Consider the following 57,671-nt stretch of genomic DNA (forward strand, 5'->3'; position numbering starts at 1 on the left):
GCCGGGAGTCCGTCCCGGCGGCCGGGTACCAGCAGCCCGTCCGACGCGCGGCTGCACGCCGGGCTCATCAAAACAGCCCAATGCAGCGTCGCTCGGGCGACGGGGCTGGTCGGTATTTGCTGTTGGGCCCGGCGTGGAGCCGGCGTTACCTGGCTTGAAGGTCCGATCGCGGGCGCTCTTCACAAGTCGTGTGCGAGTGCGCAGCGGTTCGCTTGGGGGTGGGGCCCGGTTCGAGCTTGCGAGCGCCTCATCCCGCTCGAGTGCGGATTGCATTGAGCGCTCCTCTTTTGGTGACTTTTCTCTGGCGCGTCAGAGAAAAGTCACCCGCCCTCGCGGGGCGGATTCCCGCGGCACTGCACGCGAGTCATGAGGACCTTGGCAGAAGCAACCAAACCATATCAGCAGCACTTGCCGACACGCGCGCCGTAGCGCGCCGCCTGCCTCTCCCTGAAGAACTCCTCATAGCTCATCGCGGCCCGATCCGGATGCGTGGCCTGGTGGTGGGCCAGATAGCTGCCGTAATCCGGCACGCCCACCATCAGGCGCAGGCTCTGCGTCAGATACCGGCCCGCCTGGGCCAGTTCGCGCAGCTCAAGCACGCTGGCCCGCCGGCAGCAGCACGAAGGCCGTTTCCTGCGCCGTCACCTTGCCACTGCGACGCGCTGCCAGGATGGCCTTGATGCTGTAGATCAGCACGCTGATGACGACGCCCATGAAGAGAGCGCACAGCGCCGCGTCCAGGCGATCGTTGAACACCACGCGCGACATCGCGTCCAGCGTCTTGGCCGGCGCCAGCACCTTGCCTTCGGCGATTGCCGTGGCGTACTTGTCGGCATGGGCCAGGAAACCGAGCTTGGGGTCGGCCGCGAAGATCTTCAGCCAGCCGGCCGTCATCGTGCACACCAGCAGCCAGGCAGCAGGCACGGCCGTGACCCAGGCGTAGCGGTCCTTCTTCATCTTGAAGATGACGACGGTGCCCAGCAGCAGCGCGACGGCGGCCAGCATCTGGTTGGCGATGCCGAACAGCGGCCACAGCGTGTTGATGCCGCCCAGCGGATCGACAACGCCCTGGTAGAGGAAATAGCCCCAGGCCGCCACGCACAGTCCCGTCGCGATCAGGTTGGCCACCCAAGACTCGGTGCGCTTGAGCGACGGCACAAAGCTGCCCAGCAGGTCCTGCAGCATGAAGCGGCCGGCGCGGGTGCCAGCGTCCACGGCGGTCAGGATGAAGAGGGCCTCGAACAAGATGGCGAAGTGGTACCAGAAGGCCATCAGCGCCTTGCCACCCACCACCTGGTGCAGGATCTCGGCCATGCCCACGGCCAGCGTCGGCGCGCCGCCAGCGCGGGCCAGGATGGTCTTCTCGCCGACGTCGGCCGCGGCCTGGGTCAGCATCTCGGGGGTGACGACGAAGCCCCAGGTCGACAGCGTCTGCGCCACCGTCGCGGCATCCTTGCCGACGACGGCCGCCGGGCTGTTCATCGCGAAGTAGACGCCCGGCTCGATGCACGAAGCCGCGACCAGCGCCATCACGGCGACGAAGCTCTCGGCCAGCATGCCGCCATAGCCGATGTAGCGGGCGTGCGTCTCGTTCTCCAGCAGCTTGGGGCTGGTACCCGACGAGATCAGCGCGTGGAAGCCCGACACGGCGCCGCAGGCGATGGTGATGAACAGGAAGGGGAACAAGCTGCCCGCCCAGACCGGGCCATTGCCGGCCGCGAACTGCGTCAGCGCCGGCATCTTCAGCGGCGGCGCGACGATGACGATGCCGATGGCCAGCGCGATGATGGTGCCGATCTTCAGGAAGGTGCTGAGGTAGTCGCGCGGCGCGAGCAGCAGCCACACCGGGATGCAGGCGGCGACAAAGCCATAGCCGATCAGCAGGCCGACGAGGGTGGTCGGGGCCAGCGTGAAGATGGGCGCCAGCGTGGCGCTCTCGCTGACCGCCTGGCCGCCGAAGATGGCCGCCATCAACAGCACGAAGCCGATGACCGACACCTCGCCGATGCGGCCCGGGCGGATGAAGCGCAGGTAGACGCCCATGAACAGCGCCACCGGAATCGTCGCCGCCACCGTGAACAGGCCCCAGGGCGAGTCGGCCAGGGCTTTCACGACGATCAGCGCCAGCACCGCCAGGATGATGATCATGATCATGAAGGCGCCGAACAGCGCGATCAGGCCCGGCACCGTGCCCATCTCCTGCTTGACGAGGTCGCCGAGGGACCGGCCGTCGCGGCGCGTGGAAATGAAAAGAACGATGAAGTCCTGCACCGCGCCGGCAAAGACGACGCCCGCCAGGATCCACAGCAGCCCGGGCAGATAGCCCATCTGCGCCGCCAGCACGGGGCCGACCAGCGGGCCGGCGCCGGCGATCGCCGCGAAGTGGTGGCCGTAGAGCACGTGCTTGTTGGTCGGCACATAGTCCAGGCCGTCGTTGTACTTCCAGGCCGGCGTCTGCCGCTTGGCATCCAGCCCCAGCACCTTGTCGGCGATGAACAGGCTGTAGTAGCGGTAGGCGATGAGGTAGGTGCACAGGGCGGCGGCCACGACCCACAGCGCGCTGATCGTCTCGCCGCGGCTCAGGGCCACGGTGGCGAGGGAAGCGGCGCCAAGGATGGCAACGCCCGCCCACGCGAGGTGGCGGCGCAAGTTCTGCATGGCTTGTCTCCGATGCGGTGCGCACGTCGAAAGGGCGGCGCTACCGTGATGCAAGTCTCGGAAAACAGCCCCCTCGCGGCATCGGTCAAGCCACGCGGGCCCGCCGCGCGGCTTTACCTAAGGGTCAACCCCTGGGCGACCTGCGAAACACCCTCTTACGCACCGGGGCCGGAGGGCGTCAACGACCGCTGCGGAGGGGCGTTGTTCGAGCACGGCCAGCACCTTGCTTGGCTCTGCAGGAGTTACACCATGCTTCGTCCCCTCATTGCCGCCCTCGCCGCCACCGCCGCCCTGCTGGGTGCCGCATCCGCCCAGGCAGGCACGCACTGGTCCATCGGCATCAGCCTGCCAGCCACGGGGGTCGTCGTGTCCAACGGCGGCTATTACGCTCCCGCGCCGGCACCGGCCTACTACGAACCCGCACCCGTCTATTACGAGCCTGCCCCGGTCGTGCGCTATGCGCCCGCGCCGCGCTATGTGCAACGCGACGTCTACTACGCGCCGACTCCCCGAGTGGTCTATGAGCGCCGCTGGGAAGGCCGCGACGACCGCTGGAATCACGGTCGGGACCATGACCGCCGCGACCACGGCGACCGCGGCAATCACGACCGCGACGACTACGGCCCGCGCCGCGGCCGCTGAAAACGAAACCCCTCGGCCAAGGATTGCCTTGGCCAAGACCGCACTGCGACCAGTGGCCGCGGTGCGGGTCGCTAGCGCTGGCGCATCTCCGCCAGCAGCTGTTGAAGGTCGGGCAGGTCGAAGGGCTTGAGCAAAGCCCTGACATTGGGGCCGAAGTCCGACAGGTCGGAGCCCATCGAATAGCCTGAAGAGAACACGACCCAGGCGTCCGGCACGTGGCGCAGGATGGTGCGGGCGAGATCGATGCCCGACATGCCGGGCAGGCTGACGTCGGTCAGCACCAGGTCGAAGCGTCCCGGCGCGTAGATCGCCAGCGCCTCCTCGGCCKTGGCGCAGCTCTCGGGCTGCAGCCCCACTTCCTCCAGCAAGTAACCGATCTGCTCCCGCAGGTCCGCGTTGTCTTCGACGAACAGCACCTTCAAGGCCGGCGCTTCAGGCGCCGCCGGGGCACGCGCGAGCGAGAGCTCGGCCACGGCCCGCGCCAGCAGGTTCGGCGACACCGCCTTGGGCAGGCAGCGCTGGAAGCCCGCCTCGAGCGCAGCCTCACGATCGGCGGCCCGCACATAGGCGGTCACTGCGGCTGCGGGCAGCACGTCGGCTCTCAGGCCGAGCTGGCTGCGCACATGGCGGATCAGGTCGTAGCCGCCCATGCCGGGCATGCCGAGATCACTCAGCAGCACATCGAAACTCTGCTTGCGCAGCAGGGCGATGGCCGCCTCGCCCGACTCGGCCGTGACGACCTGGGCGCCTCGCTCGGACAGCAGGCGCGCATGGGCCTCGAGCACGTCGGGGTGATCGTCCACCATCAGCACCCGCACGCCGCAGATCTGCGGCTCGGCGCCGCCAGCCTCGGCTTGCGCCCCGGCCACCTGCGAATGGCTGGCGCGTGGCAGACGCACGCAGAAGGTCGAACCCTGGCCGCGGCCGGCGCTGTGGGCCGTCACTCCGCCACCATGCAGCTCGACGAGGTTCTTGACGATGGACAGGCCGAGGCCGAGGCCGCCGTGCACGCTGGAGGCGGTGCCGTCGGCCTGCGTGAAACGGTCGAAGAGCTGAGGCAGGAACTCGGGGTCTATGCCCTGGCCGGTGTCGCCGACGGCGAGCTCGACGACGGTGCCTTCCAGCTTCGTCGACAGCGTGATGCTGCCGCCGGCGGCCGTGAACTTCATCGCGTTGGTGACGAGGTTCATGACGATCTGCGTGAGCCGGCGCGCGTCGCCAAAGACCTCGGCCGGCTCGGGCGCCAGTTGCAGCACGATCTCGAGTTGGCGCGACTGGGCCGTGGGGCGGGCGGTTTCGGCGGCGGCCGCAACCAGGCCGTTCAGGTCCACCCGCTCGACATTCATCAGCTGCTTGCCGGCAACGATGCGGCTCATCTCCAGCAGGTCGTCGACGAGGACGGCCTGCGCCTGGGCATTGCGCGCGATGGCCTGGACGCCGCGCTCCAGCATCGCTGGCTGCACGCCCGGGTGGGTGAGCACATTGACCCAGCCGAGGATGGCGGCCAGCGGCGTGCGCAGCTCGTGGCTGATGGCGGCGACGAACTCCTCCTTGGCACGCGCGGCCTGGTCGGCGGCGCCGCGCGCGGCCTGCTCGGCGGACAGCAGCTGGTCGCGGCGCAGCTGCAGTTCGCGGCGGTCGGTGATGTCGTGGAAATAGACCGAGAGGCCGTCGTGGGACGGGTAGCAATGGCATTCCAGCCAGCGCTCCGGCGCGCCGGGCGCCATGGCCTCGAAGGACACCGCCTGGCCACCCTTGGCCCGCGCGCTGTCGAAGCCGACCTCGAACTCGCCGGCGCCAAAGACCTCGCCGCTGCGCCGGCCGATCAGTTCGACGGCCCGGCGGCCCAGCAGGCGGGCGCCCTGTTCGTTGACGTAGCCGATGCGCCCGTCATGCTCGATGAGGAGCAGGCCGTCGGTGATGCTGCTCATCATGGCCCGCAGGCGGCGGTCGGCGGCCTGGAAGGCCTCCGTGCGCTCGGTGACGCGGCCCTCCAGCGTCTCGTTGAGTTCGCGCAGCATCTCCTCGGCGCGGCGCCTCTCCTCCACCTCGGCCTGCAGGGCGCTGTTGGCGCGCTGCAGCTGGCGGGTCTTGCGGTCCAGTTCGGCGAACACGGCAACCTTGGAGCGCAGCACCGCCGGGTTCACGGGCTTGTGCAGATAGTCCACCGCGCCCGAGCCATAGCCCTGCAGCCGGTACTGGTCCTGATCGAAATAGGCGGTCAGGAAGATGATGGGCAGGTGGGCGTTGCGCTTGCGCTCCTTGATCATCTGCGCCAGCTCGATGCCGTTCATGTCGGGCAGCTGGATGTCCAGCACCATGACGGCGAACTCCTGGCTCATCAGCGCCAGCAGGGCCTGATCGGCCGACAGCGCGCGCACGATGCGGTAGCCGGGGTCCGCCAGCACGCTCTCCAGCACCAGCAGATTGGCCGGTTCGTCGTCGACGATGAGGATGTTGGTCAGCTCCTCAGCGTCCACTGCCTGCTCCACGACGTCGGTCGTCTGCATCACGATCAGCGGTACAGCCACACGCGCATCAGCGACAGCAGCTGGGCGGTGTTGACGGGTTTGGAGATGTAGTCACTGGCGCCGGCTTCCAGGCATTTCTCGCGGTCGCCCTTCATGGCCTTGGCGGTCAGGGCCAGGATGGGCAGGTTGCGGAACTCGGCGTGGGAGCGGATCTCGCGCATGGTCTCGTAGCCGTCCATGTCCGGCATCATGATGTCCATCAGCACGAGGTCGAGGTCGGGCGCGTGCTGGATGATCTCGATGGCGGTGCGGCCGCTGGTGGCCGTCAGCACCTGCATCTCCTGGTTCTCCAGCAGCGTCGTCAGCGCGAAGATGTTGCGCGCGTCGTCGTCCACCACCAGCACGCGGCGGCCACGCAGCATCTCGGCGGCGCCGTGCAGCTTCTGCAGGATGTCCTGCTTGTCCTTGGGCAGCTCGGTCACGACGCGGTGCAGGAAGAGCGCGGTTTCGTCCAGCAGCCGCTCGGGGCTCTGCACATCCTTCAGCACGACGCTCTTGGCCAGGGCACGCAGCTGCTTCTGCTCGGCACCGGTCAAGTCCTTGCCGGTGAAGACGACGACGGGCACGGCGGCCAGCGAGGGGTCGGCATGCAGTTGCTCCAGCAGGCCGAAGCCGCTGACGTCGGGCAGGCGCAGGTCGAGCACGATGCAGTCGAAGGACTGCTCGCGCAGCATCTGCAGCGCCGCCGCGCCGGTGCCGACGGCCTGCATCTCGATGTCGTCGTGGCCCAGCAGCTCGACGATGGCCTGGCGCTCGATGTCGTTGTCCTCGATGACGAGCAGCCGCTTGGTGCGCGGCACCGTGAAGTCGCGGATGCGGTCCAGGGCCGCCTCCATCTCCTCGCTGGTGGACGACTTCACCACATAGCTGAAGGCGCCGTGGGCCAGGCCGTGGTTGCGGTCCTCCTCGGCGACGCTGAAGATCTGCACCGGGATGTGGCGGGTCAGCGGGTCGAGCTTGAGCTGGTTGAGCACCGTCCAGCCCAGCATGTCGGGCAGGAAGATGTCCAGCGACACGGCGGTCGGCTTGAAGCGCCGCGCCAGTTCCAGCCCCAGGCCGCCCTTGAGCGCCACCAGGCCCTTGAAGCCGCGGTCGCGCGCCAGGCCCAGCACGATGCGGGCGAAATGGGGGTCGTCCTCGATGATGAGCAGCACCGAGTCGCCATCGACGATGTTCTCGCGGTCGTCGGCCACCTGGGTCTCGCGCACCAGCGGCAGGTTGTTGCGCGCCGGCGCGGTCGGGCGGCTGTGCATGGGCAGAGGCGTCATGCTGGCGCTGTCCGCACCGGCGAACTGCAGGGGCAGGAAGAGCGTGAAGGTGCTGCCGTGGCCGTGCACGCTGGCCAGGCGGATCTCGCCGCCCAGCAGGGCCGCCAGCTCGCGGCTGATGGCAAGCCCGAGGCCCGTGCCGCCGTATTTGCGCGAGGTGCCGGCGTCGGCCTGCTGGAAGGCCTCGAAGATCAGGCGCTGCTTCTCGGGCGCGACGCCGATACCGGTGTCCTCCACCGCGAAGGCCAGCACCTGCGACGCCTTGGACAACACGGGGTGGTCAGCGCTCCAGCCTTCGTTGGCGAGGCTCACGCGCAGCTCGACATGGCCGTGGGCCGTGAACTTCACTGCGTTGGACAGCAGGTTCTTGAGGATCTGCTGGAGTCGCTTGGCATCGCTCTCCATGCTGCGCGGCAGGTCGTCGGCGAACAGCAGGCGCAGCGGCAGGTTCTTGGCCTCCGCCACCTGACGGAAGTTGCGTTCGATGTTGTCGCGCAGCGAGGCGAAGGCGATGTCCTCGATTTCCACCGTGACCGTGCCCGATTCGATCTTGGACAGGTCCAGGATGTCGTTGATCAGGTGCAGCAGGTCGGAGCCGGAGGAGTTGATGTTGCGCGAGAACTCGACCTGCTTGGGCGACAGATTGCCGTCGTTGTTGCCGGCCAGCTGCTGGCTCAGGATCAGGATGGAGTTCAGCGGTGTGCGCAGCTCGTGCGACATATTGGCCAGGAACTCGGACTTGTACTTGGACGTCAGCGCCAGTTCGGCCGCCTTGTCCTCCAGCGCGTGGCGGGCCTGCTCGACCTCGCTGTTCTTGCGCTCCACTTCCTCGTTCTGCTCGGCCAGCAGGCGGGCCTTGGTGCCGAGCTGCTCGTTGGTCTCCTGCAGCTCGCTCTGGCGCGACTGCAGCTCCACGGTCAGCTGCTGCGACTGCGACAGCAGCGACTCGGTCCGCATCGTCGCCTCGATGGTGTTGAACACGGCGCCGATGCTCTGCGTCAGCAGCTCCAGGAAGGCCAGCGAAGCGCTGCTGAAGGGCTGCAGCGTGGCCAGTTCGATGACGGCCTTGGTCTGGCCTTCGAACAGCACCGGCAGCACGACGACGCTGACGCGCGGCGCGTAGCCGAGGCTGGACGAGATGGCGACGAAGTCGGAGGCGATGTCGGCCAGCAGCGTGCTGCGCTTTTCCAGCGCGCACTGGCCGACCAGGCCCTCGCCCATCTCGATGGTCTGCGCCAGCCGCACGGCGCCGGACTGCGCATAGCTGGCCAGCAGGCGCAGCTGCTGGCGGTTGTCGCTCTCGGCGCCGGCCACGTGGTAGATGGTGCCCTGGTGGGCCTGCACCAGCGGCGCCAGCTCGGTCAGCAGCATCTGGCTGACGGTCTGCAGCTCGCGCTGGCCCTGCAGCATGCCGGTGAACTTGGCCAGGTTGGTCTTGAGCCAGTCCTGCTCGCGGTTGCGCTCGGTCGTCTCGCGCAGGTTGGAGATCATCGTGTTGATGTTGTCCTTGAGCTCGGACACCTCGCCCTTGGCATCGACCTGGATGGCACGCGTCAGGTCGCCCTTGGTCACGGCTGTGGCCACCTCGGCAATGGCGCGCACCTGGGTCGTCAGGTTGGCGGCCAGCAGGTTGACGTTGCCGGTCAGGTCCTTCCAGGTGCCGGAAGCGCCAGGCACGTGCGCCTGGCCGCCCAGGCGCCCGTCCACGCCCACCTCGCGGGCGACGTTGGTCACCTGCTCGGCGAAGGTGGCCAGCGTGTCGGTCATGTTGTTGATGGTGTCGGCCAGCGCCGCCACCTCGCCCTTGGCCTGCACGGTCAGGCGCTGGGTCAGGTTGCCGTTGGCCACGGCCGTCACGACCTTGACGATGCCGCGCACCTGCTCGGTCAGGTTGGAGGCCATGAAGTTGACGTTGTCGGTCAGGTCCTTCCAGGTGCCGCCCACGCCGGCCACCTTGGCCTGGCCGCCGAGCTTGCCCTCGGTGCCCACCTCGCGGGCCACGCGCGTGACCTCGCCAGCGAAGGCGTTGAGCTGGTCGACCATGGTGTTGATGGTGTTTTTCAGCTCCAGGATTTCACCGCTGACGTCCACCGTGATCTTGCGGTTCAGGTCGCCGCGGGCCACGGCCGTCGTCACCTCGGCGATGTTGCGCACCTGGGCCGTCAGGTTGGCGCCCATGGTGTTGACCGAGTCGGTCAGGTCCTTCCAGGTGCCGGCCACACCCGGCACGACGGCCTGCACGCCCAGCCGCCCTTCCGTGCCCACCTCGCGGGCCACGCGCGTCACTTCCGACGCGAAGGAGCGCAGCTGCTCCACCATGGTGTTGATGGTTTCCTTGAGCTGCAGGATTTCGCCGCGCACGTCGACGGTGATCTTCTTGGACAGGTCGCCATTGGCCACCGCGATGGTCACCTCGGCGATGTTGCGCACCTGGTTGGTCAGGTTGGACGCCATCGAGTTGACGTTGTCGGTCAGGTCCTTCCAGGTGCCGGCCACGCCAGGCACCTGAGCCTGGCCGCCGAGCTTGCCTTCGGTACCCACCTCGCGGGCCACGCGGCTCACTTCCGACGCGAAGGCGCCGAGCTGCTCGACCATGGTGTTCATGGTCTCCTTGAGCTGCAGGATCTCGCCCTTCACGTCCACGGTGATCTTGCGGTTCAGGTCGCCACGCGCGATGGCCGTCGCCACGTCGGCGATGTTGCGCACCTGGCCGGTCAGGTTCGACGCCATGGAGTTGACGTTGTCGGTCAGGTCCTTCCACACGCCGGCGACGCCCGGCACCGCGGCCTGGCCGCCCAGCTTGCCCTCGGTACCCACCTCACGCGCGACCCGCGTCACTTCGGAAGCGAAGGCGCGCAGCTGGTCCACCATGGTGTTGATGGTTTCCTTGAGCTGCAGGATCTCGCCGCGCACGTCGACGGTGATCTTCTTGGACAGGTCGCCGCTGGCCACGGCGATGGTCACGTCGGCGATGTTGCGCACCTGGCCGGTCAGATTCGACGCCATGGAGTTGACGTTGTCGGTCAGGTCCTTCCAGGTGCCGGCAACACCCGGCACCTGGGCCTGGCCGCCCAGCTTGCCTTCGGTGCCCACCTCGCGGGCCACCCGCGTCACTTCACCGGCGAAGGCGTTGAGCTGGTCGACCATCGTGTTGATGGTGTCCTTCAGTTCAAGAATTTCGCCGCGCACGTCCACGGTGATCTTCTTGGACAGGTCCCCGTTGGCCACGGCCGTCGTCACCTCGGCGATGTTGCGCACCTGGCCCGTCAGGTTGGAGGCCATGAAGTTGACGTTGTCGGTCAGGTCCTTCCAGGTGCCGGCCACGCCGGGCACCTGGGCCTGGCCGCCCAGCTTGCCGTCCGTGCCCACCTCGCGCGCCACGCGGCTCACTTCGGAGGCGAAGCCATTGAGCTGGTCCACCATGGTGTTGAGCGTGTTCTTCAGCGCCAGGATCTCGCCCTTGACCTCCACGGTGATCTTCTTGGAGAGGTCGCCGCTGGCCACGGCCGTCGCCACGTCGGCGATGTTGCGCACCTGGCCCGTCAGGTTGGAGGCCATGAAGTTGACGTTGTCGGTCAGGTCCTTCCACGTACCGGCCACGCCGGGCACAGCCGCCTGGCCGCCCAGCTTGCCGTCGGTGCCCACCTCGCGCGCCACGCGACTGACCTCGGAGGCGAAGCCGTTGAGCTGGTCCACCATGGTGTTCAAGGTGTTCTTCAGCTCCAGGATCTCGCCCTTCACGTCCACCGTGATCTTCTTGGACAGGTCGCCGCCGGCCACCGCCGTCGCCACGTCGGCGATGTTGCGCACCTGGCCCGTCAGGTTGGAGGCCATGGAGTTGACGTTGTCGGTCAAATCCTTCCAGGTGCCGGCCACGCCCGGCACCGCCGCCTGGCCGCCCAGCTTGCCTTCCGTGCCCACCTCGCGCGCCACGCGGCTGACCTCGCCGGCAAAGCCGTTGAGCTGGTCGACCATGGTGTTGATGGTGTTCTTCAGCTCCAGGATTTCGCCGCGCACGTCCACCGTGATCTTCTTGGAAAGGTCGCCGTTGGCGACGGCCGTCGTCACGTCGGCGATGTTGCGCACCTGGGCCGTCAGGTTGGTCGCCATCGCGTTGACGGAGTCGGTCAGGTCCTTCCAGATGCCGGCCACGCCGCGGCCCTGGGCCTGGCCGCCAAGCTTGCCGTCCGTGCCCACCTCGCGCGCCACGCGGGTCACTTCCGAGGCAAAGCCGTTGAGCTGGTCCACCATGGTGTTGATGGTGTTCTTCAGCTCCAGGATCTCGCCACGCACGTCGACGGTGATCTTCTTGGACAGGTCACCGTTGGCCACGGCCGTCGTCACCTCGGCGATATTGCGCACCTGGCCCGTCAGGTTGGAGGCCATGAAGTTGACGTTGTCGGTCAGGTCCTTCCAGGTGCCGGCAACACCCGGCACCTGGGCCTGGCCGCCCAGCTTGCCGTCGGTGCCCACCTCGCGGGCCACGCGGCTCACTTCGCCGGCAAAGCCGTTGAGCTGGTCCACCATGGTGTTCATGGTGTTCTTCAGGGCAAGAATCTCTCCCTTCACTTCCACCGTGATCTTCTTGGACAGGTCGCCATTGGCCACGGCCGTCGCCACGTCCGCGATGTTGCGCACCTGACCGGTCAGGTTGGACGCCATCGAGTTGACGTTGTCGGTCAGGTCCTTCCAGGTACCGGCCACGCCGGGCACCTGGGCCTGGCCGCCGAGCTTGCCGTCGGTGCCCACCTCACGCGCGACACGCGTCACTTCGGACGAGAAGCCGTTGAGCTGGTCCACCATGGTGTTGATGGTTTCCTTCAGCTCCAGGATCTCGCCCTTCACGTCCACGGTGATCTTGCGGCTCAGGTCGCCGCGCGCCACGGCGGTGGTCACCGTCGCGATATTGCGCACCTGGGCTGTCAGGTTGGTGGCCATCGCGTTGACCGAGTCGGTCAGGTCCTTCCAGGTGCCGGCCACGCCCGGCACGACGGCCTGGCCGCCCAGGCGCCCGTCCGTGCCCACCTCGCGGGCCACGCGCGTCACTTCGGAAGCGAAGGAGCGCAGCTGGTCCACCATGGTGTTGGTGGCTTCCTTCAGCTGCAGGATTTCGCCACGCACGTCGACGGTGATCTTCTTGGACAGGTCGCCGTTGGCCACCGCGATGGTCACGTCGGCGATGTTGCGCACCTGGGCCGTCAGGTTGCCGGCCATCTGGTTGACCGAGTCCGTCAGCTCCTTCCACACGCCGGACACGCCCTTGACCTGGGCCTGGCCGCCAAGCTTGCCCTCGGTGCCCACCTCGCGCGCCACGCGCGTCACTTCACTCGTGAACACCGACAGCTGGTCGATCATGGTATTGACCAGCCGCGCCGAGCGCAGGAACTCGCCCTTCAGCTCGCGGCCGTCCACCTCCAGCTCCATGGACTGGCTCAGGTCGCCCTTGGCCACGGCACCGATGGTGCGCGCAATCTCGGCCGTCGGCCGCACGAGGTCGTCCAGCAGCGTGTTGATGGATTCGACCTTGGTGGCCCAGCCGCCGATCGAGCCGGGCAGCGACATGCGGTGCTTGAGCCGGCCTTCCTTGCCCACCGTGGCGCTCAACCGCGCGACCTCGGCCGCGATGCGCGCCTCCTGAGCCGTGATCTGGTTGAAGGCCGCGGCGATCTGGCCGTCGATGCCGTCCCAGTCATTGGGCAGCCTGACCGAGAAATCACCATCGCGAAACGCTGACATCGCGGCCAGCAAATGACGGGTGCGCGGCGCACTCAGTTCCAGCCCGGCGCTGCCACCATTCGCTGCCTCGGCCTGTCCCCCCGCCTTGACGCTGACGCGCTTCCTGCGTGGTTGCTGCGCAATATCGACGCTCATGATCCCGCCCGATTCAGAAATTAATAGTGAGTTTCGCCCCCAACGCGCGAGTCATTTCAAACCATGAGTCCGGCGGGCGAAAAATGCCCGCTTCTAGCATGCCAACCTAGGGGGATCAAGTCCCTTCTCCCGAGCGATCGCGCCGGCTCGCGCGAGTCATTTCAAGCGGGTCATTTCATTCCCGCTTGCCGCCCGTGCTCGACCGCGTAGCGGATCAGTTCCGCCTGCCCGTCCAGCTCCAGCTTGCGCTTGATGCTCTGGCGGTGGGCCTCGACGGTACGCACCGACAAGTCCAGTTCGCGGGCGATCTGTTTGCTGGAAGCGCCCTGCCCCAGCAGGGTCAGGATCTCGCTCTCGCGCGGCGTCAGCACGGGCTTGGGCGCCTGGCCACGGAAGAGCCGCCCCGACACCGCAGCGCTGAGGAAGGTGCCGCCCGCRGCCACCGCGTCGATGGCCGACACGATCTCCGTCGCCGGTGCGTCCTTGAGCACATAGCCGCGCGCGCCGGCGGTCAGGGCGCGCTGCACATACTCGGGGTTGTCATACATGCTGAACATCAGCAGTTTGACGGCCGGGCGTGCGGCCAGCATCTCGGCGCCCAGCGCGATTCCGTTGCCTTCCTTCAAGCCCACATCCATCAGAACGACGTCAGGCGCCGTGCGCGTGAGCTGCTCCAGAGCCTCGGCGCGATCGCCCGCCTCGCCCACCACCTCGAAGCGCGGCACGGCGGCCAGCCGCGCGACCAGGCCCTCACGCACCATCGGGTGGTCATCGACGATCAGGATGCGAATGGGTGGCGTGGTCATGCAGCAGCGCGGGCCAGGTCGGAAGCCGCTAGTTTGACCGTGAGCTGGCTGCCAAGGCCCGGTGCGGTGATGAGGCGAAGCCGCGCGCCCAGGGCCGCCGCGCGCTCCCGCATGCTGCGCAGGCCCAGGCCCTGGTCCGCCACGGCCTGGGCCGCGTCGGCATCGAAACCCTGGCCGTCGTCCCTGATTTCGAGGGCCAGCCCGCCATCGCGCTCGAAGCGCAGCGTCACGGCCACCGTCGTGGCATGCGCGTGCCGCGCGGCGTTGTTCAAGGCCTCCTGGGCGATGCGAAACAGCGCCGTCTTCACGGCCTCGGGCGGGTCGAGTTCCTCGCCCTCGACATCGGCCTGGAAATGCGTGCCGCCAGCGGCATCGAACTCGTCCGCCAGATGCTGCAGGGCCGCGGCCAGGCCCAGCGTGTCGAGCAGCGCCGGCCGCAGCGCATGCGAGATGTGCCTGACCTCGGCCAGCGTGCCATTGAGCTGCTTCAGCGCCAGCTCCTGCAGCCGCGCCGCGCCCTCGGGCTCGTGCTGGGCCGACTCGATGAGCAGCTTGGTGGCCACCAGGGCCTGGCTGACGCCGTCATGCAGCTCGCGGGCCAGCCGGGCGCGCTCATCCTCCTGGCTCTGCACGACCTGGCGGGCCAGGGCGCGCAGCTTGGCCTCGGCACTGCGGTGCTCGCTGAGGTTGAGCACCAGCGCACCGGCGCTGATCAGCGCGATGCCGAAGACGGCCACGGCGCCCACCCACAGCATGGTCGCCGTGATGTTCTGGCGCGCGCCCCGCTCGAGCTCGGCCATGGTCGCCTCGATGCCGTCCAGATAGAGGCCGGTGCCCAGCATCCAGTCCCACTGCGGCACGGCGACGACATAGCCGAGCTTGGGCGCCAGCAGGCTGCTCGACGGCTTGCGCCACAGGTATTCGACATAGCCGCCGCCCGCCTTGGCCTGATTGACCAGTTGCTGGATGGTGGGCCGGCCTTTGGGGTCACGCAGCTCCCACAGGTTCTGGCCGATCAGCTCGGGCTGGCGCGAATGCATCAGCACGCGGCCGTCCAGCGAGTAGACGAAGAAATAGCCGTCGCGGCCGTAGTCCAGCGAAGACAGGATGGCCAGCGCCCTCTGCTGCCCGCCCGGCTGGCCGAGCAGGGGCTGGATGGTGCTGACAGCCAGGTCGACGTAGTGCTTGAGCTCCGTGCGCCGCGCGTCCATATAGCTGGCGCGCACCAGCGCATGCTCGCGCGCGGCCAGCTCGCTTTCCTGCTGGCGCACGGCCAGGGCAATCAGGGCCAGCGAGGTCAGCAGCGGCAGCAGCGCGAGCAGGAAAAGGCGGCCCCGCAGGGACAGGGCCGCCCAGGCTTTCACGATCAGCGACCCAACGTCGCTGCGGCGGGCGCGGCCTTGCGCTGAATGGGCTTCCAGGCCTCCAGCCGCTTCAGCACATCGGCAATCGCCGCGTCGAGCTGCGTGTCCTCGCCGCGGTTGACGGCGGCCGGGTCGAGTTCGACGTCGATGTCCGGCGACACGCCCTCGTTCTCGATGCGCCATTCGCCGTCCGGCGTATAGAAGCGGAAGAAGGGCACGGTCAGGAAGCCGCCATCGGTCAGCGGCGGGTTGGCCGAGATGCCGATCAGGCCACCCCAGGTGCGCTTGCCGATCAGCGGCCCCAGGCCCACGCGCTTGAAGGCATAGGGCATGAAGTCGCCACCCGAACCGGCGTCCTGGTCGATCAGCATGGCCTTGGGGCCATAGATGGCACCGCCCGGCGTGTCGAAGACCAGGCCGTCGCGGTCCTTCCAGCTGCCCAGATAGGGACGCGACAGCAGCTCCGTCACATAGTTGGCCGCCTGGCCGCCACCGTTCTTGCGGTCATCGACGATCAGCCCCTGCTTGTCGACCTGGGCGAAGAACATGCGGTTGAAGTGCTCGAAGCCCTGGCCCGCGGTGTCCGGCATGTAGACATAGGCGAGCTTGCCGCCGCTCTTCTTGTCGACCTTCTGGCGGTTGCCCTCGATCCAGGCCCAGCGGCGCAGCAGCGATTCGTTGGCGATGGGCTCGACGGTGATGTCGCGGCGCGCCTTGCCGGCGGCGTCATGGGCGACGGTGACGACGACCTGCTTGCCGACCGTGTTCTCCAGCAGCGCATAGATGTTGGTGATGGGGTTGGTCTTGCCGTCCAGCTCATGGCCGTTGATCGCCAGGACATAGTCGCCCTCCTTCACGCCCAGGCCGGGCACGCTCAGCGGCGACTTCAGGTTGGGGTTGAGGCGGTCGCCGGCGTAGAGCTTGGTGATGCGATAACGGCCCTGCTCGACGGCGAAGTCCGCGCCCAGCAAGCCGACCGCAACGGGCGTCTCCTGGTGCACATCGCCCGCGCCGGTGCGGTTGTGGCCGACCTGCAGCTCACCGATCATCTGCACGAGCAGGTCGTTCAGGTCCTCGCGACGCTGCACATGGGCCAGCTGCGGCAGATAGCGGTCATAGACGGCCTGCCAGTTCAGGCCATGCATGGCGGGGTCGTAGAAAAACTCCTTCTCCATCCACCAGGCCTCATCGAAGATCTGCTTCCACTCGGCCTTGGGGTCGACGCGGGCGCGCAGGCCCGACAGGTCGACGGGCTTGCCTTCGTACTTGTCGGTCGCATCGCCGATCTCCAGCTTGCCGCCGGCCACCGTCAGCAGCAGCTTCTTGTGGTCTTCGCTGGCCGAGAACTCGGCCACGCCGGACTTCAGCAGCTTGGGCTTGCGTTCCTCGAAGTCGAAGCGGTACAGCTCGGCCGTCGCGCGACGCTCGGCCTGCGGCGGCTCGTTGCTCGCACCCGGCTGCGGGCGCTGCAGATAGAACAACGCGCCATCGGCGCCCACGACGAGGTTGTCGTAGTTGCGCTCGGCCAGCGGCAGCGCCACGACACGGTCCATCAGGCCGTCGAGGTCGACCTTGATCGGCTTGACGGGCTCGGGCTTCTTCTCGTCCTTCGTGGCCTCATCCTTCTTGGCGTCGGCCTTCTTTTCGTCCTTCTTGTCGTCTTTCTTCTCGTCCTTCTTGGCTTCGTCCTTCTTGTCGTCCTTCTTGCCGTCCTCGTCACCCGCCTTGGGCGCGAGCGGCGACTTGCCGTCGGCCGCCAGCACGACGGCATAGAGGCCGGCACGGCGCGGGCGCTCCTGCGTGGACAGATCCAGGCCGACCTGGCTGGGGCCGGAATTGATGGACGCCGTGAAATAGAGGACCTCGCCCTTGGGCGAGAACGTCGGGTTGCCGGCGTGGGCCAGGCCGTCGGTCACGGCGTGGTTGCGGCCGGTCGCCAGCTCGTGCAGCACGATGCGGCCGAAGTAGTTGTCACCCGAGCTGGTGTAGGCCAGCCAGCGGCTGTCCGGCGAGAACGACACGGCATAGCCGTCGGCGCCGAAGCGGCGCACATCGGTCGCGATCTTGACGAGCTGGCCACGCTGCGGGCCTGCAGCCAGGCCCAGGCGATAGAGGTTGAGGTGGTTGTCCTGCAGCACGAGCTGGTTGCCGTCGGGCGACCAGTCCATCAGCGTGAAATAGCCCTCCTTGGGCAGCAGGAAGAGTTCCTTGGCGCCGAGGCCGGTCTGGGCCTGCAGCACGAGTTCGTGGCGCATGCCAGGCGCATCGGACAGATAGGCCAGCTGCTTCCCGTCGGGGCTCCACAGCGCATCCTTCTCGCGCACGCCGGCGGTCTCGGTCAGGTTGCGCACGCTGCCGTCTTTGACGGGCACCGTGAACACCTCGCCGCGCGCGCTGACGACGACACGCTTGCCGGTGGTGGACAGCTGCGCATGCGTCAGCGTCTTGCCCGCATCCTTCCACTGCGGTCGGGCCTGGGGCGAGATGCTGGCCAGCTGGATGTCTAGCACCTGCGGCGTGCCACCCGACAACTCGATCTGCTTGATGCGGCCGCCCGACTCGTAGACCAGCGTCGTGCCGATGGCGTCGACACTGCGCACGTCCCACTGCGTTTCACGGGTCAGCTGGCGCAGCGCCTTGGTGCCGGGGTTGAAGGCGAACAGATTGGCCGCGCCATCCGCGCGGTCCGAGATGAAGACGACCTCGCCACCGGCCCAGACCGGAGCGGAGTCGGTCGCATTGACGTGGGGGATCTCCTGCCACTTCTGGCTGGCCATGTCCATGACCCAGACCGGCGGCGTCGAGCCGCCACGGCTCTGGCGCCAGCCGCTCACGCCGGCATAGGCGGCGTTGTAGGGGCGGTAGGCCAGCTGCTTGCCGTCGGCCGACCAGGCGCCTTCCCAAGCCACGGCCTTCATGACCTGCTTTTCGTAGCCGCCGTCGACGCTGACTTCGTAGAGCTGGTTGCTGCGGTTGTTCAGCACCTCGCGCGGCGAGGCGAACAGCACGCGCTTGCCATCGGGGCTCCAGCCGCTGACGACATCCGTGCCGGGGTGCCAGGTCAGGCGCTTGGGCGCGCCGCCGTCCAGGCCGATGACGTAGACATCGGTATTGCCGTCGTAGGTGGCCGAGAAGGCGATGCTCTTGCCGTCCGGCGAGAAGCGCGGCGCGAATTCGCTGGCCGCGTGACTGGTCAGGCGGCGGGCATTGCCGCCGCTGCGGTCGGCCAGCCACAGGTCGCCGGCATAGACGAAGGCCAGGTGGTCCTTGGAGGCGGCGGGCTGGCGCAGCATCAGCGTCGGCTCGGCTGCATTCGCCACAACCGGGGCCAGGCCGGAGGTCATCCAGGCGCAGGCCAGGGCAAGGGCAAGACGGGACAAAGTCATCGGGATCTCCGATTGGGACAAACCGGCGACTCTAGTGCCCTTGCGAGGCCCGGGAGGAAAGTCAGCCCGGTTGGCGCTTGAACTTCGCCCTCAGGCCGCCGCCGATGATGACCAGGCCGGGAATGAGGATCATGGCCCAGATGATCTTGTCCAGATTCGTCTTCACCCAGGGCACGTTGCCAAAGACATAGCCGATCAGCGTGATGCCGCAGACCCACAGAACGCCGCCGCCCACGTCATACAGCGTGAACTTGCGCCGCGTCATCTGCGCCACGCCGGCCACGAAGGGCGCGAAGGTGCGCAAAAACGGCATGAAGCGGGCTGCGACGAGGGTGATGCCGCCGTACTTCTCGTAGAAGGCGTGGGCCTTGTCGAAGGCCGCCTTGTTGAAGAAGCGCGAGTCCTCCCACTGGAAGACCCGTGGCCCGAAATGGCGGCCTATGGCGTAGTTGCTCTGGTTGCCCAGGATGGCCGCCGCGGTCAGCAGGGCCATGGACAGGCCCAGGTCCATCAGCCCGACGCCGCACATGGCGCCGACAACGAAGAGCAGGGAGTCGCCCGGCAGGAAGGGCATCACGACGACACCCGTCTCCACGAAGATGATCAGGAACAGCAGCGCATAGACCCAGGCGCCATAGCTGGCGACGAAATCAGCCAGGTGGCCGTCCACGTGCAGGACGAAGTCAAGGAGGATGGGAAAGACAGAAGCGAGGGAGTCCATGGCGTGGGATTATGAAATCCCCTCGACGCACAAGAAAAAGCCCCGCGGGTGAGCACACCGGCGGGGCCAGTCGAGAGGGCTCGAAGGCGCGCGGCCTTCAAGCACCTTCAGACGGAAGATCAGGCGCTCTTGCGCTTGCGGCCGGCGGCCAGGCCCAGCAGAGCCACGCCGACGAGGCCGAGGCTGGCCGGCTCAGGCAGTTGGGCGGCGGCGTTGGCAACCAGGATGACCTTTTCCCAATCCTGCGAATCGTTCAGGCCGGTGAAGGCACCCGCGCGCCAGCCGCCGGAATAGTTCTGATGGGTATGCCAGCACAGGCGCTGCGCGGCGTCGACGTTGTTGGTGTCGCAGGAGTTGCGGCTGACGGAGTCACCGCCGGCGGCGAAGCCCCAGGAGTAGTTGTCGTTGAAGTACCACTCGATGCCGTTGGCCGAGTGGGTGGTGTTGCCGGTGCCGGTGTCGAAGGTGACGTCGGCGTAGGCGGCGGCGCCCAGCACTTCGAAGACCTGCGAGCCGGTGCGGCGGGCGGCCAGCATCAGCGTGTCGCCCTGGCAGCCCGACAGCATGCCAGCGGTGGTCAGGCCGAAGGTGCCGTAGGTCGCCGAGAAGCACTCGGTGAAGCCCCAGCCGGCGACGGTCGCGGTGCTCACGCCGTTCTGGACACCCACCGGGACCGTGGCCGCTTGCGCGGACAGCGATGCGACGGCGAGAGCAACAGCAGCAAAAATGGTTTTCATGTTGATCCTAGGGATTGCAAAAATCGAGACAACCGAATTGAGCAAATTCCAGGCCAGCATTCAAATTCCAATCAAATCAACTGCTTGCATGGGCTTGCTGCGGTTTTCGGTGAAGCACTGCAAAGCTGGGCGACACCCTTGAACGCAGGGGTGGGCACGCGCGGCGCGGCGCCCGGCGCCCGGCGCGATCCGCCAGAAGGCCCCTCCTACAATTCCCCGATGCCGGCCTCTACACGCTTTGACTCTGGGCCCATGGCGCCCGCCCCGCGCCCCATCCGCGAACTGCCCGACGAACTGATCAGCCAGATCGCCGCCGGCGAGGTGGTGGAGCGCCCGGCCTCGGTCGTGCGTGAGCTGGTGGACAACGCGCTGGATGCCGGCGCGAAGAACATCCAGATCAAGCTGATGGCGGGCGGCGTGCGCGCCATCGTCGTCGAGGACGATGGCTGCGGCATCCCGGTGGGTCAGTTGCCGCTGGCGCTGAAGCGCCATGCGACGAGCAAGATCGCCAGCCTGAACGACCTCGAATCGGTCGCCACCATGGGCTTTCGCGGCGAGGCGCTGGCCGCCATCTCGTCGGTGTCCGACATGGCCATCGCATCCCGCACCGCGGCCGACGCCCATGCCCACCGCCTGGACGCCCGCAGCGGCGAGTTGCAGCCCGCCGCCCGCGGCTGCGGCACCAGCGTCGAGGTGCGCGAGCTCTTCTTCGCGACGCCCGCACGCCGCAAATTCCTGAAGACCGACGCCACCGAACTGGCCCATTGCGTGGAGGCCGTGCGCCGCCATGCACTGGCACGGCCAGACGTGGGCTTTGCGATCTGGCATGAGGGCAAGCTCGTCGACCAATGGCGCGCCGCCACGAACGAGCAGCGCATCAGCGACGTGCTGGGCGAAGACTTCATCACCGAGAGCCGCCCCTTCGAGCACAGCGCCGGCCCGCTGGCCCTGACCGGCCGTGCCGGCCTGCCCGAAGCGGCGCGTTCACGGGCCGACCAGCAATACGTCTGGGTCAACGGCCGCCATGTACGCGACAAGCTCATCAGCCACGCCGTCCGCTCGGCCTACGAAGACGTGCTGCATGGCCAGCGCCAGCCGAGCTATGTGCTCTTCATCGAGATCGCACCCGAGCTCGTCGACGTGAACGTGCACCCGACCAAGATCGAGGTGCGCTTCCGCGATGGCCGCGCCATTCACCAGTCGGTGCGCCGCGCCTTCATCGACGCGCTGGCCCAGTCCCGGGCGGACGCCGCCGGCGTCGAATCCGCCATGGCCCCGCTGGGCTTCGAGCCGACGATGCCGGCCACGCTCTTCGTCGCCGAGCCGCGCCCGGCCTACCCGTCTTCTTTCGTCGCACCGGTGCCGGCGACGGCAGAGCAGGTCAGGCTGTCCCTGGTGCAGCACGAGGCGCTGTGGGATCCGGGCGAGGCGCCTGCGCCCTCGGCTGCTGCGCCGGTGATGCCCATCCTGAAGCTGCCTGAATTGGCAGCCAAGCAGGACTGGCCGCTGGGCCGCGCCATCGCGCAGATCCAGGGCGTCTACATCCTGGCGGAGAACCAGCAGGGCCTGGTCATCGTCGACATGCATGCGGCCCACGAGCGCGTCGTCTACGAACGGCTCAAGGCCAGGCTGGGTGCGACGCAGATCGAGAGCCAGCCGCTGCTGATCCCGGTCAGCTTCGCCGCCACGGCCGAGGAGGTCGCGGCCGCCGAACAGCATGCCGACACGCTGGCCAAACTGGGCCTCGATGTGTCCCCGCTGTCGACCCGCACGCTGGCCGTGCGTTCCCGCCCGGCCCTGCTCGCCGCCACCGATCTGGTCGCCCTCACCCGCGAGCTGCTGGCCGAGATGGCGCAGTTCGACGCCAGCTCGGTGCTGGAGCGGGCCCAGCACGAGATCCTCGCCACCATGGCCTGCCACGGCGCAGTGCGCGCCAATCGCCAGCTCAACATCGACGAGATGAATGCCCTGCTGCGCGACATGGAAGCCACCGAACGCGCCGACCAATGCAACCACGGCCGCCCCACCTGGCGCCAGCTCGACATGCGCGAGCTGGACGCTCTTTTCCTGCGCGGACGCTGAAGGAAACCGATGGCCACCATCACCCTGAAGGGCAAACCCAAGCCCGCCGCCAAGACACGCAACGCCGAGGGCGAGAAGCGTGCGCCGGTGCGCGGCAAGGGCGTCTCCAAGCCCCGCACGACGCTCGCCAAGGCCCAGGCCGACCGGGCCGAACGCGAGGCAGAGTTCCAGAAGTCGCAGCAACAGCGCAATGAGCGACCAGCGCCGCAGCGCGACGATCGCCCCGCCCGCCCCAAGCCCGCTGGCTTCAAGCCCGATCGCCCGCAACAAGCACGCGGCGATGCACCGCAGCGCCCTGAGCGCAGCCCATGGGCGAAACAAGACGAACGCCCCCCGCAACACCGCGGCGACGCACCGCCACGGCCCGAGCGCGGCCCGCGTGCGCGGCCGGACGAGCGCCCGCCGCAGTACCGCGGCGATGCGCCACAGCGCCCTGAGCGCGCCCCCCGTGCCCGGCCGGACGAGCGCCCGCCTTCGGACCGCCCGCCGCGCGTCGACCAGCGCCGCGTCGCCAACCGCGGCCCCGGCTTCGAGCCGCCGCAGCGCCCTCAGCAGCGCCGCAACCCGGCCCGTGAGGTGGCACCCGAGGACGGCGAGCGCCTGTCCAAGCGCATGGGCGAGTTGAAGCTCGCCTCGCGCCGCGAGGCCGACGACTGGATCGCCGCCGGCTGGGTGCGCGTCAATGGCAAGGTCGCCGTGCTCGGCCAGCGCGTCGGCCCCGACGTGCAGATCGACATCGACCCGGCCGCCCGCAACCAGCAGGCCCAGCTCGTCACCGTGCTGCTGCACAAGCCCATCGGCTATGTCTCCGGCCAGGCCGAGGACGGCTATGAGCCGGCCGTCGTGCTCTTCCAGCCCGAGAACCGCTGGACGGAAGATGCCTCCGGCATCAAGCCCAACGCCGGCCACCATCGCAATCTCGCGCCCGCGGGGCGGCTGGACATCGACTCCACCGGCCTGCTGGTGCTGACCCAGGACGGCCGCATCGCCCGCGTGCTGATCGGCGACGACTCCGACGTGGAGAAGGAATACCTCGTGCGCGTCGAGTTCGTCGGCCTGCCCGGGGCCGAGCCGGTGCCCGAGGGCACGGTGCCCAATGCGGCGCTGTCGAACAACAAGCTCGCCCTGCTCAACCACGGCCTGGAACTGGACGGCGAGGAGCTCAAGCCGGCCAAGGTCAGCTGGCAGAACGAGCATCAGCTGCGCTTCGTGCTGCGCGAGGGCAAGAAGCGCCAGATCCGCCGCATGTGCGAGCTGGTCGGCCTCAAGGTCGTCGGGCTGAAGCGCGTGCGCATCGGCCGCATCCCGCTGGGCCACCTGCCCGTCGGCCAATGGCGCTACCTCGCTCCATGGGAGAAGTTCTGACCCCAATCTGTCTTGCCGGCCCCACGGGCTGCGGCAAGACGGCGGCGGCCCTCGCGATTGCGGAGGTGCTGCCGGTCGAGATCATCAGCGTCGACTCGGCCCTGGTCTACCGCGGCATGGACATCGGCACGGCCAAGCCCACGGCCCCCGAGCAGGCCGCAGCGCCCCACCACCTGATCGACATCCTCGACCCGACCGAGAGCTACTCGGCCGCCGAGTTCGTGCGCGATGCCAAGCGGCTTGCCGCCGAGATCAGCGCACGCGGCCGGCTGCCGCTGCTGGTGGGCGGCACGATGCTGTACTTCAAGGCCCTGTTCGACGGCCTCTCCGCCCTGCCCCAGGCCGATGCCGAACTGCGCGCGGCCATCGACGCCGAGGCGGCCCAGGTCGGGTGGCCGGCCATGCATGCCGAGCTGGCGAGGCTTGACCCCGAGACCGGCGCCCGCCTGGCGCCCAACGACAGCCAGCGCATCCAGCGCGCCCTCGAGGTCATCCGCCTGACCGGCCAGCCCTTGAGCGCACTGCACGCCGCCTCGCGTGACGCAGGTGTGGACTGGCCGCTGTTCTCGCTCGAACCCACCGACCGCGCCTGGCTGCACGAACGCCTGGCCCAGCGTTTCGACGTCATGCTCGCAGCCGGTCTTGTCGACGAAGTGAAGACGCTGCGCGCCCGCGGCGACCTGAGCCTGGCCCTGCCGTCCATGCGCTGCGTGGGCTATCGCCAAGCCTGGGAAGCCCTCGACAGCGAAGACTTCTCCGACCTGCGCGAGCGCGGCATCGCCGCCACTCGCCAGCTGGCCAAGCGCCAGATCACCTGGCTGCGCAGCATGCCCCAGCGCCGCGTCATCGCCTGCGACGGCCCCCAGCCGATTGCCGAACTGCTGGCCGGCCTCCAGCGCCTCATCGGATAGTTTTCAATCTCCGCTTGCGCGCGTTGCAAAGCCTCGCTAAAGTGATATCACTTTGATTCACTTTTGAGACAAGTTCACCATGCCCAATCACTCCCCGTCGCGCACCCTCGTGACCGAGAAGCCGGCGCTGGCCAGCAACGGCTATCTGATGGCCGTCGTGGGCCTGGCGCTCGCCGGCGCAGGCCTGTTCATGCTGACGCGCGGCCTGCCGCTCTACGGCATCCCGCTCGGTCTGGCCGGCCTCTTCGTGCTGATCGGCCTGTACATGCTCAACCCCAACCAGGCCGCCGCGCTGACGCTGTTCGGCGCCTACACCGGCAGCGACCGTGGCGCCGGCCTGCGCTGGGCCAACCCGCTGGCCCTCAAGAAGCGCGTCTCCCTGCGCGACCGCAACCTGAACGCGCCGGTGCTCAAGGTCAACGACCAGCGCGGCAACCCCATCGAGATCGCCGCCGTCGTCGTCTGGCGGGTGCGCGACACGGCCCAGGCGCTGTTCCAGGTCGACGACTACGAGGGCTATGTGCGCGTGCAGGCCGAAGCCGCCATCCGCCACCTGGCCGCCTGCTATGCCTATGACCATGCGGACGAAGTCGACGCCGGCGAGGTGACGCTGCGCGGCGGCCAGGACGCCGTGGCGCAAGCCCTGCGCACCGAACTGCAGGCCCGCTTCCACGATGCCGGTGTCGACGTGCTGGACGCCAAGATCAGCCACCTCGCCTATGCCCCCGAGATCGCCCAGGTGATGCTGCGCCGCCAGCAGGCCGAGGCCATCGTCGGCGCCCGCAGCAAGATCGTGCAGGGCGCGGTCGGCATGGTCGAGGCCGCGCTCAAGGGCCTGAGCGAGCGCGACATCGTCGTGCTGGACGACGAGCGTCGCGCGGCCATGGTCAGCAATCTGCTGGTCGTGCTGTGTTCGGATCGCGAAACCCAACCCGTGGTGAACACGGGCACGCTGTACACCTGATCCTGCAGGCATGGCCAGCCCCGACAAGAAGTCCTTCCCGCTGCGCGTCGACCCCGCGCTGTGGGCCGAGGTCGAGCGGCTCGCGGCGACGGAGCTGCGCAGCGCCAACGCGCAGGCCGAACTGCTGCTGCGCGAGGCCCTGGCGCGGCGCGGCGTCAAGCTCGCGCCGCCCAAGGGTCGGGCGAACGCCGCTCGACAGGACCCAGAATCCGGTCCATGAGTCTTTTGAGTGCACGCCGCCTGTCCAAGGCCTATGGCGAGGTGGCGGTGTTTTCCGAGGTGGACCTGGACCTGCAGGCCGGCGAGATCGTCGCCCTGCTCGGCGAGTCCGGCAGCGGCAAGTCCACGCTGCTGAACTGCCTGGCCGGCCTGGACGAGGCCGACGCCGGTTCCATCACGCTGGCCGGCCAGGACCTGCGCAGCCTCGACGACGACGCCCGCTCGGCGCTGCGCCGCCGCGAGCTGGGCTTCATCTTCCAGGCCTTCCACCTGCTGCCCCATCTGAACGTGGCCGACAACGTCGCCCTGCCGCTGCGCCTGCTGGGCCAGCGTGACGACGAACGCGTGCGCCAGATGCTGGCCGCGGTCGAACTGGCCCCGCTGGCGGCACGCATGCCGCGCCAGCTGTCAGGTGGCCAGCTGCAGCGCGTGGCGATCGCGCGCGCCCTGGTCCACCGCCCGCGCCTCGTGCTGGCCGACGAGCCCACCGGCAACCTCGACCCCCGCCATGYCGGCGAGGTGCTGGAACTGCTGCGGCGCTGCACGCAAGAAGCCGGTGCGGCCTGCCTGCTGGTCACGCACTCGGAGCGCGCGGCCGAGGYCACGGACCGGCGGCTGCGGCTGGACGCCAGCGGGCTGCACGCGGAATGACCTTGTGGCGCCACTTCAGCTGGCCCGCCTGGCGTGACCAGCCCGGCCGCGTCCTGCTCGCCGTCGTCGCCGTCATGCTCGGCGTCGCCCTGGCCTTCGGCGTGCACCTGCTCAATGGCGCCGCCCTCGCCGAGTTCGCACGGGCGGCGCGCGGCGTCAACGGCCAGCCCGACCTGGTGGTCAAGGCGCGTTCCGGCGCGCTGACCGATGCCGATCTCGTCGAGCTGCTTAACCGCCCCGAGGTCGCTGCCGCCAGCCCCGTCGTCGAGGCGCTGGCCTTGTGGCCCGGCCAGGTCGGGCCCGGCGGACGCGGCCTGTCCATCCACCTCATCGGCCTGGACCCGCTGGCCCTGCTGGCCTCGGCCGCCGCCGGCCAACCGCTGGCGCCCGAGCTGACGCCACAGGTCGACGGCGGCATCACCGGCCTGATGGGCGCCAACGCCGTGCACCTGAACGGCGCCGCCCGCAAGCTGCTGCCTGCCGGCGCCACCAAGCTGACGCTGCGCCTGCCCGGCGGTGGCACGCCGCGCGACATCGAGCTCAGCATCGGTGGCCGCGTCGCTGCCGACAACACGCCGCTGGGCGTGCTCGACATCGCCGATGCCCAGGCGCTGTTCGGCCGCGTCGGCAGCCTGGACCGCATCGACGTGCAGCTCGCGCCCGGCACGGACGCGAGCGCCTGGGCCGCCCGCCTGCCCACGCGCTGGCAGGCCACGCCGCCGGCCGATGTCGGCGCCCATCTGTCCGACATGACGCGCTCCTACCGCGTCAACCTCGGCCTGCTGGCGCTGATGGCGCTGTTCACCGGCAGCTTCCTCGTCTACGCCGTGCTGTCGCTGGCCACCGCCCAACGCCTGCCGCAATGGGCCCTGGTGGGCGTGCTGGGCGTGTCCGCGCGCATGCGCTGGCGCCTGATCCTGACCGAAGGCGCGGTCATCGGCGTCGCCGGCACGCTGCTGGGCCTGGCCCTGGGCGTGGGCCTGGCGGCTGGGGCGCTCAAGCTGATGGGCAGCGACCTCGGCCTGCACGGCGCCAACGGCTCGTCGGCCGAACTGCTGTTCAACCAGCCCCTGCTGCTGCCCGCCGTGGTCTATGGCGCCCTGGGCCTGGCCGCGGCTCTCCTCGCCGCGCTGGCGCCGGCGCTGACGGTGCGCCGCATCGCGCCCGCCCTCGTGCTCAAGGGCCTGGGCCTGCCCGCCGGTCGCACGCTGCCGGCCTGGGCCGGCCTCGCGCTGCTGGCCCTGGGTGCAGCGCTGTCCTGGCTGCCCCCTCTTTTTAACGACACCCCCGTCGCCGCCTACCTGGCCATGTTCTTCCTGCTGATGGGCGGCCTGGCGCTGGTGCCGGCCCTGGTGCAGGGCCTGACCGCCTTGTTGTCGCGCCTACCGGCAAGAGCACAAGGGGCGCTGCTGCTGCTGGCCCGCGAGCGTAGCCGCGACCAGGCGACCGAGGCGCGCCGCTCGCTCGCCGGCGTCCTCGTCGCGCTGGCCCTGGCGGTGGCGATGACGGTCATGATCGGCAGCTTCCGCGAGTCGCTGATGCGCTGGCTGGACCATGCGCTGCCGGCCGACCTCTATGTGCGCAGCGCACTTCGCATCGGCGACGGCGTCCCGGCGCCCATCCCCGCGGCGCTGCTGGAAGCCCTGCCTCGCCTGCCCCAGGTCGCCCGTGCCATCCCGCAGCGCACCGCCCGGCTGCGCCTGGCAGCGGGGGCCGACCCGGTGGCTCTGACGACGCGCGACGTCGAGACCGGCAGCCTGCCCCTGATCGAGCGCTGGCAGGGCGCTGCCGCGCCCGGCGCCTTGCCCGTCTGGGTCAACGAAGCCGGGCGCGACCGCGACGGGCTGCAGCCTGGCCGCGTCTTGCAGGCCGAACTGGTCGACAGCGGCCGCACCGTCCAGCTGCAGGTGCAGGGCGTCTGGCGCGACTATTCGCGCCAGAACACCGCGCTGTGGATGGCCCTGGCCGACTACCGCCGCGCCAGCGGCGACACGACCACCACCGAGCTGGCACTGTGGCTGGCGCCGGGGCAGACGCTGGACAGCGCGCGCGCCGCGGTGCGCCAGCTGGGCGGCGACAACGTCGAGATGGCCGCCGCCGGCGAACTGCGCGCGCTGTCGCTGAAGATCTTCGACCGCAGCTTCGCCATCACCCTGTGGCTGCAGGCCGTCGCCCTGGCCGTCGGCCTGTTCGGCGTCATCGCCAGCCAGTCGGCCCAGGCGCTGGCGCGACGCCGCGAGTTCGGCCTGTTGCGGCACCTGGGCCTGTCGCGGCGCCAGCTGATGCGGCTGCTGCTCATCGAGGCGAGCTTGCAGGGCGGCGCCGGCGCGCTCGCGGGCCTGGCGCTGGGGCTGGGCCTGAGCGCCATCCTCGTCTACGTCGTCAACCCGCAGAGTTTTCACTGGAGCATGGAGATGCATCTGCCCCTCGCGCGCCTGGCCGCCCTGGTCGGCCTGGCCTTTGCCGCGGCCGTCGGCGCCTCGCTGCTGGCCGGCCGGCGCGCCCTCGGCCCCGACGCCGTACGTGCCGTGAGGGAGGACGCGTGATGATGAAGCGCCGCGTCCTGCTGATCGCCGCACTGCCACTGCAGGCCCGGGCCGCCCTGCAATTCCCGGCCGACTTCGGCGCGCATCCGCAGCAGAACATCGAGTGGTGGTACCTGACCGGCTTGCTCGGCGACGCTGGCGGCCCACCACGCTTCGGCTACCAGCTCACCTTCTTCCGCCTGCCCGGCCCCGCGGCCGCCGACCATCCCAGCGGCCTGGCGGCCAAGCAGCTGCTGCTCGGCCATGTCGCCCTGTCCGACCTCGGCGCGAAGCAGCAGCGCCACGGCCAGCGCCTGCTGCGCGCCCTGCCCGGCGCCGTGCACGCCATGACGGGCGATTGCGACGTCAAGCTGCGCGACTGGAGCTTGAAGCGCAGCGGCGACGGCTACCGCGCCGCCTTCAGCGGCCCCGGCTTCGCCCTGGAGCTGAAACTGGCCGCGCCCGATGCGCCGCTGCTGCAGGGCGATGCCGGCCTGTCGCGCAAGGGGCCCGATGCCGCGCAGTTCAGCCGCTACTACACCCGGCCCCAGCTCGCCACCCAGGCGGCGCTGACGCTGGACGGCCAGCGCCACAGCCTCGCCGGCCGCGCCTGGCTGGACCATGAATGGAGCGACAGCCTGCTGGGCCAGGCGGTGGGCTGGGACTGGCTTGGGCTGAACCTGCACGACGGCCGCGCGCTGACCCTGTTCCAGCTGCGCCGCAAGGACGGCAGCCGGGACTGGGCCGGCGGCAGCCTGCGCGCGCCCGGCCAGCCCGACCGCAGCTTCACGCCCGACGAGGTCGAGATGACGCCGACCCGGCACTGGACCAGCCCGGCCACCGGCGCCCGCTACCCGGTCGAATGGCGGCTGAAGAGCCCCGCCGGCGAGATGCTGCTGAGCACCTATTTCGACGCCCAGGAGATTGACGCGCGCCACAGCAGCGGCCTCGTCTACTGGGAAGGCGCCGCCCAGCTGTTCGACGCCGAAAAGCGCCCACTGGGCGCCGGCTATCTGGAATTGACCGGCTACGCGGGCCGCCCACCACTGCCGTGACCCACAATCCGCCGCCCATGTCTTCGCCTACTGCCCGTCAACCCACACGTCCCACCTTTGGCTGGGATAACTTCTCAGGCGAGCGCGCCGCCGGCCTGCCCGCCGTCGACGACCTGCCCCACACCCGGCGGCTGACCAGCGGCCGCGCCGCCCTGTTCGCCGCGATGAAGGCGCTGGGCGTGCAGGCCGGCGACAGCGTGCTGGCCCCCAGCTACCACTGCCCCACGCTGGTCGCGCCGCTGCGTGCGGCCGGTGCGGCCGTGCAGTTCTATCCCCTCGGCCCCGACGGCCTGCCGGCGCTGGACGCCATCACACCGGCACCCCGCACGCGCGCGCTGGTCGTGGCCCAGCTCTTCGGCCTGCCGCGCTCGCTGGCCGTCGCGAGGGCCTGGTGCGACCGGCACGGCATTGCGCTGGTGGAGGACTGCGCCCACAGCTTCTTCGGCCAAGCCGGCGAGCGGCCCATCGGCCACTGGGGTGACCTGGCGACGGCCAGTGTGTCCAAGTTCTTCCCGGTCTCGGAAGGCGGCCTGCTGGCCTCGGCCCAGCCGCTGCCCGTGCAGACGCTGCAGCCGGCCGGTGCCAGGCAGCAGATCAAGGCCTGGGTGGACCTGCTGGAGCGCGGCAGCGAGCAGGGCCGCCTGACCGGCCTGAACACGGCGCTGGGCGCCCTCTTCCGCCTGAAGAACGGCCCGTTGCGCCCGCCGGCCGCGAGCGCCCCGCGGCGCGTGCTGAGCGAGGCCGAGAACATGGCCGAGTGCGACCTGGGCCGCTGCGAACAGGCCCCGCCCGCGCTGACGCGACAGCTCTTCGGCCTGCCGCGCCAGCGCATCGTCGCCCGCCGCCGCGCCAATTACGAGACGCTGCATCGCCTCACGCAGAACCTGCCTGGCGCCCGCCCCTTGCTGGGCGACCTGCCCGCGCAGGCCGCGCCCTATGTGATGCCGCTGTGGGTGGACGATGCCGAGCCCGCCTATGCCGCGCTGCGCGCTGCCGGCTTTGCGGTGTTCCGCTGGGACCGCGTCTGGCCCGGTGTGCCCGACTTCCACGACGACCACGGCGCACGCTGGCGCACCCATGTGCTGCAACTGCTCTGCCACCAAGACCTTGACGACGCGATGCTGGCCCGCACCTGCGCCGTGCTGAACGGGAAAAAGCTGTAACCCCATGAGTTCCTCCTCCGAACGCCCCGCCGCCAAGCAGGCCCGCTCCCTGAGCGGCCTGGCGCCCTTCCTGCGGCCCTACCGCGGCCGCATCGCGATGGCCTTCATGGCCCTGCTGCTGTCGGCCATGGCCACGCTGGCCTTCCCGCTGGCGCTGCGCGGCCTCATCGATGCGGGCTTTTCGGCCGGCGATCCCGGCGAGCGGCTGATGGCGCTGCGCGAGCATTTCCTGGCGATGTTCGGCGTCGGCGCCGCCCTCGGCCTGTTCTCGGCCTCGCGCTTCTACATGGTCACCTGGCTGGGCGAACGCGTCACCGCCGACCTGCGCAATGCCGTCTACACCCATGTGCTGCGCCAGAGCCCCGAGTTCTTCGAGACGACGCAGACCGGCGAGGTGCTGAGCCGCATCACGACCGACACCACCGTCGTGCAGACCGTCGTCGGCTCCAGCCTGTCCATGGGCCTGCGCAACATCGTCATGGGCACGGGCGCGCTGGTGATGCTGGTCGTCACCAACCCCTATGTGATGGGCCAGGTGCTGGGCATCCTGGTGCTGATCGTGGCGCCGGCGCTGTATTTCGGCCGCCGCGTGCGCAAGCTGTCGCGCGCCAGCCAGGACCGCGTCGCCGACACCTCGGCCATCGCCGCCGAGGTGCTGAACGCCGTCACCGTCGTGCAGAGCTACACCCAGGAGGCCGCCGAGGCGCGGCGCTTCTCGGCCGCCAGCGAGGCCGCCTTCGACACCGCCCGCAAGCGCACCCGCATCCGCAGCTTCATGGTGGCCTTCATCATCACGGCCGTGTTCGGCGCGATGCTGTGGGGCCTGTACCAAGGCACCCAGGCCGTCGTGGCCGGCAAGATCACTGCGGGGCACCTGGGCCAGACCGTCGTCTACGTGACCCTGCTCGTCAGCAGCGTGGCCGTGCTGGCCGAGGTCTGGGGCGATGTGCTGCGCGCGGCAGGCGCCACGGAGCGCCTCATCGAGCTGATGGAAGCGCGTTCGCCGGTGGCCGAGCCCGCCCAACCAAGCGCCTTGACCGTGACCACCGGTGGCAGCCGCGTCGAGTTCGACGCCATCCAGTTCCACTATCCCTCCCGGCCCGCGACGCCGGCGCTGGACGGACTCAGCCTGAGCGTCGCGGCGGGCGAAACGGTCGCCCTCGTCGGCCCCAGCGGCGCGGGCAAGAGCACGGTCTTCCAGATGCTGCTGCGCTTCTACGACCCGCAGTCCGGCTCGATCCGGCTCAACGGCGTGGAGACCCGCGAGCTGAGCCTCAACGACCTGCGCGCCAGCATCGGCGTCGTGCCGCAGGACAGCGTCATCTTCTCGACGACGGCGATGGAGAACATTCGTTATGGCCGGCCGACGGCGAGCGACGAAGAGGTCATGGCCGCAGCCGAGGCCGCCTTTGCCGACGACTTCATCCGTGCGCTGCCCGAGGGCTACGCCAGCTTCCTGGGCGAGCGCGGCGTGCGGCTGTCCGGCGGCCAGCGCCAGCGCATCAGCATCGCCCGCGCCATGTTGAAGAACCCGCCGCTGCTGCTGCTGGACGAAGCGACGAGCGCGCTGGATGCCGAAAGCGAACGCGTCGTGCAGGCGGCCCTGGAGGCCGCGATGCAGCACCGCACGACGCTGGTCATTGCCCACCGCCTGGCCACCATCCAGAAGGCCGATCGCATCGTGGTGCTGGATGCGGGACGCATCGTGGATATCGGGCGGCATGACGAACTGGTCGCGCGCGGCGGGCTGTATGCCAAGCTGGCGGCGATGCAGTTTGGGCTGGAAACTGATGGAGTTAAATTTGAGATCTGACGCCGAGCAGACGTCTCTCGAGTCGGCCCGGAGCTCCTAAGCCCCAAGCGTGCGAGCGTGGCGTCTGACCCCGATGCTGGCGCTTGCAGCTTTATTGACTGCCTTTCCACTCCATAGCCAATGAGAACGTTCCTCGTCATACTTTCTATTTGCGCAATTTTCTCTACAACGGGTTGCGTCAGCTTTAGCAATCTCGAGAAATCTGCGACGCTTGCCCACAATTCACAAGACGCGATCATTGTCCTGGGTGCAAAACCCCGCTTTCGCGTAGCAATTGCACCTGGCGAAATCATTGAAGGGAAAGTGAAAATTGGCGCCATGGCGGCCATAAACACCTACCCGGAAGAAGGCTACATTGTGGGAAGAGTTTCCGCCGCAATGTTTCCGAACGAATATCATATTCAACTCATTCTTCCCGAAGGCATCAGTGGAGGCGCTTTTGGCCAAGCGTATGGCCCGTGCGGCGACGACCAAGTACTGTCGTTTCACGCCCCTGCCGGCAAGGTAATTTATGTGGGCGATGTGGAATATTCTCAAGAGAGCGGCAGGTTGGCCATAAAATACTCAGACGACATTGATCGCGCGCGAGATTTCATGAAACGCCACTATCCTGCCTTGGCCAATCAACTCGAATTCCCGGGACTGCAAACAAAACCGATCGTCCACGTGAATTGCGGGGCGCGTGTAACTATCCCGGTTTACGTTCGGACCCGGTAAGTTTGAAGTTCGGAATCACCGGCAGCAGTCAAAGTGGCGAACACGCGCCCGCACCGCAGCACCGCGTCACAGACACCATGAAGTGAGGCAAGGCGCGCATCCCTCTGGATGGGCCACCTCGTCCGAGCAGAGACAATGCCGTCCATGACTGCTCCGCCCCGCCCTCCCCAGCAATATGAAGATTTCATGCGCCATGTCTACGAGCATGGCGTACAGAAAGGCGACCGCACTGGCACCGGCACGCGCAGCGTGTTCGGCCACCAGATGCGCTTCGACCTGGCCCAGGGCTTCCCGCTGGTGACGACGAAGAAGGTGCACCTGAAGTCCATCGTGCTGGAACTGCTGTGGTTCCTGCGCGGCGACAGCAACGTCAAATGGCTGCAAGAGCGCGGCGTGACGATCTGGAACGAGTGGGCGCGTGAGGACGGCGACCTCGGCCCGGTTTACGGCGTGCAATGGCGCTCGTGGCCGACGCCGGACGGCGGCCACATCGACCAGATCGCCGACGTGGTGAAGACGCTGAAGTCCAACCCGGACTCGCGCCGCATCATCGTCAGCGCCTGGAATGTGGCCGAGCTGCCGAAGATGGCGCTGATGCCCTGCCACGCCTTTTTCCAGTTCTACGTGGCCGACGGCAAGCTCAGTTGCCAGCTCTACCAGCGCAGCGCCGACATCTTCCTCGGCGTGCCCTTCAACATTGCGTCCTATGCGCTGCTGACCATGATGCTGGCCCAGCAGTGCGATCTTGAGCTCGGTGACTTCATCTGGACCGGCGGCGACTGCCACATCTACGACAACCACGTGGAGCAGGTGCAGACCCAGCTCGCCCGCGATCCGCGCGCCTACCCGACGATGACGATCAAGCGCCGGCCGGCGTCCATCTTCGACTACGAGTACGAGGACTTCGAGCTGAGCGGCTACGACCCGCATCCGGCCATCAAGGCGCCGGTGGCGGTATGAGCTGGATCACTCTCGTCGCGGCCGTGGCCCGCGACGGCGCCATCGGGCGCGACAACGCCCTGCTCTGGCATCTGCCCGAGGACATGGCACGCTTCAAGGCGCTGACCGTGGGCAAGCCCGTCGTCATGGGCCGCAAGACCTGGGACTCGATTCCGGCCAAGTTCCGCCCCCTGCCCGGCCGGCGCAATCTCGTCGTCAGCCGCTCTGTGAGCGAGCTGCCCGGCGCCGAGGTGTTCGCCAGCCTGGACGCGGCCCTCGCGGCCTGCGCAGCCGCACCCGAGGTCTGCGTCATCGGCGGCGGCGAGATCTATGCGCTGGCCTTGCCGCTGGCTGACAAGCTGGCGCTGACCGAGGTGGATGTCGTCTACCCTGATGCGGACAGGCATTTCCCGGCCTGGCCGCGAGAGCAATTCACCGAAGCAGCCCGTGAGCCGCGCCTCAGCGCCAACGGCATGCGCTTCGACTTCGTCGATTACCTACGCAAGGAATAAAACCATGTCCGGACACGGCTTCCACGTCCACGGGCCTCACGACCACGAGTTGGAGCACGCCGCCCAGCACGAGCCCAAGGGCTTTGCCGGCAAGCTGGCCGTCATCACGGCCATCCTGGCCACCGTCGGTGCCTTCTTCTCCTACACCGGTGGCGTGACGCAGGTGAACGCCGCCCTGTACAAGAACGACGCGGCCATCAAGAAGACCGAGGCCAGCAACCAATGGGCCTTCTTCCAGTCCAAGAGCAGCAAGCAGAACCTGTCAGAGCTGGCCCTGGACCTGAGCAACAACGAAGAGCAGAAGGCCAAGTACCGCGACAAGATCGCGCGCTACGAGAAGGAAAAGAACGAGATCAAGCTCAACGCCGAGAAGCTGGAAGCGGAGTCCAAGCATTTCGACGAGATGAGCGCCGAGCAGATCCATCTGCATCACCGCTGGGCCCAGGCGACGACGGCCCTGCAGGTTTCCATCGCGCTGGCCGCCATCACGCTGCTGACCAAGAAGCGCTGGATGGAGTGGGCGACCATCGTCGCCGGCCTTGTCGGCATGGCCCTGGGCGGCGCGGCCTGGATGCACGTCTGAAGCTTCAGGCGGTGGCGGCCTCCCGGGCCGGCATCCAGCGCGCCATGCACTGCGCCAGCAGCTCCGGCTCGATGGGCTTGGAGAGGTAGTCCGACATCCCCGCGGCCAGGCATTTCTCGCGTTCACCGGCCAGCGAATTGGCCGTCATCGCGATGATGGGCAACTCGCGGCAATCCGGCAGCTGGCGGATGATGCCGGTGGCCTCGAAGCCGTCCATGCCGGGCATCTGGACGTCCATGACGATGGCGTCGAAGCGGTGCCGCTTCAGCTGCTCCAGCGCCTGGATCGCGTCGTCGGCGACCAGCACCTCCAGCCCGAAGGCGCCAAGCAGTTCGACGGCCACCAGCTGGTTGATGTCGTTGTCCTCGACCAGCAGCACGCGCCCGCTCAGCTGGGCCACCGGCGCAAGCTGCTGCGGCGCCGGCTCGTAGGTGGCGAGACCGCCCCTGACGATGACGCCGTACAGCGTGTCCAGCAGCGTCGAGGGCGTCACGGGCTTCTGCAGCAGGCCGTCGGGTGCGTGCTCGGGCATGGCCGCCTCCACCACGTCGCGGTCGTAGGCCGACACCATGATGAAGGAGGCCGACGACAGCGAGTCGTAGGCCCGCAGCGCATCCACGACGGCGAAGCCGTCCAGGTCGGGCATGCGCCAGTCCACCAGGGCGACCGCGAAGTGCTGGCCCTTGCCCTGCGCCGCGCGGGCCACTTCCAGCGCCTGCGTGCCCGAGGCGGCTTCGACGACGCTCATGCCGAAGGAGCGCAGCATGGCCACCATCGTCAAACGGGCGGTGAAGTTGTCGTCCACCACCAAGGCGTTCATGCCCTTGAGCAGGTGGCGCGTCGCGCCGGCCCGCTCCAGTGCCTCAGCGGCCGGGGTTGCGCCGGCGGCGGGCTCCCGCAGCGCGACCGAGAAGCTGAAGGTGCTGCCATGGCCCGGCGTGCTCTGCAGCTCGATGTTGCCGCCCATCAGCGCGACGATGCGTTGGCTGATCGCCAGGCCCAGGCCGGTGCCGCCATGCTTGCGCGTCGTCGAGCTGTCGGCCTGGCTGAAGGCATGGAAGAGCTGCGGCTGCGATTCAACGGGGATGCCGGCGCCCGTGTCCCGCACCGAGAACCGGATCGCCGGCGCGGTCGACTCATCGGCCGAGCCATCCGCCACGCGCGCGACGCTGATGCAGATCTCGCCCTGGCTGGTGAACTTCACCGCGTTGGCCGACAGGTTCAGCAGCACCTGCTTCAGGCGCAGCGCGTCGCCCAGCAAGGCGTTGGGCACGCCGTCGCCGCGGCAGACCACCAGCTCCACGGGCTTGTCGCCGATCAGCGCGTTCAAGGCCGTCGCGATCTCGTCGAAGACGGGGTCGAGCTCGAAAGGCGCGCTCTCCAGTTCCAGCTTGCCGGCGTCGATCTTGGAGAAATCGAGGATGTCGTTGATGAGGCGCAGCAGCGACTTGCCTGCGCCCTGGATCTTCTCCAGGTAGTCACGCTGGCGGGTGGTCAGCGTCGTGCGCAGCACGATGTGGGTCAGCCCGAGCACGGCGTTCATCGGCGTGCGGATCTCGTGGCTCATATTGGCCAGGAAGTCGGCCTTGGCCCGGCCGGCCTGCTCGGCCGCGTCACGCGCCCGCACGAGGTTCTCGCGGCCGGTGGCCAGCTTCTCCGTCATGCGGCCCAGCGCGTTCTGCAACTGGCCCAGTTCGTCGGTCCGCGGACTGGGCTGCTCGGGATGCAGGTCGCCGTCGGCGACGCGGTTGGCCAGCGCCAGGCATTCCTCGACCGGCTGCAGCACCGAACGCAAGGCCCGGGCATAGCTCAGCGCGGCCGCGAACAGGAAGACGAAGGCCAGGGCCAGCAACGCCCAGACGCCGTCACGGCGCGTGCGGTCGAAGGCGGCCACCGCCAGGCTCTCCTCATGTCGCCCCGCGGTGACCACGGCGTCGATGGCCCGGCGATGGGTCTCATAGACCGACTGCACGCCGGCGAGTTCCGCACGCGCCCGGGCCGCGTCGCCCGCCTCGGCCGCAGAAATGACGCGAGCCGCGCCGTCGAACATCTGCCGGCTGGTGCGCGCCACGTCGCCGGCGATCAGCCGCTGCAGCTCCGGCGGCCCGCCGGCCGTCCAGGCCGCGAGCTCGCGGCGGCTTTCCGCGGCCAGCCGCTGCAGCTCGGCCCGCCCGGTCGCGACCGGCAGCGTGCCCTCGACCGTCTGCGACAGCACCAGCCGGGCTTCGATCAGATAGAGCGGCGGCGGCAGCACATTGGCCACCACCGCCGAGGAGTCCTGCGCCTGGGCCGCGCTGCGCCCCAGCGACTCGAAGCTCCACAGCGCGAAGGCCAGCACCGCGAGGATGGTGACGACCGCCGTCAAGCCGATGGTGTACAGGGATGAGCGCAGGGTCTTGAACATGGGTGGGGGACTCGCTGGATGGGGCTCAGCGCGCACCGTCGACCACGGCCTTCAGAATCCGGATGAAGGCGACGGGATCGACGATGGGCTTGCGCATGTACTGGACGGCGCCGGGCAGTTCACCGCGCTGCGCCAGTTGGCGGGGCGTCAGGCTGGTCACGGCCACCAGGGCACGCGGACTCTGGCCTTCGCTGGCGGCGAGCTGCCTGAGCATCTCGAGGCCGTCCATATGGGGCATCTGGATGTCGGTGATGACGACATCCGCCTGTGTCTTGCCTATGGCCACGAGGCCGACGAAGCCGTTGTCGGCCACGGTCACCGACGCCCCCGGAAACGCCTCATCGACCAGAGCGGCGAGCAGGTCGCGATCGTCCGGGTTGTCGTCGACGATGACGATGTTGAGGGCCGCCTCGGCAGGCGCCGGCCCCACGGCCGCGCCGGAATGCCGGCTGATCAGTTCGTCGGCGCTGTCGGCGTCGATGCGGCGATGGCCGCCCAGCGTCTTCCAGGCCAGCAACTGGCCCGCGTCCACCCAGCGCTGCACGGTGGGAATGGACACGCCCATGCGCTTGGCGACATGGGCGGTGGAGTAGGAGCGGCGCTCCGGGGGGCTGCGGGTCTCGGGCACTTGACTACTTCCTTTGGGCAATGGCGCGCAGATCGACCTCGCCGCGCGCATAGGACTCCAGCACGCCGACGACGCAGCGGTGCTCCAGGGCAAAGGCGTCCAGCAGCCGGCTCAGGCCGACGCTGTCCGTGCCGTCATCGGCGCCCTCCTGCAGGGCCTGCGCGGCGGCGGACAGCCGACTGGCGCCCAGCGTGCCGGCGGTGGACGTCAGGTCGTGCGAGACCTTGCGCAAGACCTCGAGGTCGCCGCGGACCAGGGCCGCCCTTGCCCGGTCGGCGTCGCCGACGCGGGTGTCGAGGAAGCGGCGCGCGATGCGGTCGTAGAGCTCGACGCGGCCCAGGCAACGGCGCAGCCCCTCTTCGAACGACACGCTTGGCAGGTCTTCTGGCACAGGCTCCTCACGGCAGCACCTCGATGGGGCAATTGTGAGGCGCGGGGACCGGATACGGCCCGATTCTCTTCATTTAATTCAGTAGGTGTGATTTATTTACTTTGTTTGTTTCATTCAATTTGAATGACACTGCGGGCACACCAACACGAGGCCAGCATCCGTGCGCAACCTGCCTCACACCGCCTGAAGGAGACCGACATGAGCTTCCTGAGCAACCTGACCGTCCGAGGCAAGCTGGGCGCAGCCTTCGCCGCCGTGCTGGCCCTGATGGCCTTGCTCGCGGCGCTGTCGTGGCTGCAGATGTCCAACATCTACGAGCAGACCGACAAGATCCTGGTCTACCGCGTGGCGGGTGTGCGCGACAGCGGCAGGATGGCCACCACGGCGACCCGGGTCCGCACGCGCGAATACCGCGTCGCCGTCAGCCAGCCCGACGAGTACGCCGCGGTGCTGGAACGCTACAAGGAATCGGTGCGGGCCTTCGACAAGGCCAGCAAGGACTACTCGGACTTCCTCCTCGACGCCCAGGAGAAGCAGCTCTACGAGGCGGCGGCCAAGGCATGGGCCACCTACGCCAGCGCGGCCGACAAGGCGCTGGACCTGGCCAAGCAGGGGCAGCGCGAGGAGGCGATCACCGCCGTCGCGCAGACGTCCAAGCTGTTCGACGAGGCCCAGACCGCCATCGTCGCCCTGGTCAGCTTCAACGACGACGGCGCCAAGGCCGATGCCAGCCAGGCCCAGGCCCAGTTCAGCAAGAGCGGCGTCTACCTGGCCGTGACCCTCGGCCTGGCGACGCTGGTGGCCATCGGCCTGGGCTTCACCATCTCCCGCGCCATCACCCGCCCGCTGAACGAGGCGGTGCGCCTGGCCGAGGCCGTGGCCGGCGGCGACCTGTCCCAGGACATCACGGCCCAGGGCCGCGACGAGATTGCCAAGCTGTCCCAGGCGCTGGGCCAGATGGTCGTGAAGCTGCGTCACATCGTGTCGGACGTCCGCCACGGCGTGGAGTCGGTCTCGACGGCCGCCACGCAGATCTCGGCCGGCAACACCGATCTCAGCCAGCGCACCGAGGAGCAGGCGGCCAATCTGCAGCAGACCGCCGCGTCGATGGAAGAGCTGACCTCCACCGTGCGCCAGAACGCCGACAACGCCCGCGCGGCCGCGCAGCTGTCGCAGAACGCCCGTGAGGTCGCGACGCGTGGCGGCGAGGTGGTGCACAACGTCGTCACGACGATGGAGGCCATCACCGAAAGCTCCAAGCGCATCGCCGACATCATCGGCACAATCGACGGCATCGCCTTCCAGACCAACATCCTGGCGTTGAACGCCGCCGTCGAAGCGGCCCGGGCCGGCGAGCAGGGGCGCGGCTTCGCCGTCGTGGCGGGCGAGGTGCGCACGCTCGCGCAGCGCAGCGCCCAGGCCGCCAAGGAGATCAAGACGCTGATCGGCCAGAGCGTCGAGAAGGTGGACGCCGGCTCCCGGCTGGTCAGTGATGCCGGCAAGACCATGCACGAGATCGTCGCCCAGGTGCAGCGCGTCAACGACCTGGTGGGCGAGATCAGCTCGGCCAGCCACGAGCAGACGCAGGGCATCGAGCAGGTGGGCAATGCCGTCACCCAGCTGGACCAGGTCACCCAGCAGAACGCTGCCTTGGTGGAGGAGTCCGCCGCCGCGGCCGAGAGCATGAAGCACCAGGCCCAGAAGCTGTCCCAAGCGGTGGCGGTCTTCAACGTCGGCGCCTTGTCAGCGGCGCATACGGAGCCGGCCGCCAGACCGAAGGCCAAGGCTGCTGCACCTGCTGCCAAGCCGGACAAGCCGCCCGCCCGCCCCTTCGCGCCGCGCGCACCAGCCCTTGCAGCCGCGGCCGAAGCCCAAGGCGACTGGTCGTCCTTCTGATGACGCCCGCCGACAGCCGGCGTCAAGGTCGCGCACGCAGGCTGACGATGCGCCGCCCGCGCGCGCCGGGCACTCGCTACGATGCCCCGTCATGCTCAACCGCATCGACGAAGAGATCACCTTCCGCAAGCTGGAGATCCTGCTCGCCTTCATGGAGAGCGGCAATCTGGCGCGCGCGGCGGAGCGGCTGGGCATCAGCGCCGTCAGCGTGCACCGCGCATTGCATTCTCTGGAGACGGGTACGCGCTGCAGCCTGTTCCGGCTCGAAGGCCGCAACCTGCAACCCACCGACGCCGCCCATGCGCTGGCCGATGTCGCACGCGAGGTGCTGCAGACCATGGCCCATGGCATCCGCGCGACGCGCGAGATCGCTGGCTATGCCGCCGACCGAATTCGCATCGGATCTCTCTATTCACTGACCAGCGTCACCGTGCCGGCCCTCATCATGGGCCTGCGCCTGCGCAAGCCCGACATCCAGACCGAGCTGGTGCTGGGCTCCAACAACGACCTGCTGCGCAAGCTGCGCGAGGGCAGCGTGGACGCCACCGTCATGGGCCACCCTGAAGGCGCGAGCGACGTCGAGTCGCAGCTGCTGTTCGAGGACGACATCTTCTTCGCCGCACCGGCCGACTCGCCCTATGCGCTGCAGCCCGAGATCGACCTCAGCGCCTGCGCCGACGAGCGCTTCGTGTCGCTGAACGAAGGCTATGTGACCCACGACCGCTTCATCGACGCCTTCCGCGTGGCCGGCTTCGATCCCCATGTCGTCATGACGACCAACGACATCTTCTCGCTGATGAACCTGGTGGGCGGCGGCATCGGCTGCACCGTGCTGCCGGGTCGCATCCGCGGCGTGCTGCCGCGCAACGTGGTCCTGGTGCCTTTGCAGCCGCGCTTCCAGATGCGCCAGAAGATCAGCGTCGTCTTCCTGCGTACGCGGGAGCGCGACCCCAACCTGCTGTCGCTGCTGGCCGCCTGCCGCAGCCACTCGGCGGAACTCCAGGCCGCCAGGCCCCTAGGTTGAACAAGGGTTAACCCACGATCCTTGCAGCCGGCGTAAACGTCGTCCGGCGGGGTTGATTGATCGTCCAGGGGGCCGCTCCCACACTGCGGCCGCATACCGTCACTGATGGCGGACTCTGGAGACAAGCATGACCCTGACCCGACGCGATTGGCTGGCCGCGACCGCCGCTGCAACTGCCTGGCCCACCGCTTTCGCCCAGGCGGGCAGCCTGAAGATCTCGCACCAGTTCCCCAGCGGCACGCTGACCGAGGGCGACTTCCGCGACCGCCTATGCCGCAAGTTCGCCGCCGAGGTCGAGAAGCGCAGCAGCGGCGCGCTGAAGGCCTCGGTCTACCCGGGCTCGTCGCTGATGAAGACCAACGCGCAGTTCTCGGCCATGCGCAAGGGCGCGCTGGACATGAGCCTGGTGCCGCTGTCCTATGCCGGTGGCGAGGTGGCCGAGACCAATGCCGGCCTGATGCCAGCCCTGGTGCCCAGCTACGAGCAGGGCGCGGCCTGGAAGACGGCCGAGGTCGGCAAGCTGCTGTCCAAGGTGCTGGACGACAAGGGCGTCATCATCGTCAGCTGGGTCTGGCAGGCCGGCGGCGTGGCCAGCCGCGCACGGCCGCTGGTGACGCCGGATGACGCCAAGGGCCTGAAGGTGCGCGGCGGCAGCCGCGAGATGGACATGATGCTCAAGCAGGCCGGCGCCTCGGTCATCACGCTGCCGTCCAACGAGATCTATGCCGCCATGCAGACCGGCGCCATGGACGCGGCCATGACGTCCTCCACCAGCTTCATCTCCTTCAAGCTGGAGGAGATCGCCAAGCACCTGACCTCGGGCCGCCAGCGCACCTACTGGTTCATGTTCGAGCCACTGATGATCTCCAAGGAGGTCTTCAACAAGCTGCCCAAGGCGCAGCAGGACATCGTGATGGCCGTCGGCGCCGAGATGGAGGTCTTTGCCCGCGAAGCCGCCAAGGCCGACGACCAGGCGGCGGCTGCGATCTACGCCAAGGCCGGCGCCAAGGTCTATGACATGGACGAGCCGACGCTGAAGAAGTGGCAGGCCATCGCACGCGACACCGCGTGGAAGGACTTCGGCGAGAAGAACGAGTCCTGCGCCGCCATCCTCAAGGCCGCTCAGAAGCTGCTCTGAGGCCACCATGAGCCACGGTTTTGAAATGCAGCCGGCGGTGGTCGCCGGCATCGACCCCGACACACCCGCGCTGCTGCGGCCCGTCGCCCGGGCACTGAACTTCGTCAACCACGCCATGGTGGTGCTCGGCATGCTGGCCCTGCTGGTGGCGTCCTGCGTGCTGACCTACAGCGTCGTGTCGCGCTATGTGATGAAAGCGTCCACCGACTGGCAGGACGAGGCCGCCGTGTTCTGCCTGGTCGGTGCCACCTTCCTGTGCGGCGCCTTCGTGCAGGCCTTGCGCGGCCACGTCGGCATCGAGGCCATGGCCGGCCTGCTGCCGCGCTCGCTCAACCGCCTGCGCCTGATGCTGGTGGACCTGATGTGCACGGCCTTCTGCGCCTTCTTCGCCTGGAAGTCCTGGACGCTGTTCCACGAGGCCTGGGCCGAGGGCCAGACGACGTCGTCCTCCTGGGCGCCGCCACTGTGGATTCCCTACGGCCTGATGGCCCTGGGCATGACGCTGTTGAGCCTGCAGTTGCTGGTGCAGCTCACGGCTCGCGTCAACGGCCTCTTCAAACCTACGCAAGGAGCAGCAGCATGAGCATGCTTTTACTGGGCTCGCTGTTCGGCGTCGTCACGCTGCTGTTCATGTTCTCTGGCGCGCCCATCGCGTTCGCGCTGGGCAGCGTCGCGGTGCTCTTCATGGCCATCTTCATGCCGGCGTCGGCCCTCGACACCGTCACACAGAACGTCTACGAGGAGATGGCCAGCATCACGCTGCTCTCCATTCCCCTCTTCATCCTGAAGGGCGCGGCCATCGGCAAGTCACGCGCCGGCCAGGACCTCTACGCCGCCATGCATGTGTGGATGGGCCGCATTCCCGGCGGCCTGGGCATCGCCAATGTGTTTGCCTGCGCGTTGTTCGCCGCCATGGCCGGTTCCAGCCCGGCGACCTGCTCGGCCATCGGCAGCGCCGGCATCCCCGAGATGCGCAAGCGCGGCTACTCGCCCGGTTTCGCGGCCGGCATCATCGCGGCCGGTGGCACCCTGGGCATCCTGCTGCCGCCGTCCATCACGATGATCCTGTACGCGGTGGCGGCCGAGCAGTCGCTGGGCCGGCTCTTCCTCGCCGGCATCATGCCGGGCGTGCTGCTGGTCGCGCTGTTCGCCACCTATGCGGCCTTGCGCTACCGCAAGGAATATGCGCTGGCCGAGGCCGAGTACAAGCGCACCGGCGCCGCCTCTGCCCTGCTGGCCAACGAGACCTTCACGAGCCGCCAGAAGTTCGAGATGCTGCCGCGCGTCGTGCCCTTCGTGCTGCTGCTGATCGGCGTCATGGTGGCGCTGTATGGCGGCTTCGCCACGCCGTCGGAAACCGCCGGCCTGGGCGCCCTGCTGGCACTGGCGCTGATTGCCATCATCTACGGCGTCTGGCGCCCCAAGGACGTGGCGCCCATCCTCACGTCGACGCTGAAGGAGTCGACCATGCTGATGTTCATCATCGGCATGTCACTGCTGTTCTCGTACGTGATGAGCTATCTGCACATCAGCCAGGCGACGGCGGAGTGGATCGTCGGCATGCAGCTGTCCAAATGGGTGCTGCTGGCGGCGGTGCTGCTGATGGTCATCCTGCTGGGCTTCTTCCTGCCGCCGGTCAGCATCATCCTGATGACGGCGCCCATCATCCTGCCGCCGCTCAAGGCCGCGGGGTTCGACCTGATCTGGTTCGGCATCCTGATGACCATCGTCATGGAGACCGGCCTCATCCACCCGCCGGTGGGCCTGAACATCTTCGTCATCAAGAACATCGCGCCCGACATCGACCTGCGCGACATCATCTGGGGCGTCCTGCCCTTCGTGATCCTGATGCTGTTGGCGGTACTGCTGATCTGCATCTTCCCCGGCATCGCAACCGGTCTGCCCGACCTGGTCATGGGCGTCGCCGCCAAGGCGCACTGAGGAGCCATTGATGAACGCTCCTGCCTGGAATCTGCGCGACCGCCAGCGCCGCGAGCGCCTCTCGCGAGCGGCCGAAGTCACCGGTGTGAAGGGACGGCACGTCGCCACCGACGCGGTGGTAGCCCTGCTGGAAGCCGTGCTGCAACCGGGCGACCGCGTCTGCCTGGAGGGCAACAACCAGAAGCAGGCCGACTTCCTGGCCGAGTCGCTGACGCAGGTGGACTCGCGGCGCGTGCGCGATCTGCACATGGTGCAGTCCGTGCTGGCCCTGCCCGAGCACCTGGACATCTTCGAGAGCGGCATCGCCAAGCGCCTGGACTTCAGCTTTTCCGGGCCGCAGGGCGCGCGCCTGGCCAAGCTGGTCAGCAGCGGTGGCATCGAGATCGGCGCCATCCACACCTATCTCGAGCTGTTCGCCCGCTACTTCGTCGACCTGACACCCAAGGTGGCGCTGGTCGCCGCGCATGCCGCCGACGCCCAGGGCAATCTCTACACCGGCCCCAACACCGAGGACACACCGGCCATCGTCGAAGCCACTGCCTTCTCGGGTGGCATCGTCATCGCCCAGGTCAACGAGATCGTGGATGTGCTGCCGCGCATCGACATCCCCGCCGACTGGGTCGACTTCGTCGTGCAGGCGCCGCGCCCCAATCTCGTCGAACCGCTGTTCACGCGCGACCCGGCACAGATCAGCGAGATCCAGGTGCTGATGGCCATGATGGCCATCAAGGGCATCTATGCCGAGTACGGCGTGCAGCGCCTCAACCACGGCATCGGCTTCGACACCGCGGCCATCGAGCTGCTGCTGCCCACCTATGCCGAGTCGCTCGGCCTCAAGGGCAAGATCTGCAAGCACTGGGCGTTGAACCCGCACCCGGCGCTGATCCCCGCCATCGAGGCCGGCTGGGTGGAGTCCATCCATTCCTTCGGCTCCGAGCTGGGCATGGAGGACTACATTCGCGCCCGCTCGGACGTCTTCTTCACCGGCGCCGACGGCAGCCTGCGCAGCAACCGCGCCTTCTGCCAGGCCGCCGGCCACTACGCCTGCGACCTCTTCATCGGCTCCACGCTGCAGATCGACCTGCAGGGCAACTCTTCCACCGCCACGCTGGGTCGCATCACCGGCTTTGGCGGTGCACCCAATATGGGTGCAGACGCGCGCGGCCGGCGCCACGCCAGCCCGGCCTGGCTCAAGGCCGGTGAGGAATCCCGCGCCGGCCGCCAAGGCGCCGCCGGCACGCCGCGGGGGCAAAAACTGGTCGTGCAGATGGTGGAGACCTTCCGCGAACACATGCAGCCCGCTTTCGTCGAGCGCCTGGACGCGTGGACCCTGCAGGAACAGGCCGGCATGGCCCTGCCGCCCATCATGATCTACGGCGAGGACGTCAGCCACATCCTGACCGAGGAAGGCATCGCCAACCTGCTGCTGTGCCGCAGCGACGAGGAGCGCGAGCAGGCCATCCGCGGCGTGGCCGGCTACACCGCCGTGGGCCTGGCGCGGGATGCGCGCATGGTGGAGAACCTGCGCGACCGCGGCGTCATCAAGCGGCCGGCCGACCTCGGCATCGATTCCCGTGACGCCACACGCAATCTGCTCGCCGCGCGCAGCATGCGCGACCTCGTGCGCGCCTCCGGCGGCCTGTACAGCCCGCCCAAGCGTTTCCGCAACTGGTGAGGACGAGAAGATGACCACCCCTGGCCTCGAAACCCTGGACTACGCCTTCACCGGCACGCGACCGGCCGGCGCCTTCACGCCGGTGCTCGTCGGCGTGGTCGGCTCCGGCAATCTCGAAGTGCTGCTGGAGCCCGCGGCCGGCAGCGACTGCCGCGTCCACATCGAAACCTCGGCGCGCGGCTTCGGCTCGATCTGGTCGGCCGTCGTCAGCGACTTCCACCAGCGCCACCAGCTCGCCGGCGTGCAGCTGTCCATCCACGACATGGGCGCCACGCCCGCCGTCGTCAGCCTGCGGCTGGACCAGGCCGCCCAGGAGCTGCAGCCGTGATGTCTTCTTACGCGGAATGCTCGGCGCGCGAGCGCCTGGGCCTGATCGTCGACACCGGCAGCTTCCACGAGTGGCTGCCGCCCGCTGAGCGCCTCACCAGCCCTCACCTCGCGCAGCTGGGCGTGCCCTCCTCCTTCGACGACGGCGTGGCCATCGGCCGCGCGACGCTGGCCGGCAGCGAAATCTTTGTCGCCGCCCAGGAAGGCCAGTTCATGGGCGGCGGCGTCGGCGAGGTGCATGGCGCCAAGCTGGTGGGCCTGTTCAAGCGCGCCCTGCGTGACAAGCCACGCGCGGTGCTGCTGCTGGCCGAATCCGGCGGCGTGCGCCTGCATGAAGCGAACGCCGGCCTCATCGCCGTCTCCGAAGTCATGCGCGCGCTGCTCGATGTGCGCGCGGCCGGCATCCCGGTCATCGTGCTGATCGGCGGGGCCAACGGCTGCTTCGGCGGCATGGGCATCGTCGCGCGCTGCGCCGACCACATCGTCATGAGCGACCTCGGCCGCCTGGCCATGTCCGGCCCCGAAGTCATCGAGGCCTCGCACGGCGTCGAGGAGTTCGACTCGCGTGACCGAGCGCTGGTCTGGCGCACCACCGGCGGCAAGCACCGCTGGCTGAGCGGCGACTGCGACGTGCTGGTGGAAGACGACGTCGCCGCCTTCCGTGAGGCAGCCATTGCGGCGCTGGATTCAGCGCGGCCGGTCACGCTGGACTTGCTCGAAGTCGAGCACGCGCGGCTGGCCGCCCGGCTGGACTTCGATGGCGCCGAAGCCACCGCGCTGTGGTCCGCCATGGGCGTGCAGAACGCTGCCCGCGTGCCCGATCTCGACGTGGCCGGTGTGCTGGCCCTGGGAGCCCACTGATGGACTGGCAGACGCTTGCAACCCAGCTCTTCGGCGCTGACCACGGCATAGCACGCGACGGCGACTGCCTGCGCGGCGAGGTCGAATTCGACGGCGAACCACTCGCCGTCATCGGCACCACAGCCCACGCCCCCATCGGCGTGCAACTCGCGCTGGTGCAGGCCCGCGCCGTGCTCGACACGATGGCAAACCACCCCGGCCGCGCCATGCTGCTGCTGATCGACACCCAAGGCCAGCAGCTGCGCCGCCGCGACGAACTGCTCGGCATCAACCGCGCCATGGCCCATCTCGGCATGTGCATCGACCTGGCCCGCCGCCGCGGCCACCGCGTGCTCGGCCTCGTCTACGACCAGGCGCTGTCGGGTGGTTTCATCACCTCCGGGCTGATCGCCGACGCCTGCGACGCCCTCCCCGAGGCCGAGATCCGCGTCATGCGCCTGCCGGCCATGGCCCGCGTCACCAAGCTGCCCGAGGCGCTGCTGGCCCAGCTGTCCGAGTCCAACCCGGTGTTCGCGCCAGGGGTCGGCAACTATGTCGCCATGGGCGGCGTGCGCCGGCTCTGGCAGGGCGACCTGGCGCAAGCCCTTCGCGAGGCGTTGGCGGACGCGCCGACCGCGGACCGCCGCGCCGAGGACGGTGYGGCGCGCGGTGGCCGCCACCTGGCCGCCAGCGTCATGCAGCGCGTGCTCGACGCGGCCTGAAGCCATGACCGCCCTGCACCGCCACCAGATCGCAAGGCTGTCGGCTGCGGGCTGGCAGCGGCTGCTGGATCGCGATTGGGACGCCGAGGCGCAGGAATGCCTGGGTCACTGGGCCGAACAAGGCTTGCCCCTCGTCGTCACGCGCCAAGGCGACGATGAGGCCCTCGCGATGGGCCTGTGTGCCCCGCGCCGCTGGAGCCATCGCCGCCTCGCTCTGCGTGTGGCGCGGACCGACGTGCTGTATTTCGACGAGTTCCCGCGCCTGGACCAGATCGTCATGCAACTGCCCCCGAGCGCCCGCCCGCCGGCACGCCAGCTCGCCCTGGGGCTGCAGGCCAGGGGTGCGACGGCACGCGTCTACGGCAGCCACGGCTGGCAGCACCTGACCGGGCTGCCGCATGTGCGCGACGGCTCCGATCTCGACGTCTGGGTGGGCGTGAGCAGCGCCGAACAGGCCGACGCCGTCGCCGCGGCCTTGAACGCCTTCACCTCACCCTCCCGCCGCCTGGATGGCGAACTGGTTTTTGACGGCGACGCCGCCGTGGCCTGGCGCGAATGGCTGGCCTGGCGCAGCGGCGGCGCTCAGGCTTTGCTGGTGAAACGGCTTCACGGCGCTTCCATGGAGGCCATGGCATGAGAGCCCTTGCGTGCACCTCGCTCGCACCGACCGCCCATGAGATCGGCCGCGCCGCCACGCTGGCCCTCTACGACGAGCTCGCGCTGTCGCCCAAGCCCGGCCTCGTCACATTGACCGACCGCGGCAGCCATGCCGACATGGACGCCCACACCTTCATGCGCAGCCTGTTTGCGCTGCGCGGCTATTTCGTTCGCATCGCCGAGCTGGGGGCCGAGGGCGCGCCCTTCGAAGCGCTGGAGCGCTGTGGCATCGCGGCCGAGGCGCGCATGCTGGCGGCCACGGGCGGCATCAACACCCACCGCGGCGCCATCTTCATGCTGGGCCTGCTCTGCGCCGCAGCGGGCGCACTGGGCCGACGCCCCACGCCCGCACTGATCAGGCAGACGCTGTTGGCGCGTTGGGGCGAGGCGCTCACCAGACGCGCGCAGCGGTCGCCCACGCTGCCGGGTGGCCTGGCGGCGCGGCGCTTCAATCTGCGCAGCGCTTCGGCCGAAGCCGCGATGGGCTTCCCGACGCTGTTCGAGACGGCAGTGCCGGCATTGAACAGGGCTCGCGGCCTGTCGACTCAGGCCGCACGCCTGGACACGCTGTTTGCCGTCATGGCCGTGCTGGACGACAGCAACCTCGCTCACCGGGGCGGCGTCGAAGGGCTGCGCTTCGCCCAGGCGAGCGCCAGAGACTTTCTCGCCGCGGGTGGCGCATCCCGAGGTCCGGAAGCCGCCCAAGCCCTCGCAGCCGAGTTCGTGCGCCGCAATCTGTCGCCCGGCGGCACGGCCGATACGCTCGCCGCCGCCTGCTGGCTGGAGCGCCTGAGCTGAATGAGCGCCGCGCCGGGCCGCCCCAAGCAAGCTCGCTCCCGCTTGGCGGGACAGGCCGCAGGCCGGAGGGTGCACCAGTGACCCTCGCGCTGCTCTTCCCCGGGCAGGGCGCACAGCATGCGCAGATGCTGCCCTGGCTGGATGCGCAGCCCGCCGCCAAGCCGGCGCTGGACGCCCTGGCCCGGCACCTGCGGCCGGACTGGCGTGATGCCCTGAACGACCCGGGCTGGCTGCATGTCAACCGGGTGGCCCAGTTGCTGTTGACGGGCGTGGGCATCGCCGCCTGGCAGACGCTGGCGGCGCAGTTGCCGCAGCCGGTGGTGGTGGCCGGCTACAGCGTCGGTGAACTCGCCGCCTTCGCGGCGGCGGGTGTCTTCGACGCCGACACGGCGCTCGATCTTGCGGCTGCGCGCGCCCAGGCCATGGACGAGAGCGTGGCGGGCTGGCGCACGGGATTGCTCGCCGTTCAAGGACCTCATGCCCTGCCCCTGGCCCAGGCGTGGCCCACCGTCTCCATCGCCATCCGCATCAGCGCGGAACGCGTCATCGTCGGCGGGGCCGCAGAGGACCTGGACGAGTGCGCAGCGCGTTGGGGCGCCGCTGGATTGCGGTGTACGCGCCTGCCCGTGGGCCTGGCTTCGCATACCGCGGCCATGGCGCCGGCCGCGACGGCCTTCTCGCGGCAGCTTGCCGCGCTGGATCTGCACGCGCCGCGCAGCGCCGTGGCCTGCAATTTCACAGGTGCCGCCAGCCGCAGCCCCGCCGCACTCGCCTCGGCCCTGGCGGGCCAGATTGCCAGCACCGTGCGTTGGGACGACTGCATGGACTGCATCGCCGAACGCCGCGTCCGCTGCGTGCTGGAGATCGGCCCGGGCAGCGCGCTGGCGGCCATGTGGCGCGAACGGCACCCGGACATTCCGGTGCGTTCCATCGACGAATTCCAGGGGCCGGAGGGCATCCTGAGCTGGGCGCTTCGGCAGCTTGGCTGAACGGTGTTCAGCGCATTGACAATTAAATTTGTCAAAGCTAAATTGGCTTCATGTTGGATGTCGAAGTCATCGAGAACCCGGCGGCCGCCGCGGCGGCCCTGGACCCCATACGAAGCCTGTTGCTTTCGGAACTGACGGAGCCCATCTCGGCCGCGACCTTGGCGGCGCGGGTCGGCCTGGCCCGGCAGAAGGTCACCTACCACCTGAACGCGCTGGAAGCGCATGGGCTGGTGCAGCTGGCCGAGGAGCGCAGATGGGGCGGGCTGACGGAACGGCTGCTTGTGGCGACCGCGGCTTCCTACGTCGTCTCGCCGGGCGCCCTGGGCGCGGCCGGTGCCGACCCGGCGCGTGAAGGCGACAGGCTGTCCGCCAGCTACCTGATTGCCCTGGGCGCCCGCATCGTTCGCGAGCTGGGCGCGCTGGTGCGCTCTGCAAACGACTCGGGCAAGCGCCTGGCCACGCTCGCGGTGGATACCGAGATCCGCTTCCGGTCGGCCGCGGACCGCGCCGCCTTCAGCAACGAACTCACCGAGGCCATCGCCAAGCTGGCCTGGAAGTACCACGACGAAACCGCCCCCCGCGGCCGCGCGCATCGCCTCGTGGTGGTGGCGCACCCGGCGCCGAAGAAATCCGAGCCCAAGGAGCCATCATGACCGTGAAGCGAGAAGCCTCAGGACGCCGATCCGTCCAGATCGAGTTCGAGGTCCCCGGCACGCCGGAAGAGGTCTGGCAGGCCATCGCCACCGGTCCCGGCATTTCGTCCTGGCTGATGCCGGCCGAATTCGAGCAGCGCGATGGCAAGCCCCATGCCTTGAAGCTGGACTTCGGCACGGGCATGGCCCCGCGCTCGGTGGTGACGACCTGGGACCCGCCGCACATGCTCGCCATGCAGGGCGAGGGTCTCGCGCCTGGCTCACCACCCATCGCAGCCGAGTGGCACATCGAGGCGCAGGCCGGCGGCACGTGCACGCTTCGCCTCGTCCACAGCCTATTCGCCAGCACCGACGATTGGGACGACCAGCTGGAATATGTCGAGTCCGGATGGAGCGCCTTCCTGCGCACGCTGCAGATCTACCTGACGCATTTCCGCGGCCAGGCCTCGACGCTGACGAAATGGATGGTCCCTGTGCCGGGCACGGAAGCCCAAGCCTGGCAGTCGCTGACCGGCGCGCTGGGGCTGCAAGCCGCGAGCGTCGGCCAGCGCTGGACGGCGCCCGCCGGCGTGCCGGAGCTCAGCGGCATCGTGGAGTACATGAGCGAGTCGCCCTACGACATCCTGGTGCGGGTCGACAAGCCGGGGCCGGCCGTCGCAGCCTTTGGCGCGGTCGACATGGGCGGACCCTGCATGGTGGGGATGAACGTCTATTTCTACGGCGACCAGGCGGCCGCTGCGGCCGCCCGCGAAACCCCGCGGTGGCAGGCCTGGACTCAGGTGCAGTTCCCAATGCCGGCCGAGACCCCTTGAACGGCCCAAAAGCAAAAAACCGGCTCAAGGCCGGTTTGCTGCAAGCGGGTGATTGGTGGGCGGTGCAGGTTTCGAACCTGCGACCCCCACAGTGTGAATGTGGTGCTCTACCCCTGAGCTAACCGCCCAATCAGAACCTGCTTCGGCCTTTTTCAGGCCACCCCGTGAATCCAGCGCTCGATGTCCACCAAGAGAAATCTTGGTGGGCGGTGCAGGTTTCGAACCTGCGACCCCCACAGTGTGAATGTGGTGCTCTACCCCTGAGCTAACCGCCCGAGCGCTTCCGKGAACCCAAGATTATGCCACGGCTTGAGGCGCTGGCTCGACTTTGCGCCACTGACAGGCGCCGCCGGCCGCCTTGTCCAGATCGGTGAGCAGCTTGGCGTGGGCGGCCACCTCGGCATCGTTGGCCCGCAGCACCGGTAGCTCGAAGCGGCTCAGGTCCAGCACCTCGACGGCCGCGTGGCCGTCACCACCGGCGCCGTCGCCATGCTCGTCCATCAGCAGCGCGTCCTGGCCGCGCGTCAGGCGGATGTAGACGTCGGCGAGCAGTTCGGCATCCAGCAGCGCGCCGTGCAGCACGCGCTTGGTGTTGTCGACTTCCAGGCGGCGGCACAGCGCATCCAGCGAGTTGGCCTTGCCGGGGAAGAGCTCGCGCGCCATCAGCAGCGTGTCGCGCACGCCGCCGACATGATCGGTCAGCACGCCGCGCTTCAGGCGCTTGAGTTCGGCATTGATGAAGCCGATGTCGAAGGGCGCGTTGTGGATGACCAGCTCGGCGCCGGCCAGGAAGTCCAGCAACCGGTCGACGATCTCGGCGAACTTGGGCTTGTCGGACAGGAAGGCCTCGGTCAGCCCGTGCACGCGCAGCGCGTCCTCGTGGCTGGCGCGCTCGGGGTTGATGTAGAGGTGCAGGTGGTTGCCGGTCAACTGGCGGTTGACCATCTCCACGCAGCCCACCTCGATGACGCGGTCGCCCTTGTCGGCCTCCAGGCCGGTGGTTTCGGTGTCGAAGAAGATCTGTCTCATGCAGGTCTCGTATTTCGCTTGGTTGCCCAGGCAAAGATGGCGATGCCGCCCAGGATCATCGGCACGCACAGCCACTGCCCCATGCTGAGGCCGCTGCGCGCGGCGAATTCCATCAGGAAGGAATCCGGCTCGCGGAAGTATTCGGCCGCAAAGCGCAGCACGCCATAGCCCAGCAGGAAGACGCCCGAGATCTGCCCCGTCGCGCGCGGCTTGCGGGCGTAAAACCACAGGATGATGAAGAGCAGCAGGCCCTCGCCGGCGGCTTGGTAGAGCTGGGAGGGATGGCGGGCGAAACCGGCCGGGTCGTTGGCCTGCGGAAAGACCATGGCCCAGGGCAGATCGGAAGGCGCCTGGCGCCCCCACAGCTCGCCATTGACGAAGTTGCCCAGTCGCACCGAAACGATGCCGGTGGGCACGCAGGGCGCGACCAGGTCGGACACCTCGAAAAAGCTGCGGCCGCGGCGGCGGCCGAAGAAATAGAGGCCGAGCAGCACGCCGAGCAGGCCGCCATGGAAGGACATGCCGCCATCCCAGACCCGGACGATCTCGGTCAGGTGCTGGAAGTAGTAGCCGGGCTTGTAGAAGAAGCAGTAGCCCAGCCGCCCGCCCAGCACGACACCCAGCACACCGTAGAACAGCACGTCATCGACGTCCCGCTTGGTCCAGCCGACGGCGACGTGCTGGGGCATGCGCGAGCGCAGCGTGGCCAGCCACAGGAAGAGGCCGAAGGCGATCAGGTAGGTGATGCCATACCAATGGATGCCCCCGGAGCCGATGTGGATGGCGATGGGGTCGAACTGAGGATGAACCAGCATGGCTCGATGGGAAGAAGAGCGGCCGGCATCATAGCCAGCGCCCTTCCCTTGCCGTCAGGCGAGGCTGGCCAGCAGCTTTTTCGCTTCCTCGACATTGCGCGGATTGGCGCGCTTGTTCTGCACGAAACGCTCCAGTGCCGCCTTGGCACCGGCCTTGTCTCCCTTGGCCAGCAGGGCCTGGCCGAGGCGGTGGTCGATGGGCAGGCGCTCGGCGCCTTCCAGGGCGCGGGCGCGCTCCAGGGACTTGATGGCGTCTTCGGGCTGCCCTTGGTCCAGCGCCGTGCGGCCCAGGCCATAGGGTCCGGCCGCATGCGCCGGATAGTCGCGCTGCAGCGCCTCGAACACGCCGCGGGCCTTGACGAAGTTCTTCTGCTCCATGTGCTCGAAGCCGACACGCGTCCACGCGCCGCGCAATTCGCGCTGCAGGGCGTGGTCGTCGCCTCCCTTCACGCCGCCCAGTTCGCGCTCGGCGCTGGCCCAATCCTTTTCGTTCATCGCCACCAGGGCGCGCAGCACCTTGGCCTGTTCGGGCTGGCGCGGCTGGGCCTGCTCCGCCAGTTCCTTGGCCTTGGCCGTGCTGCCACCGGCAAACCCGGGCGCCATCAGATAGAACTGCGCCAGGCCGCTGCGCGCCTCGAAAAGCTGCGGATCCAACTCGACCGCCTTGAGGAACTGTTCCTTGGTCTTGGTGGCGAGGCCCGGCATCTTGAAGACGCTGGCCGTCATGGCCTGCTGGCCATAGACGCGGCCGAGGGCATAGGCGCAGGCGGCTTGCGGGCGCTTGTCGACGCAGACCTGCAGGGGCGGCACGGCGGCCTCCAGGCGGGCGCCGTCGTTGTCTTCCACGGCGGCCATGGCGAGGGCCACGGCGGCCTGGTCGTCATCGCCCTTGGCCTTGGCGGCGCGCACGAGGTCGGCGGTCTTGCCGGCATCGAGCCAGGCCTGCCACTGCGGGTCCTTGAGCAGGTCGGCATGCGCGGCGCCGGCGACCATGGCCAGTACGAGGGGAAGCAAACGAAGGGTCATGCAAGGGACTCCAGGAAGGTGGGGCGTCAACGCTGTGAAGCAGTTCACGGATGTTCGGGTTTGCCCGGCGTGACTTCAGGCATGGCTGGCAACGTGCTCGACGAAGCGAGCCACCACCGGCGGCGCATCAGCGCGCCAGATCAGGCTGGTCTCGACCTGGGGCGCGCCGGGCATGACACGGTAGCTCACGCCGGCGCGCTGCAGGCCCTGCAGGCTGGCCGGCACCCAGGCCACGCCGATGGCGGCGGACACGAGGTTGACGATGGTCTGCATCTGGATGGCCTCCTGGGCGACACCGGCGCCGCCGTGGTGGACCAGGATGGCGTCGTAGAGCGAAGGCGCCACGTCGCGCGGGAAGATCACCAGCGGTGCCGCACGGCACTGGGCATCACTGGGTGTCTCGTCACTGCTGGGCAGGGCCAGCACCAGCGGCTCGACGCCGATGGACAGGCGCTGGAAGCCCGCCGGCGCGGCGCCCGGCGTGTGGATGACGAAGCCGGCGTCGATGCTGCCGGCCTCGAATTCGCGCAACTGCACGTCCAGCGTCGCCTCGCGCAGTGCCAGGGCCACCTGCGGGCAGGCCTCGCGGAAAGACCGCAGCCACTGCGGCAGGCCACCGAAGCCGACGGTCGACACGAAGGCCAGGCGCAGCCGCCCCGCCAGGCCGTCCGCCACCGCCTTCACCTCGGCCGGCAACGCAGCGGCGTCCAGCAGCAGCCTTTGGGCCGACGCCTGCAGCGCCGCGCCGGCCGGCGTGAGGCGCACGCTGCGGCTGCTGCGCTCGAAGAGCTGCACGCCGAGCTGGGCCTCCAGCTTGCGCACGGCCTGGGTCAGCGGCGGCTGGCTCATGTGCAGGCGCTCGGCGGCGCGGCCGAAGTGCAGCAGCTCGGCCACGGCAAGGAATTGCTGGAGGGGTCTCAGCTCGATCATTGATTCACCATGCATATCAATGCAGAGTGAACAATATATTTGAAAAGCATCGCCACCCGCGCCAAACTGCCGGCTTCTCCAGGAGTCAGCCATGAGCTTCAACCGCCGTAGCAAGAACATCACCGAGGGCGTCGCCCGTGCGCCCAACCGCTCCATGTACTACGGCATGGGCTACCAGGAGAGCGATTTCGGCAAGCCGATGATCGGCATCGCCAACGGCCACTCCACCATCACGCCCTGCAACTCCGGCCTGCAAAAGCTCGCCGACGCGGCCGTCATCGGCCTTAAGGCGGCCGGCGCCAATGCGCAGCTGTTCGGTACGCCGACCATCTCCGACGGCATGGCCATGGGCACCGAGGGCATGAAGTACAGCCTGGTGTCGCGCGAGGTCATCTCCGACTGCGTCGAGACCTGCGTGGGCGGACAGTGGCTGGACGGCGTCATGGTCATCGGTGGCTGCGACAAGAACATGCCCGGCGGCATGATGGGCATGCTGCGCGCCAATGTGCCGGCCATCTACATCTATGGCGGCACCATCAAGCCCGGCCACTACAAGGGCCAGGACCTCAACATCGTCAGCGTCTTCGAGGCCGTCGGCCAGTTCAGCGCCGGCAAGATGAGTGAGGAAGACTTCTGCCAGATCGAGAAGCGCGCCATCCCCGGCAGCGGCTCCTGCGGCGGCATGTACACGGCCAATACCATGAGCTCGGCCTTCGAGGCCCTGGGCATGAGCCTGCCCTACTCGTCCAGCATGTCCAACGTCGAGGACGAGGTGGTCGAGAACGTCAAGCTGGCGGCCGACTGCCTGGTGGAAGCCGTGAAGGCCGACCTGAAGCCGCGCGACATCGTCACCAAGAGGTCAATAGAGAACGCCGTCGCCGTCATCATGGCCACGGGCGGCTCGACCAACGCGGTGCTCCACTTCCTGGCCATCGCCCACGCGGCCGAGGTGGACTGGACCATCGACGACTTCGAGCGCATGCGCAAGAAGATCCCGGTGCTGTGCAACCTCAAGCCCAGCGGCAAATACCTGGCCGTGGACCTGCACAAGGCCGGCGGCGTGCCCGCCGTCATGAAGGAGCTGCTGAGCGCCGGCCTGCTGCACGGCGACTGCATCACCATCACCGGCAAGACCGTGGCCGAGAACCTGGCCGACGTGCCGGCGCTGAGCGCCGAGCAGGACGTCATCCAGCCCGTCGCCAAGCCCATCTACGCCGAGGGCCACCTCGCCATCCTGCGCGGCAATCTGAGCCCGGAAGGCTGCGTGGCCAAGATCACCGGCCTCAAGACCCCGGTGATGACCGGCCCGGCACGTGTCTTCGACGACGAACAGAGCGCGCTCGCCGCCATCATGGCCAACAAGATCGTGGCCGGCGACGTCATGGTGCTGCGCTATCTCGGCCCCAAGGGCGGCCCGGGCATGCCGGAGATGCTGGCGCCCACCGGCGCGCTGATCGGCCAGGGCCTGGGCGAGAGCGTCGGCCTCATCACCG

General features: G+C 68.7%; 46 protein-coding genes and 2 tRNA genes (1 of these 48 running past the window's edge). 30 read left to right on the forward strand and 18 right to left on the reverse strand.

The features are described 5' to 3' along the window. Positions 1–398: 398 nt before the first annotated feature. Positions 399–599, reverse strand: a complete 201-nt coding sequence (locus AC1D2H_RS07050; protein WP_478010427.1) for a YbdD/YjiX family protein — start codon at positions 597–599, stop codon at positions 399–401. Next, on the reverse strand, positions 592–2,658 hold the full coding sequence (locus AC1D2H_RS07055; protein ID WP_477937633.1) for a carbon starvation CstA family protein: 2,067 nt from the start codon (positions 2,656–2,658) through the stop codon (positions 592–594). The genes AC1D2H_RS07050 and AC1D2H_RS07055 overlap by 8 nt, the downstream gene beginning before the upstream one ends. A gap of 249 nt (positions 2,659–2,907) precedes the next feature. Here AC1D2H_RS07055 and AC1D2H_RS07060 point away from each other — a divergent pair, with 249 nt between their 5' ends. Next, positions 2,908–3,300 (forward strand): hypothetical protein, encoded by a 393-nt coding sequence (locus tag AC1D2H_RS07060; RefSeq protein ID WP_478010428.1) that lies wholly within the window; start codon positions 2,908–2,910, stop codon positions 3,298–3,300. A 71-nt stretch (positions 3,301–3,371) separates the two neighbouring features. Here the strand turns inward: AC1D2H_RS07060 and AC1D2H_RS07065 are convergent, their stop codons facing one another. From AC1D2H_RS07065 to AC1D2H_RS07095, 7 genes are all read right to left on the reverse strand, one after another. Next, positions 3,372–5,810: a response regulator gene (locus AC1D2H_RS07065; protein ID WP_478010429.1), complete on the reverse strand. Its 2,439-nt coding sequence runs from the start codon at positions 5,808–5,810 to the stop codon at positions 3,372–3,374. A 5-nt stretch (positions 5,811–5,815) separates the two neighbouring features. Continuing rightward, the gene (locus tag AC1D2H_RS07070) at positions 5,816–12,970 is read right to left on the reverse strand and encodes a HAMP domain-containing protein (RefSeq protein WP_478010430.1); all 7,155 of its coding nucleotides are present in this window, start codon (positions 12,968–12,970) and stop codon (positions 5,816–5,818) included. Positions 12,971–13,140: 170 nt separating this feature from the next. Next, a complete protein-coding gene (locus AC1D2H_RS07075; RefSeq protein ID WP_478010431.1) occupies positions 13,141–13,776 on the reverse strand; it encodes a response regulator transcription factor in 636 nt (211 codons plus the stop codon). Further along, positions 13,773–15,140: a cache domain-containing protein gene (locus AC1D2H_RS07080; RefSeq protein WP_478010432.1), complete on the reverse strand. Its 1,368-nt coding sequence runs from the start codon at positions 15,138–15,140 to the stop codon at positions 13,773–13,775. The genes AC1D2H_RS07075 and AC1D2H_RS07080 overlap by 4 nt, the downstream gene beginning before the upstream one ends. Before the next feature lie 2 nt (positions 15,141–15,142). Then, positions 15,143–18,526: a S41 family peptidase gene (locus AC1D2H_RS07085; RefSeq protein WP_478010433.1), complete on the reverse strand. Its 3,384-nt coding sequence runs from the start codon at positions 18,524–18,526 to the stop codon at positions 15,143–15,145. 61 nt (positions 18,527–18,587) lie between these two features. Continuing rightward, the gene (locus tag AC1D2H_RS07090) at positions 18,588–19,247 is read right to left on the reverse strand and encodes a VTT domain-containing protein (RefSeq protein WP_477937621.1); all 660 of its coding nucleotides are present in this window, start codon (positions 19,245–19,247) and stop codon (positions 18,588–18,590) included. A 119-nt stretch (positions 19,248–19,366) separates the two neighbouring features. Further along, positions 19,367–19,984 (reverse strand): PEP-CTERM sorting domain-containing protein, encoded by a 618-nt coding sequence (locus AC1D2H_RS07095; RefSeq protein ID WP_477937619.1) that lies wholly within the window; start codon positions 19,982–19,984, stop codon positions 19,367–19,369. Between the two features lie 252 nt (positions 19,985–20,236). On the opposite strand from AC1D2H_RS07095, the gene mutL reads away from it, so the two are divergent. The 14 genes from mutL (at position 20,237) to AC1D2H_RS07165 (ending at position 35,483) form a co-directional block, all read left to right on the forward strand. Continuing rightward, on the forward strand, positions 20,237–22,066 hold the full coding sequence (mutL, locus tag AC1D2H_RS07100) for a DNA mismatch repair endonuclease MutL (RefSeq protein ID WP_478010434.1): 1,830 nt from the start codon (positions 20,237–20,239) through the stop codon (positions 22,064–22,066). 9 nt (positions 22,067–22,075) lie between these two features. Further along, positions 22,076–23,431: a pseudouridine synthase gene (locus tag AC1D2H_RS07105; RefSeq protein ID WP_478010435.1), complete on the forward strand. Its 1,356-nt coding sequence runs from the start codon at positions 22,076–22,078 to the stop codon at positions 23,429–23,431. Continuing rightward, complete coding sequence (gene miaA / locus AC1D2H_RS07110; protein WP_478010436.1) at positions 23,416–24,342, forward strand: tRNA (adenosine(37)-N6)-dimethylallyltransferase MiaA; 927 nt, start codon at positions 23,416–23,418, stop codon at positions 24,340–24,342. The genes AC1D2H_RS07105 and miaA overlap by 16 nt, the downstream gene beginning before the upstream one ends. A 79-nt stretch (positions 24,343–24,421) precedes the next feature. After that, positions 24,422–25,306 carry an SPFH domain-containing protein gene (locus AC1D2H_RS07115; RefSeq protein WP_478010437.1) on the forward strand — a complete coding sequence of 295 codons (885 nt, stop codon included), beginning with the start codon at positions 24,422–24,424 and terminating at the stop codon, positions 25,304–25,306. 10 nt (positions 25,307–25,316) lie between these two features. Continuing rightward, positions 25,317–25,526, forward strand: a complete 210-nt coding sequence (locus tag AC1D2H_RS07120; protein WP_477934975.1) for a type II toxin-antitoxin system antitoxin — start codon at positions 25,317–25,319, stop codon at positions 25,524–25,526. Further along, on the forward strand, positions 25,523–26,176 hold the full coding sequence (locus AC1D2H_RS07125) for an ABC transporter ATP-binding protein (RefSeq protein WP_478010438.1): 654 nt from the start codon (positions 25,523–25,525) through the stop codon (positions 26,174–26,176). Before AC1D2H_RS07120 ends, AC1D2H_RS07125 begins: the two co-directional genes overlap by 4 nt. Further along, entirely contained in the window at positions 26,173–28,722 is a 2,550-nt protein-coding gene (locus AC1D2H_RS07130) for an ABC transporter permease (protein ID WP_478010439.1), read from the forward strand. The genes AC1D2H_RS07125 and AC1D2H_RS07130 overlap by 4 nt, the downstream gene beginning before the upstream one ends. Positions 28,723–28,724: 2 nt before the next feature. Further along, the gene (locus AC1D2H_RS07135; RefSeq protein ID WP_478010440.1) at positions 28,725–29,756 is read left to right on the forward strand and encodes a lipocalin-like domain-containing protein; all 1,032 of its coding nucleotides are present in this window, start codon (positions 28,725–28,727) and stop codon (positions 29,754–29,756) included. Between the two features lie 17 nt (positions 29,757–29,773). Next, positions 29,774–30,919 carry a DegT/DnrJ/EryC1/StrS family aminotransferase gene (locus tag AC1D2H_RS07140; RefSeq protein ID WP_478010441.1) on the forward strand — a complete coding sequence of 382 codons (1,146 nt, stop codon included), beginning with the start codon at positions 29,774–29,776 and terminating at the stop codon, positions 30,917–30,919. 4 nt (positions 30,920–30,923) lie between these two features. Further along, a complete protein-coding gene (locus AC1D2H_RS07145) occupies positions 30,924–32,732 on the forward strand; it encodes an ABC transporter transmembrane domain-containing protein (protein WP_478010442.1) in 1,809 nt (602 codons plus the stop codon). Between the two features lie 120 nt (positions 32,733–32,852). Continuing rightward, positions 32,853–33,449, forward strand: a complete 597-nt coding sequence (locus AC1D2H_RS07150; RefSeq protein ID WP_478010443.1) for a hypothetical protein — start codon at positions 32,853–32,855, stop codon at positions 33,447–33,449. Between the two features lie 144 nt (positions 33,450–33,593). Beyond that, a complete protein-coding gene (locus AC1D2H_RS07155) occupies positions 33,594–34,409 on the forward strand; it encodes a thymidylate synthase (RefSeq protein ID WP_478010444.1) in 816 nt (271 codons plus the stop codon). Then, positions 34,406–34,900: a dihydrofolate reductase gene (locus AC1D2H_RS07160; RefSeq protein WP_478010445.1), complete on the forward strand. Its 495-nt coding sequence runs from the start codon at positions 34,406–34,408 to the stop codon at positions 34,898–34,900. Before AC1D2H_RS07155 ends, AC1D2H_RS07160 begins: the two co-directional genes overlap by 4 nt. A 4-nt stretch (positions 34,901–34,904) precedes the next feature. Continuing rightward, the gene (locus tag AC1D2H_RS07165) at positions 34,905–35,483 is read left to right on the forward strand and encodes a DUF4337 domain-containing protein (protein WP_477934993.1); all 579 of its coding nucleotides are present in this window, start codon (positions 34,905–34,907) and stop codon (positions 35,481–35,483) included. 4 nt (positions 35,484–35,487) lie between these two features. On the opposite strand, the gene AC1D2H_RS07170 is transcribed toward AC1D2H_RS07165, so the two are convergent. The 3 genes from AC1D2H_RS07170 to AC1D2H_RS07180 are packed head-to-tail and all read right to left on the reverse strand — an operon-like array spanning position 35,488 to position 38,885. Further along, positions 35,488–37,887: a hybrid sensor histidine kinase/response regulator gene (locus AC1D2H_RS07170; RefSeq protein ID WP_478010446.1), complete on the reverse strand. Its 2,400-nt coding sequence runs from the start codon at positions 37,885–37,887 to the stop codon at positions 35,488–35,490. Between the two features lie 25 nt (positions 37,888–37,912). Next, the gene (locus AC1D2H_RS07175) at positions 37,913–38,515 is read right to left on the reverse strand and encodes a response regulator (protein ID WP_477934997.1); all 603 of its coding nucleotides are present in this window, start codon (positions 38,513–38,515) and stop codon (positions 37,913–37,915) included. Between the two features lie 4 nt (positions 38,516–38,519). After that, complete coding sequence (locus tag AC1D2H_RS07180; RefSeq protein ID WP_477934999.1) at positions 38,520–38,885, reverse strand: Hpt domain-containing protein; 366 nt, start codon at positions 38,883–38,885, stop codon at positions 38,520–38,522. A gap of 219 nt (positions 38,886–39,104) precedes the next feature. Here AC1D2H_RS07180 and AC1D2H_RS07185 point away from each other — a divergent pair, with 219 nt between their 5' ends. The 14 genes from AC1D2H_RS07185 (at position 39,105) to AC1D2H_RS07250 (ending at position 52,378) form a co-directional block, all read left to right on the forward strand. Then, positions 39,105–40,802: a methyl-accepting chemotaxis protein gene (locus tag AC1D2H_RS07185; protein ID WP_478010447.1), complete on the forward strand. Its 1,698-nt coding sequence runs from the start codon at positions 39,105–39,107 to the stop codon at positions 40,800–40,802. Positions 40,803–40,893: 91 nt separating this feature from the next. Next, on the forward strand, positions 40,894–41,826 hold the full coding sequence (locus AC1D2H_RS07190; protein WP_478010448.1) for a LysR substrate-binding domain-containing protein: 933 nt from the start codon (positions 40,894–40,896) through the stop codon (positions 41,824–41,826). Positions 41,827–41,953: 127 nt separating this feature from the next. Continuing rightward, positions 41,954–42,964: a TRAP transporter substrate-binding protein DctP gene (gene dctP / locus AC1D2H_RS07195; protein ID WP_477935005.1), complete on the forward strand. Its 1,011-nt coding sequence runs from the start codon at positions 41,954–41,956 to the stop codon at positions 42,962–42,964. A gap of 7 nt (positions 42,965–42,971) precedes the next feature. Further along, positions 42,972–43,547 (forward strand): TRAP transporter small permease, encoded by a 576-nt coding sequence (locus tag AC1D2H_RS07200; protein WP_478010449.1) that lies wholly within the window; start codon positions 42,972–42,974, stop codon positions 43,545–43,547. Further along, positions 43,544–44,905, forward strand: coding sequence for a TRAP transporter large permease (locus AC1D2H_RS07205; protein ID WP_478010450.1), 1,362 nt, complete (start codon positions 43,544–43,546; stop codon positions 44,903–44,905). The genes AC1D2H_RS07200 and AC1D2H_RS07205 overlap by 4 nt, the downstream gene beginning before the upstream one ends. 10 nt (positions 44,906–44,915) lie before the next feature. After that, entirely contained in the window at positions 44,916–46,580 is a 1,665-nt protein-coding gene (mdcA, locus tag AC1D2H_RS07210) for a malonate decarboxylase subunit alpha (protein ID WP_478010451.1), read from the forward strand. 10 nt (positions 46,581–46,590) lie between these two features. Beyond that, positions 46,591–46,908, forward strand: coding sequence for a malonate decarboxylase acyl carrier protein (gene mdcC / locus AC1D2H_RS07215; RefSeq protein ID WP_478010452.1), 318 nt, complete (start codon positions 46,591–46,593; stop codon positions 46,906–46,908). Beyond that, positions 46,908–47,768, forward strand: coding sequence for a biotin-independent malonate decarboxylase subunit beta (locus AC1D2H_RS07220; RefSeq protein WP_478010453.1), 861 nt, complete (start codon positions 46,908–46,910; stop codon positions 47,766–47,768). The genes mdcC and AC1D2H_RS07220 overlap by 1 nt, the downstream gene beginning before the upstream one ends. Further along, on the forward strand, positions 47,768–48,469 hold the full coding sequence (locus AC1D2H_RS07225; protein ID WP_478010454.1) for a biotin-independent malonate decarboxylase subunit gamma: 702 nt from the start codon (positions 47,768–47,770) through the stop codon (positions 48,467–48,469). Before AC1D2H_RS07220 ends, AC1D2H_RS07225 begins: the two co-directional genes overlap by 1 nt. Positions 48,470–48,473: 4 nt before the next feature. Then, entirely contained in the window at positions 48,474–49,106 is a 633-nt protein-coding gene (mdcG, locus tag AC1D2H_RS07230; RefSeq protein WP_478010455.1) for a malonate decarboxylase holo-[acyl-carrier-protein] synthase, read from the forward strand. Continuing rightward, positions 49,103–49,924, forward strand: coding sequence for a triphosphoribosyl-dephospho-CoA synthase MdcB (mdcB, locus tag AC1D2H_RS07235; protein WP_478010456.1), 822 nt, complete (start codon positions 49,103–49,105; stop codon positions 49,922–49,924). Before mdcG ends, mdcB begins: the two co-directional genes overlap by 4 nt. A 77-nt stretch (positions 49,925–50,001) precedes the next feature. Next, positions 50,002–50,913 (forward strand): acyltransferase domain-containing protein, encoded by a 912-nt coding sequence (locus tag AC1D2H_RS07240; protein ID WP_478010457.1) that lies wholly within the window; start codon positions 50,002–50,004, stop codon positions 50,911–50,913. 50 nt (positions 50,914–50,963) lie between these two features. After that, the gene (locus AC1D2H_RS07245; protein WP_478010458.1) at positions 50,964–51,566 is read left to right on the forward strand and encodes a helix-turn-helix domain-containing protein; all 603 of its coding nucleotides are present in this window, start codon (positions 50,964–50,966) and stop codon (positions 51,564–51,566) included. After that, complete coding sequence (locus AC1D2H_RS07250) at positions 51,563–52,378, forward strand: SRPBCC family protein (protein WP_477935027.1); 816 nt, start codon at positions 51,563–51,565, stop codon at positions 52,376–52,378. The genes AC1D2H_RS07245 and AC1D2H_RS07250 overlap by 4 nt, the downstream gene beginning before the upstream one ends. Positions 52,379–52,431: 53 nt before the next feature. Here the strand turns inward: AC1D2H_RS07250 and AC1D2H_RS07255 are convergent. The 6 genes from AC1D2H_RS07255 to AC1D2H_RS07280 all read right to left on the reverse strand — a co-directional run bounded on the left by AC1D2H_RS07255 (position 52,432) and on the right by AC1D2H_RS07280 (position 56,178). Next, positions 52,432–52,506, reverse strand: a tRNA-Val gene (locus AC1D2H_RS07255). A 72-nt stretch (positions 52,507–52,578) separates the two neighbouring features. Further along, positions 52,579–52,653 (reverse strand) — tRNA-Val (locus tag AC1D2H_RS07260). 22 nt (positions 52,654–52,675) lie between these two features. Then, a complete protein-coding gene (gene dnaQ, locus AC1D2H_RS07265) occupies positions 52,676–53,407 on the reverse strand; it encodes a DNA polymerase III subunit epsilon (RefSeq protein WP_478010459.1) in 732 nt (243 codons plus the stop codon). Then, a complete protein-coding gene (lgt, locus tag AC1D2H_RS07270) occupies positions 53,404–54,222 on the reverse strand; it encodes a prolipoprotein diacylglyceryl transferase (protein ID WP_478010460.1) in 819 nt (272 codons plus the stop codon). The genes dnaQ and lgt overlap by 4 nt, the downstream gene beginning before the upstream one ends. A gap of 54 nt (positions 54,223–54,276) precedes the next feature. Further along, entirely contained in the window at positions 54,277–55,248 is a 972-nt protein-coding gene (locus tag AC1D2H_RS07275) for a tetratricopeptide repeat protein (protein WP_478010461.1), read from the reverse strand. Positions 55,249–55,323: 75 nt separating this feature from the next. Beyond that, positions 55,324–56,178: a LysR family transcriptional regulator gene (locus AC1D2H_RS07280; RefSeq protein WP_478010462.1), complete on the reverse strand. Its 855-nt coding sequence runs from the start codon at positions 56,176–56,178 to the stop codon at positions 55,324–55,326. 91 nt (positions 56,179–56,269) lie between these two features. On the opposite strand from AC1D2H_RS07280, the gene ilvD reads away from it, so the two are divergent. After that, positions 56,270–57,671: the 5' portion of a dihydroxy-acid dehydratase gene (gene ilvD / locus AC1D2H_RS07285; RefSeq protein ID WP_478010463.1), read on the forward strand. 278 nt of this gene lie beyond the right edge of the window; only the first 1,402 of its 1,680 coding nucleotides appear in the window; its start codon is at positions 56,270–56,272; its stop codon lies beyond the right edge, outside the window.

The organism is Roseateles sp. P1_C1_2 (assembly GCF_056406535.1).

Excerpts from the sequence above, each read along its gene's own strand:
- AC1D2H_RS07220 (WP_478010453.1), top strand. The coding sequence starts at position 46,908 with ATGTCTTCTTACGCGGAATGCTCGGCGCGCGAGCGCCTGGGCCTGATC.
- AC1D2H_RS07105 (WP_478010435.1), top strand. The coding sequence starts at position 22,076 with ATGGCCACCATCACCCTGAAGGGCAAACCCAAGCCCGCCGCCAAGACA.
- AC1D2H_RS07155 (WP_478010444.1), top strand. The coding sequence starts at position 33,594 with ATGACTGCTCCGCCCCGCCCTCCCCAGCAATATGAAGATTTCATGCGC.
- mdcG (WP_478010455.1), top strand. The coding sequence starts at position 48,474 with ATGACCGCCCTGCACCGCCACCAGATCGCAAGGCTGTCGGCTGCGGGC.
- AC1D2H_RS07190 (WP_478010448.1), top strand. The coding sequence starts at position 40,894 with ATGCTCAACCGCATCGACGAAGAGATCACCTTCCGCAAGCTGGAGATC.
- AC1D2H_RS07055 (WP_477937633.1), bottom strand. The coding sequence starts at position 2,658 with ATGCAGAACTTGCGCCGCCACCTCGCGTGGGCGGGCGTTGCCATCCTT.
- AC1D2H_RS07130 (WP_478010439.1), top strand. The coding sequence starts at position 26,173 with ATGACCTTGTGGCGCCACTTCAGCTGGCCCGCCTGGCGTGACCAGCCC.
- AC1D2H_RS07160 (WP_478010445.1), top strand. The coding sequence starts at position 34,406 with ATGAGCTGGATCACTCTCGTCGCGGCCGTGGCCCGCGACGGCGCCATC.
- AC1D2H_RS07280 (WP_478010462.1), bottom strand. The coding sequence starts at position 56,178 with ATGATCGAGCTGAGACCCCTCCAGCAATTCCTTGCCGTGGCCGAGCTG.
- AC1D2H_RS07085 (WP_478010433.1), bottom strand. The coding sequence starts at position 18,526 with ATGACTTTGTCCCGTCTTGCCCTTGCCCTGGCCTGCGCCTGGATGACC.
- AC1D2H_RS07275 (WP_478010461.1), bottom strand. The coding sequence starts at position 55,248 with ATGACCCTTCGTTTGCTTCCCCTCGTACTGGCCATGGTCGCCGGCGCC.
- AC1D2H_RS07120 (WP_477934975.1), top strand. The coding sequence starts at position 25,317 with ATGGCCAGCCCCGACAAGAAGTCCTTCCCGCTGCGCGTCGACCCCGCG.
- AC1D2H_RS07150 (WP_478010443.1), top strand. The coding sequence starts at position 32,853 with ATGAGAACGTTCCTCGTCATACTTTCTATTTGCGCAATTTTCTCTACA.
- AC1D2H_RS07140 (WP_478010441.1), top strand. The coding sequence starts at position 29,774 with ATGTCTTCGCCTACTGCCCGTCAACCCACACGTCCCACCTTTGGCTGG.
- dctP (WP_477935005.1), top strand. The coding sequence starts at position 41,954 with ATGACCCTGACCCGACGCGATTGGCTGGCCGCGACCGCCGCTGCAACT.
- AC1D2H_RS07165 (WP_477934993.1), top strand. The coding sequence starts at position 34,905 with ATGTCCGGACACGGCTTCCACGTCCACGGGCCTCACGACCACGAGTTG.
- mutL (WP_478010434.1), top strand. The coding sequence starts at position 20,237 with ATGGCGCCCGCCCCGCGCCCCATCCGCGAACTGCCCGACGAACTGATC.
- AC1D2H_RS07200 (WP_478010449.1), top strand. The coding sequence starts at position 42,972 with ATGAGCCACGGTTTTGAAATGCAGCCGGCGGTGGTCGCCGGCATCGAC.
- miaA (WP_478010436.1), top strand. The coding sequence starts at position 23,416 with ATGGGAGAAGTTCTGACCCCAATCTGTCTTGCCGGCCCCACGGGCTGC.
- AC1D2H_RS07250 (WP_477935027.1), top strand. The coding sequence starts at position 51,563 with ATGACCGTGAAGCGAGAAGCCTCAGGACGCCGATCCGTCCAGATCGAG.
- mdcA (WP_478010451.1), top strand. The coding sequence starts at position 44,916 with ATGAACGCTCCTGCCTGGAATCTGCGCGACCGCCAGCGCCGCGAGCGC.
- mdcB (WP_478010456.1), top strand. The coding sequence starts at position 49,103 with ATGAGAGCCCTTGCGTGCACCTCGCTCGCACCGACCGCCCATGAGATC.
- AC1D2H_RS07205 (WP_478010450.1), top strand. The coding sequence starts at position 43,544 with ATGAGCATGCTTTTACTGGGCTCGCTGTTCGGCGTCGTCACGCTGCTG.
- lgt (WP_478010460.1), bottom strand. The coding sequence starts at position 54,222 with ATGCTGGTTCATCCTCAGTTCGACCCCATCGCCATCCACATCGGCTCC.
- AC1D2H_RS07115 (WP_478010437.1), top strand. The coding sequence starts at position 24,422 with ATGCCCAATCACTCCCCGTCGCGCACCCTCGTGACCGAGAAGCCGGCG.
- AC1D2H_RS07070 (WP_478010430.1), bottom strand. The coding sequence starts at position 12,970 with ATGAGCGTCGATATTGCGCAGCAACCACGCAGGAAGCGCGTCAGCGTC.
- AC1D2H_RS07170 (WP_478010446.1), bottom strand. The coding sequence starts at position 37,887 with ATGTTCAAGACCCTGCGCTCATCCCTGTACACCATCGGCTTGACGGCG.
- AC1D2H_RS07060 (WP_478010428.1), top strand. The coding sequence starts at position 2,908 with ATGCTTCGTCCCCTCATTGCCGCCCTCGCCGCCACCGCCGCCCTGCTG.
- AC1D2H_RS07185 (WP_478010447.1), top strand. The coding sequence starts at position 39,105 with ATGAGCTTCCTGAGCAACCTGACCGTCCGAGGCAAGCTGGGCGCAGCC.
- AC1D2H_RS07095 (WP_477937619.1), bottom strand. The coding sequence starts at position 19,984 with ATGAAAACCATTTTTGCTGCTGTTGCTCTCGCCGTCGCATCGCTGTCC.
- AC1D2H_RS07135 (WP_478010440.1), top strand. The coding sequence starts at position 28,725 with ATGAAGCGCCGCGTCCTGCTGATCGCCGCACTGCCACTGCAGGCCCGG.
- AC1D2H_RS07245 (WP_478010458.1), top strand. The coding sequence starts at position 50,964 with ATGTTGGATGTCGAAGTCATCGAGAACCCGGCGGCCGCCGCGGCGGCC.
- AC1D2H_RS07090 (WP_477937621.1), bottom strand. The coding sequence starts at position 19,247 with ATGGACTCCCTCGCTTCTGTCTTTCCCATCCTCCTTGACTTCGTCCTG.
- dnaQ (WP_478010459.1), bottom strand. The coding sequence starts at position 53,407 with ATGAGACAGATCTTCTTCGACACCGAAACCACCGGCCTGGAGGCCGAC.
- AC1D2H_RS07145 (WP_478010442.1), top strand. The coding sequence starts at position 30,924 with ATGAGTTCCTCCTCCGAACGCCCCGCCGCCAAGCAGGCCCGCTCCCTG.
- mdcC (WP_478010452.1), top strand. The coding sequence starts at position 46,591 with ATGACCACCCCTGGCCTCGAAACCCTGGACTACGCCTTCACCGGCACG.